Raw genomic sequence first — 57671 nt, 5'->3', positions numbered from 1 at the left:
ACTCTTTTTTTTACCTGCTAAATTACCAGCACTCTCTTCTTTTTCATTTATAACTTCGCCACTTTTAATATACTTTTTCTCAAATATTACCTTTGCAGTTGGTGAAAGTGAAGTATTCATATTTGAGTCTACGGTCATAGTTTTATCTATATCCTTACTTTCGTTTTGTACTTTATATTTGTCCTCCTTAAAGTTTGTACTTTTCAACTTATTTATGCACAAATAATAGCTCAAACTAAAAATTGAAATAGTTAAAATTACAAGTAAAATAGTCCTTATCTTTTTTCTATTATTATTAATAAAATCCATAATATCCCTCCTACAAGATATTATGGACACATTACAAAAGTATTATTCAGAAAACTGATTTTTTCTTATCTATATTTTATTATTTTATTATCCAGTTATCAAATTTATCTATTAGCCATTTATCACCTTCAAAGCTTAAAACAGCATTTGAGTATGATACATCCTGTGATCCAAAATAATATCCTTTTAAAGAAACATATACTTTATTACCATAGTACTTTTTATATGCAATTTGAGAACTTTGTACGATAAGTCTAGGTTCTGGATTTCCATATCTCATATACCATATACCATTTACATTAGTGAATACATAATTCACCATATTCTTTATAAAATCATCTGTATAATAATTATTTAATCCATAATTTTTATTCAAATATCCATATATAGAACTATATTTACTGAAATCCTCTGTTACCTTAGCATAGCTTATGCCTGATATGTTAATATACGAGCTGCCATCCACATTAATTTTTAACATTTTTTTAAAACTTTCATCTCCAGTAAACAACAAACTTTTAATAGAATCATCAGAAATAACAGCTTTATTTTCTAAAGTATATTCAACATCATCACTTATACTTCCTGTACCACCAAGTAAAATTAATTTACTATAATTATATTGATCTAAGTATTGTTTTTGAGATGATATATTATCTCCATCTGTTAATATTATAGGAGCATTTTTCTTTGCTGCTAAAGCACTACCCGCCAAAGCGTCAGGAAAATTTTCTCCACTAGCAATAACTGCAGTATCTGAAGACAAATTAAAATATCTACACACATCTAAGGATGTTTCATATCTATTCATTCCAGCTATTCTTATTATATTATTATTATTTAACGATGTAATAACTTCTTTTAATTGCTTAAACACATTGTTACTTATAGAGCCTTCACCACCAATAATAAATACTTTAGATGGCTCTATATCTTTCAACATTTCTTTTGCTTGATCAGATAATTTTGATGAATCACTCATTATAATTGGATAACCTTTTGATGCAGCAATACTAGATACACTTAAAGCATCTGAAAAGCCAAGTCCATTAACAATAACTACTGGTGTACTCTTTTTTATATTTAAGAAATTCATAATTATACGATTTGTATCAAATCTATCAATTCCACCTAGTCTTTTGATATTATTATATCCAATTGAATTAAGATAATTTTCAAATTTTGCACTTACTGATGCTTCTCCACCTAATATATAGATATTGTCATCAGTTTTTAACTTACTTTTTATAAATTTAACAGTACTTTCATTGTAACTATTATCTTTACTTATTAGTAAGATAGGTGCATCTACATTTTTGGAAAGCATACAACCAACTAATGCATCTGGAAAATCATCTCCACTTGCAATAATAACACTTTTCAGCTTATCACTATTATAGTTATTGGCTATATTCATTGAAGTTTCATATCTAGTTGCTCCATCTATTCTATTTACAGTATAGTTAGTTTTAGCATACACCAAGCTTTCTGGCAATATAAATATGGCTATCATGGTAAATAGAATTATAATTTTTTTCACTAAATTACCCCCTTAAAATATAATAAAAAAGCATATATGTCATAATATATTTATAGTATTTTAAAATAAAAAAATTACATAATAAAATTATAAATACCAAATATCTTTTATACTATATTTTTTACTCAAATAAAATAAATATGTGAATACTTTCCTAAAAAATTAATTATATATTTAAAATCATCTAAGAAAGAAGGTATAAAATTAACAGCACAAAAACACCTCTTCATATTGGCATATACCAATACAAAAAGGTGTTTCAATTCCCATATATAATACAAGATCTAAAATTTAAACATAATATGTCTTTTATCTCTCTATTCTTCCCATCCTTCAGGGAACTCAGCATTGTGGTAAACGTCCTGAACGTCTTCATCATCTTCTAAAGCATCAATCATTTTTTGGAATTTACCTGCTGTTGCTTCATCAATTGCAGTATATGTATCTGGAATCATTTTTACTTCAGCTTCTAAGAACTCAAGTCCATTGGATTCTAAAGCTTCTCTTACTGTTCCAAAGTCCTCTGGTGTAGTTGTTACTACAAAAACTTCATCTTCTGCTGCAAAATCTTCTGCACCAGCATCTAAAGCCATCATCATTAATTCATCTTCATCTTTGTCATCTGTTTTTTCTATAACAATTTGACCTTTTTCCTGGAACATGAAAGAAACGCATCCTGTTGAACCCATGTTTCCACCATTTTTAGTGAAAGCGTGTCTTACATTACCTGCCGTTCTATTCTTATTATCTGTTAATGCATTTACTATAACAGCAGTTCCTGCTGGACCATATCCTTCATAAACTACAGTTTCATAGTTTACTCCTTCCATTTCTCCAGCACCTTTTTTTATTGCTCTAGTTATTGTATCCATAGCCATGTTAGCAGCTTTTGCTTTTGCTACAACATCTCTTAACTTACTGTTAGCATCAAGATTGGCTCCTCCCATTTTACATGCAATAGCAATTTCTTTTCCTAACTTAGTAAAGATTTTACCTCTTTTTGCATCTGCCTTACCTTTTTTAGCTTGTATATTATGCCATTTTGAATGTCCTGACATATTTATTTCCCCCTAACTGGTTATATATTATTTTAAATTATTACTAAAATCACACACTAAAGATTTTAAGTTTGGTTTATAAAATACCTAAAACATTATATCATACAAGGACTTATAAATTCAAACTTAAATATCCTGCTCTTGAAACAATCTATTCTCTTTCTTAAAGTAGTAGCTTTCATCTCCTATTACAACTTCGCATTTACCATTAGTAACTTCTATTACAGAAGATTCCACTGTTTTTAATTTTGAAACATCACAATACATTATTATTTTAACCTTATCTGTATACTCTACATTTTCCATATGCCACAAGCTTTGTTCAAATAAGTATTGAACTTTTCCAAGCATATCATATTCTATAAATATCTCCAATACAGATCCCTTAACCTTTTCAACTATACTACCTTCATCTACTGCCATAGCTGCAGCCCTTGAATACGCTCTTACAAGCCCTCCCTTTCCTAAAAGTATACCTCCAAAATATCTAGTAACCACTATAACTACATCTGTTATTCCATTTTTCTTTATGACTTCTAAAACTGGAATTCCTCCTGTTCCCTGAGGTTCTCCATCATCACTATATCTTTGTATGCCCATGTTTTCTCCAATAACATAGGCATATACATTATGTCTTGCTTCTTTCTGTTCACTTCTTATCTTTTCTATAAATTTTTTTGCTTCTTCCTCTTCATATATCCTTTTTATATGACCTATAAAAACAGATTTTTTTTCCTCAAACTGCGTGCTTATTTCATCCTTTATAGTAAAATAACCCACTCCCAATCACTCCTTAACTTGCAAACCATCTTCTTCTAATATTTTAATATACTCTTCTGATGCCCTTTTCACATAATCTTTTTCTGAATTTTTATAAATTTCTTTAATTTTATATAACGCCTTTTCACTTTTAATTTTAATTAATGATTTTATAGCATACATAACCACTTGGGGATTTTCATCTTCTAATTTTCGTATTAGTATATTTTCACCAGCTTTATCCCCTATCTTACCTACAGCAGAAACTGCCATTCTTCTTACATTTACATGATTATGAACAGAAGCTTTAATTAAAATATCTAATACTTTATTATCTCCTATTTCTCCAAGAATCCAAACAGCATTTTCCTTGTCCTTAGTCTTCATATCTGCATAATCACATCTTATATAATCTATAATTTTACTTTTATTTTCTTCACTTAATCCTTTTAAAACTTCTATTTTATCCAACTTTCCAGATGATGATATAGTTTTAAAAAGCTCCTTCTCATTATCACTTTTAGCTAACATTCCATATTTAATTTTACCATCTAATATGTGTTTTTGAACTGTTTCTTTGGATAAACTTCTTATTTTGCATAAACATTCAATGGATTTACCTTCTAAAAACAAAAAGTAAGTTATATCCTCTTCTGTATATGAGTTAATTTTAGACCACTCTATATTAATCATACCTTTTTTCATGATGATACTCTCCTTTGTTATTCCAGCAATTCATTTATTATGCTTAAACCTTTTTTCATAGCTTCCTCATCTGTTTGTGAAAAACTAATTCTAAAATATTTTTTACCTTCTGAAGGACTTTTATAAAACAAAGTGCCCGGAGTAATTAACACCTTTCTATCTTTAGTCTTTCTAAACAATTCAATAGAATCAACATATATAGAATCTTTTATTTTCAAATAGAAGTTAAGTCCTCCCCCTGGACTTATAAAATCCACTTTATTTTCCAAGTGTGATTTTATACACTCCTCCATCAATAAATATCTATTTTTATATATGTGGTTTAAATTATTCATATAATCTTTCCACAATCCCTTTTTTATATATAAATCTAAAGCTCTTTGCATAAGACTAGATGTGGATATATCTGTATTTATTTTTGAGTTTTCAATACTCTCTTTAAATTCCATAGGAGGTATCAAATATCCTATTCTTATACCCGGTAAAAATATTTTCGAAAAACTTTTTATATATATTACCCTATCATTTTTATCCAAGCTTTTAAAGCTCTTATATTTTATACTATGATCATAAATTAATTCTGCTAAGTAATCATCTTCTATAATGTAAAAGTCATAAATCTCTGCTAAATTTAAAATTTGTTGTTTTTTTTCTATACTATAACTCATTCCTGTGGGATTTTGAAAATAGCTCATAGTGTAAAAACACTTAATATTATTCTTTTTCAATATTTTTTCAAATTTATCTACATCTATTCCATCTTTTCCTATAGGAGCTTCATATATATTGGCTCTTCTCCACTTAAAAACAGATAAAGCTCCACTATATGTAGGCTTTTCAACTATAACATTATCATTGGTATTTATAAGAGCCTTAGATACTATATCTATGCCCTGTTGAGCTCCTGATACTATAAGTATATCATCACTTTTAATTTTTTTATTCCAGAAAACTTCACTTATACTTTCCCTCAGTCCTTCATATCCTAGTGCTTCTTGATATATAAGTGCTTCAGCACCATCTCTATCCAATACTTCATTTAATACATCCTTAAAAGATTGCACTGGAAAAAAATCATTACTTGGAGTTTCACCAGTAAAATCTACATATTCCTTTACCATTTTTCCAGATATTTTTTTTAAAGCCTCTGAATATTCCTTTTTAAAATTTTTAGTTATATCTTTCTTTTTAGCATAAGTTCCACTTCCCATTTTCTGTACAGCATATCCTTCATTTTGAAGCCTTTTGTATGCATTTACTATTGTTACATTATTAACATTTAGAAATTCTGATAAGGATCTTATTGAAGGAAGCTTTTCGCCATCTTCAATTTTATTTATATCGATTAATCTTTTTATATGTCTAGTAATAGTTATATATTTAGGAATTTCTCCCTGCATGCTTACAAAATACTTATCCATAATGACACTTCCTTATAATTTCATATAATGAAAAATAAACGAACTTAAATTTCTCTTTACCTAAAACTTAAGTTCGTTTATGCATTCTCTAATAATAAAATTTTATATAAAGTATACATTTTCCTTAAATAAAATTTCTCCTTTTTCGCTTTTATAATCTCTACTCTCTCTTTTTATTAATTTTTTTCTCCAAAGTTTATCTAATATTTCTTCCATATTTATTTCATAATTATAAAACAATTTATCGTTCTTTATGTTTTCAGCACTTAAGAAACTGTCTTTTTCTCGCATGTAATTTAATAATACATTACTCACATTTCTTATAGAACCATCTACATTCTTTTGTAAATAGTCTAAAATATAATTTATAGTTTCTTCTTTATTAGCTTCATGAAAAAATAACTGATCCACGCATTTATTAAAATCATCATTTAAATTAATAGCCATAGTAACTGCATCTTTACTTATCATATATCCTGAAAAATTCACATAAAGTTTTGCATATTCTTCCACACAGCGCACAGCAGCAATATATGCTGTATATATACTATCATTGTGCAAATACTTTTTGCATACGCCTAAACTTTTTAACAAATTTCCCAAATATACCATATTCCATATTTCTCTATCCAAATCAGGATAGTACCTTCCATTGTCGTATTTAGTAGTAATTTGTATGTCTTTAGAAAATACAAGTCTGGATGAAGCAAGTATTCTGTGTATGAATCCACCTTTCAAATCTTCTTCACATATTTGCAGAAACTTACTCTTGCTCATTAATTTGATATGAACTGGAACTTCTTTTTCTTCTGTATATATATTTTCTATATCCGGATGTTTCTTGTCTAATATGACAAAAAGATCTATATCGGATTCATCCCATAAGTCACCAGTAACCATACTTCCAAATACCATAACTGCAAGTGCTGAATCATTCGATTTTAATCTTTCAATTATATTATTAAACGCTTTCTGATATTGTAAAATACTTTTTTCCATTTGATATATAACACCCCTTTAAAAATTAGTAAAATCAAAAAAGTTAATTAAATTAGAATTTAATAAAAATTTAATTTTTTTCTTATTATATAATAAATTTCAGTATAATTACAATACCAGAAAACGTTTCTGAATAATTTGTTTAAATATTTATAGATTAATTTTAGAAATTTTTATTCTTTTTATACTATTGCATTCTATACATTTAAATAAATGCATACAATAATCAATTCCATCATTTATATCCAACTGGCCTGCATAAGAATCTGTATACTCTTGTACTCTTCCCATATCCTTCATAGTACCTTTACATTTTTCACATTGTAAATTTATCATACTTAATCCATTACATATAGGACATACCTTCTCCAATAACTTTCACTCTCCATTTGATATATTTTTATTTAAATCATATATTTTTCACATCTATTGTAAACTTCATCATCTGCTAAAGCACATATATATGTTCCATCTTCCCTATATTCTTCATTCTTAACCTTTGAATTTCTATGTAAAAATGCTACCATAGCTTGCTCTGTATAAGGTATAAGGTATTCTGCCTCTTTTAATGTATATGGTAAAAATTCACTTACTTCCTTAAGCAATAAATCCAAATTATACTCTTGCTTTGCAGAAATACATACAATTTCTATTTTGTTATATTTCTCTTTTATTTCTTCTATTCTCTCCTTAGGTGCTTTATCAATCTTATTTAACACTAACATCATAGGCTTGTTATTTACTCCTAGTTGCTCAAGAACGTTATTTACTGCACCTATTTGTTCTTCCGCATAATCTGAAGATATGTCTACTACATGTAAAAGCAAATCTGAATAAATAACTTCTTCGAGTGTAGATTTGAATGCCTCTACCAAATCATGAGGAAGCTTTCTGATAAACCCAACTGTATCTGTTACAGTAATTATTCTACTATCTGAAAGTTCTATAGCTCTGGTAGTTATATCTAATGTTGCAAAAAGCATATCAGCTTCAAAAACCTTTTCCTTATGAATAGCCTCCTTAGGTATGGCAATTTCACATAGCTTGTTTCTTAAAGTAGATTTTCCTGCATTTGTGTATCCAACTAAAGAGACCTTTGGTAATTCATTTCTTCTTTCCCTTTGAGTTTCTCTTACTTGCTTTATTTTCTTTAATTCCTTAATCAAATCATATATTTTTTCTCTTATATGTCTTTTATCTGTCTCAAGCTTTTTCTCTCCTGGACCTTTAGTTCCTATACCTCCACCTGTTCTAGAAAGTACTGTTCCAAGCCCAGATAGCCTTGGTAATCTGTATTTCAATTGTGCAAGTTCTACTTGTATTTTTGCTTCTCTGCTTCTTGCTCTAGTTGCAAAAATTTCAAGTATCAATGTTGTTCTATCTATAACCTTTGCTCCTATGTTTTCTTCTAAATTTCTTACCTGTGAGGCTGAAAGTTCATCATCAAAAATGATAACATTAGCAGAATATCCCTGCCTTAAAAGCGCTATTTCATCAACCTTTCCCTTACCTACATAAAAAGCACTATCAATTACATTTCTTTTTTGTAGAACTTTATGAACAACCTTTACATTACATGCTTTAGCAAGTTCTTCAAGCTCATCTATACTTTCTTCACTTTCCACTCCAACCAAAATAGCTCTTTCACTATCATCATCTATTATATTTTCATCCTTTATTATGTCTTCAATATATTTTATTCTATCTAATATATTAAATTTAATTCCATCATCTATGTTAAGAGGTTTTGTTGATTCCGCTACAAATAAATCATTTTCTATACCGCAAAATCCTAAAGTCATATCTGTATACTTACTATCATCAACTCCAATGGCAACAATACAATCCAATTTAAGCTTTATGAGGGCAGATATATCTATAGCTGAAAGTCTTGAATTACCATTTGGATGGGTGTGTATTATTCTAACCTGTGATAACTTTCTTTCTTTTATATCTATTTCAGGAATTTCTACAGTACTGCTGTCACCTATAGCTACACTTATAACTACTCCTTTTCTGTTTATCCCTACACTAACTTCTCTGTTAAGATATGTTGTAACATCACATAATAATTCTATTAATTCTTGAGTACAAACACTATCCTTAGGCATTTTCATTTCATAAACTTTATCTAATCTTACTAATATAGAACTTTTAATACCTTCTATATTTCCATATATCATATTCATCACTCCATAATCTTATTATTTCTACAAATTATAAACTTATCCTTTAATTATCATTTATATAAGCATTTCTTTTACTTAATTCTAATAATACAGCTGTAATTCATAATAAAAACACATTGCATAGCATAATTCTTAAATTACAAACTTAGTAATATATGCTTTTACTTGACAACTTTCATATAATTTTATACTATAAAATCAACGTTGTAAATATGTATAGGGTTGGAGGATCATAATGGAAGACAAAATTAAAAAAATACTAATCAGTAAAGAAAAAATAGCTGACAGGATACATGAATTAGGTAAAGATATAACTAAAGAATATAAAGATAAAAATCTTTATGTTTTATCGCTTTTAAGAGGAAGTTTTATATTCGCTGCAGATATAGTGAGAGAAATAGATCTTCCTACAAAAATAGGCTTTATGACAACTTCAAGTTATGGCCATTCTGAAGTTTCTTCTGGATGTGTAAAAGTTGTAAATGACATTCAAGATGATATTAAAGGCTGCGATGTCCTTATTGTAGATGATATAATTGATACAGGTATAACAATGGATTTCGTAATAGGACATATAAAAGCTTTAGGTGCTACTAGTGTTAAATGTTGTGTTCTTTTAGATAAACCTGAAAGAAGAAAATTAGAATTAAAACCTGATTTTTGTTGCTTTGAAATTCCTGATGTATTTGTAGCAGGTTATGGATTAAATTATGGAGACTATTACAGAAACATTCCATATGTATTCAATTGGGAATAAAAATTTTATAATTTAAGATTTGAATTTTCTTTTTTAATTAAGAGTTAAGAATTAATAAATCAAATTATTTATCATTAATAATTTTAAAAATAATGAACAAAAATTCGCTAACGTGAATTTTATTTTTATTTTATCATAAATCAAAGTTTTCTTAACTCTTAACTAAATAACTAAAGAATATGTTTATATCATATCTATTCACTATTTATAAGTTTAAAACTTATATTATCTAATCATAAATTAATAACATCTATAATCTCATAAATTATTATCTCAAAAGTAGGTACTTATTTTTTAACACATCTGTCTTTATCGTAACTATCATCACCATCGTTATATTCTTACATAATTAATATATTTGTATTATCAATTTGTTAACAATATTATTGATATAATATCTAGTATAATTATTAAAAAAAGTATAATATATAACTTGCATAGTTTCATTGACTCATATGTAGAGAAATATTCCTTTTAATTAAACTCTATCTAAGTCTAAAAATAACTTAAATGTATTTTTTTTCTAAATTAAAGTTATATTTCATTAATATTTTAATTTATGTTATAATAATTTAAAATTATTAATTTTAAAACTAAGAATTAAGGAGGACAACTATGAGCAAAAGGCCGAAAAAAGCTGTTTCGAAAAAGACTCGTTCGAAAAATGCTTTTAAGACTACGCTGATTACTATATTAAGTTTATTTATATTAGCATCTGTTGCCTGTTTTGGAGTAATTTTAGCTATAATACAAAATGCTCCTCCATTAGATGTAAAACAAATTCTAACTTTAAATGAACCATCTATTTTATATGACAACAAAAATCAGTTCATGGATGTAGTTGTAACAAACGAACAAAGAACTGTTATAAAGAATAAAGACATACCTCAAGATTTGAAAAATGCCTTTGTAAGTATAGAAGATGAAAGATTCTACAAACATGGCGGTATAGATTTAAAAAGAATAGCAGGGGTAGCACTTATAGATGTAAAAAATAAAATTAAAAGGCAATCTGGAGTACAAGGAGCTTCTACCATAACTCAGCAATTACTTAAAAACACACTTTTATCCTCTGAAGTAACCTTTAAGAGGAAACTTCAAGAGATGTATTTAGCAATACAACTCGAAAAAGAATTAAGTAAAGATCAAATACTTGAAGCCTATATGAACACAATATATTTAGGTGGAAGAGCATATGGTGTAGAAGCAGCTTCTGAACAATATTTTAACAAAAAATCAAAGGATTTAAGTTTAGTTGAATGTGCTTTTATTGCAGGAATGCCACAAAGTCCTTCTGTGTACTATCCCTTTTCTACTTCTGCGAAAAAAAATCCTTCAGTTTACTTAAATAGAACTGGAACTGTGTTAAAAAAGATGTATGAAAACGGATATATAAATGAGGAACAATTTAATAATGCTATAAATGATTTAAACAATAAAAAGCTTGCTTTCCAACCTCAGACTCAAATTAGCAACAAACTTAATTTTGAGTGGTATACTCTACCAGCCATAGATCAAATAAAAAAAGATTTGAAAAGGCAATATCATTATACTGATACTGAAGTGCAACATCTTCTTATGTATGGTGGATTAAAAATATATACCTCAATGGATAGAGATATACAAGCAAGCACTGTAAGTGCTATAAATTCAGATAGTATAATTGGTGCTTCTTCAGATAAAAACGGTATAACCCAACCTCAAGCTGCAGCAGTAGTTATGGATTATCATTCTGGAGAAGTAAAAGCAATTGTTGGAGGAAGAGGCGATCAACCTCCTAGATCCTTTAATAGAGCTGCTTCTGATAATTATTTAAGGCCTTCTGGATCCAGTATAAAACCTTTAACAGTATATGCTCCTAGTATTGATTCAAAACAAAGCACAGCAGCTACTGTTATAGATGACTCTCCACTATCAAATGATCTTGCTCAAAAATATGCTTCTAATGGAGATCCTTACAATCCACAAGATGATGATAGATCATTTATGGGCAATATTACTATAAGAACTGCAATAGCTAAATCAAGAAACTTAGTAGCTGTAAAGCTAGAAGACCTAATTGGTTTAAAAACAGGTATTGAATATGGTGAAAAATTTGGTTTAACATTAGATGCTCATGATAAATCAAGTATAGCTGCCTTATCTCTAGGAGAATTACACCGTGGTACCAACCCATTAACTATGTCTGCAGCTTATGGTGTTTTTGGAAACAATGGTAATTATACCGCTCCAAAACTTTACACTAAGGTTTTGGATAGAAATGGTAAATCAATTTTAGAAAACAAAACTTCAACAAGAAAAGTACTTTCACCAGAAAGCGCATATATAATGTATGACTTATTAAAAGGACCTGTAAGTCCTGGCGGAACAGGCACAAGTGCTAATTTCGGAAGCATGCCTGTAAGAGGTAAAACTGGTACTTCTGGAGATAATAAAAATTTTTGGTTCTGTGGACTTACTCCTTACTATTCAGCTGCTGTATGGATAGGTAATGATGATGCCTCTGTTTGTGAAAATGGTTCAAGTAATAAGGCAGCTGCTATATGGAGTGCTATAATGCAGCCAGCACATGAAAATCTATCTGCAACTGATGTACAAATGCCATCTGGAGTTACTACCGCAAACATTTGTCAAGATTCTGGCAAATTAGCTACATCTTCATGTTATGGCGATCCTACAGGGAATAAAACTTATAATGAGTTCTTTATACAAGGTACAGAGCCTTCACAGTATTGTAATTATTCACACTCTGGTTTTAAAAATAATCCTTTTTTTAATCATGATGATAATAAAGATAAAAACAATACAAATAATAAACCTGCAGATAACAATAAAAATAATAATACTACAGACAATACTAACAATAACAATACTAATAATGGTACTGAACCTAATAATGAAAACACTAATACACCTAATACTAACACAGACCCCAATAGCAATGGAAGTAATGTTATAAATCCTAAAAAACCTACTATAATAAATTAAAAGCGAATATTTCGCTTTTATTTTTTTTGAAATTAACTTTCTTTTTTCTATTACTATCATAACAAGCAATCATTTAAAAATACAACATTTTTAGTGTCTATTAAAATAGAAAATAGGATACAACATTGTATCCTATCCACTTAAATTTTCTCTCATTACTTTCAGAACTTTTTTTTCAATTCTTGAAACTTGTACTTGACTTATTCCAAGCATTTTTGCTACTTGTATTTGAGTTTTATCCTTAAAATATCTAAGCATAATAATTTGTCTTGATTTCACATCTAAATTTTTCAAGGCTTCCTTCAGTGCTATTCTGTCCACCATTTCACTATCTCTATCACTACTTTCACTTAATTTGTCAATAAGTAGAACAGGTGCACCATCATCTTGATGTATAGTATCATATAAATATTGAAGACTATTAGAAGATTCCATAGCAAATATAATTTCTTCTACACCTATCCCTGAATACTCAGATAACTCTTCAATAGTTGGATCCCTGCTAATCTGTTTTGTTAAAGCCTCCTTTGCATAATGAAGTTTTTTCGCAGTGTTTTTCACACTTCTACTTACCTTTATCATACCATCATCTCTTATAAACCTTTTTATTTCTCCTAAAATCATAGGTACTGCATAAGTAGAAAATTTTACGTTATATTTTTCATCAAAATTATTAACAGCTTTAACTAAGCCCATACATCCTATTTGAAATATATCTTCATATTCATATCCCCTATTTAAAAACTTTTTACTAATAGCAGAAACTAAAGGCAAGTTAACTTCTATTAACTTATTTAATGCATCTTTATTCCCATTTCTAGCATACTTTATGAGTTCCAAATTGTCCTCATAATTATAATTTGCTTTTTTTAATGCTTCTTCACCCATATTATTCACCTAACTTAAAGATTTAAAAACTTTCTTCATTATTAATCTTGTCCCTTTATTTTTCTCAGAATATACTTCTAGACCATCCATAAATGTTTCCATTACTGTGAAACCCATACCAGACCTCTCTAAATCTGGTCTTGATGTATACAATGGCTGCATAGCAAGCTCTATATTTTCTATACCTGCTCCTTCATCCTCAACTATTACTGTAAACTCTTTTTCTTTAATATAAGCCTGGATTTTTACTATACCTTCTCCTTTTTCATAACCATGAATAATAGAATTAGTTACTGCTTCTGATATTGCAGTTTTTACATCTGCTATCTCTTCTATGGTAGGATCAAGCTGTGATGCAAACGCTGCTACTGCAACTCTTGCAAAACTTTCATTTTCTGATTTACTTACAAATTCTATTTTCATCATGTTATCATACATTTTTTAATCCCCCCGTTATATATTTTCAACTGCTTCTTCAATATTTTTGTAAAACTTGATTATTTTAAATATTCCAGATAACTCAAATACCCTTTTTACTGATCCCCCAGCTTTTGTAATACATATAATTCCTTTTTTAGACATCAATTTTTTGTATCTACCAATAACTACACCAATCCCTGAACTATCCATAAAATTCACATCTGCAAAATCCATTATTAACTTTCCAATATTATCTCTGTCTAACCTATCATCTATTTTGTTTCTTACTTCCTCTGCACTATGATGATCCAATTCTCCAGACATATGAACTATAAGCTTATCATCCTTACTTTCAAATTCCAAATACATATTATCTTCGCTCTACTAAGATTAATTTAAATAATATCTACTTGCCAAAATAATCTTAGCGTTAAAGGCTTTCCTTTAACTTTAATTTACCATACTACTCTTATGGCGATTTGTAGTATGACTGTAAATCGTATTTTCAAATAAATTTACAGTATATGCATATTTGCACAGTCTGAGCAAGACGCTCTTACCCCCCTTCTATTTTTTAATTTTCTTTGAAATAACTTTAAAAATTATATCACATACCTATTTAATATTCTCTATTTGGAATTATTTTCCTCCTATTTTTCTTATATTTTTATTATTTATTTTTACCACATTATACATTTTTATACATAGCAATTGTCATTTTATAAAATCACTGTTATAATATTATTTGCTGGATTCGAAAATGATATTTTTAATTTGGAGGTATGTATTATGGATATGTGGTTAAAAGAAGGTCAAATAGAAAATGCAGCTATGACCTACAAAATAAAGGAAACTCTTGTTAGAAAAGAAACTGAATACCAAGACTTAGCTATAGTTGATACATATAGTTTTGGAAGAATGCTTTTACTGGATGGTATAGTTCAAACAACTATAAAAGATGAATATGTATATCATGAAATGATTGCTCACATTCCTCTATTCACTCATCCAAATCCTAAGAAGGTACTTGTAGTTGGAGGCGGAGATGGTGGTGCTATAAGGGAAGTTTTAAAACACCCTTCAGTAGAAAAAGCTGTTCTATGCGAAATAGATAAAGAAGTTATCAATGAATGTAAAAGATTTCTTCCTGAAATAAGTTGTGCATTAGATGATACAAGATGTGAAATCTTCGTAGGTGATGGAATCAAATATGTTCACGAACACAAAAATGAATTTGATGTAATAATAGTTGATTCTACTGATCCATTTGGTGCTGCTGAGGGATTATTTGGAGGAAGCTTTTACAAAGAAATATATGATTGCTTAACTGAAGACGGTATATTTATAGCTCAAACTGAAACACCTTTTTACTTACCTGAAGTAGTAAAGCGTGTTTATAATGATGCAAATGCTGTATTTCCTATAACTAAATTATTTATGGCTGGTATACCTACTTACCCAAGTGGATTTTGGAGTTTTACTGTAGGTTCTAAAAAACATGATCCAGAAACTGCTGATTTATCAAATTCTATAGATATAGATACTAAATATTATACTAAAAAACTTCACAAAGCTTGCTTTGTATTACCAAAATTTGTTGAAGACTTAACAAAATAAATAATTATTTACTGAATTTTTGTAAATACAATTTTAACTTAAAAATAGCACATATCTAAATATTATAATATTTAGACATGTGCTATTTTTAAATTTTTTTCTTTCGCCAATCATCATTAAATTCTACATTATTTCAAATAATATAAAAGTTGAAAATTGTTACTATTGCTCTAATCATTTTTGCATGTATACATTTACATTCATTCACTTTAATAATCTACAAAAATTACATCTTTTACTTTTAATCTATATATTGCAATGGATATTCATCTATGATAAAATAATTACCAACACTCATTTAGTCTGAAAAATGAAATTAGCAGAACGAAATTATTCAATTGTGCGTGCTGCTTATACACAAATATTACAAGGGGGCATTTATTTACTATGAATAAGAATAATTTTCCAGAAAAACAAGGATTATATGATGCTGCTATGGAAAAGGATAGCTGTGGTGTTGGCTTTATTACAAATATAAAAGGCATTAAATCACATTCTATACTTAAACAAGGTCTTCAAATACTAAAGAACCTAAAGCATAGAGGCGCCGTTGGGGCCGACGCCAATACTGGAGATGGTTCAGGTATTACTATTCAAATACCTCACGATTTTTTTAAAGAAGAGGTTAAAAAATATAAAATTCAACTTCCTACAACAGGAGATTATGCTGTTGGAATGATTTTTTTACCTAGAGAACCAAATGTAAGGCTTTTTTGTCAAGGAATTTTTGAAAAAGTATTAAGAACTGAAAATCAAAAATTACTAGGCTGGAGAGAAGTTCCTATAAATGAAGATGCTTGTGGCGAATCTGCCAAAGCTACCAGACCTGTGATTATGCAGGTATTTGTAGATAGAAACAATCAACCTGATAAAGTGTTTCGACAACAACTTTTAATAATAAGGAAACAAATACAAAATTTAATTAACAATTCTAAAAGAACAAATACAGAAAGTTTTTATATTTGCAGTTTATCACATAGAACAATAGTATATAAAGGATTAATACTAGGATATAGATTAGAAGATTTTTATTTGGATTTACAAAATAGCGAAGTAAAAACTGCAATTGCCATAGTTCATGAAAGATATAGCACTAATACTTTCCCATCATGGCAACTTGCACAGCCTTTTAGATATATAGCTCATAATGGTGAAATCAATACTATACGTGGGAATATTAATAAGATGAATGCTAGAGAAGGAGTTATGTACTCTAAAAGTTTTGGTGAGAATTTTAAAAAAACTTTACCTGTTATTGAACCTGGCGGAAGCGACTCTGCATCACTTGATAATGCTTTAGAGCTATTTATTGAAAATGGATATTCTTTAGAATATTCACTGATGATGCTTATTCCTGAAGCATGGCAAAAAGACTTTTCAATGAACACAGATAAAAGATCTTTTTATGAATATCATGCTAGATTAATGGAACCTTGGGATGGTCCTGCAACTATTGCTTTTACTGATGGTATCAAATCAGGTGTAATACTAGATAGAAACGGATTGAGACCAGCTCGTTATGTTATAACAAAAGATGACCTAGTTATTATGTCATCAGAAACTGGTGTAGTGGATATTGATTATAACTCTATAAAAGAAAAAGGTCTTGTAGAACCAGGTAAAATATTTTTAATTGATACATCAAAACAAAAAATTATTTCTGATGAAGAAATTAAGCAATCAGCATATAAGTCAAAACCTTTTACTGAATGGATTAAACGAAATAAACTAACACTTGATAATATAAGACAAAACTGTGAAACTAAATCCATAAGAACAGAAACTCTACTATTAAAGCAAAAGGTATTTGGATATACTGAAGAAGAATTAAGAAAAGTAATCGCTTGTATGATTGATAATGGCAAAGAGCCTATTGGATCCATGGGAATGGACATTCCCCTTGCAGTATTGTCTAATAGACCACAACTTATATTTAATTATTTTAAACAAGCCTTTGCTCAAGTTACTAACCCACCTATAGATCCTATAAGAGAATCTATGGTAATGTCTTTAACTCAATATATTGGAACTCATGGAAGAATTGTTGACGAAGTTGAAACAGAAACAGATAAAAAATATATTGAACTTAAACATCCTATACTTTCTAATAGTCAACTGGAGGACATTAAGCATCTTGATGAGGATGATTTAAAAGCAATTACACTGCCAATTATTTTTGAAACAGATCGTAAGGATGGATTAGAAGAAGCTCTTACTTATCTATGTAAGCGTGCTGAAGAAAGTATTTTAAAGGGCTATAACATTTTAATATTAAGTGACAGAACCATTAATTTATACTATGCTCCAATTCCAAGTTTGTTAGCTCTAAGTGCTGTTAATGCTTATCTTATAGAAAAGAAATTAAGGACTTCAGCTGACTTAATAGTTGAAACTGGAGATGCTAGAGATGTAATGCATATGGCTCTTCTAATAGGTTATGGAGCAAAAGCTATTAATCCTTATATGGTATATTACACTATTTCTAACATGATAGAGAATAAAAAATATATAAAAAATATAAGCAGCATACAAGAAGGTTTTAAAAACTACTGCAATGCAATTTCTTCAGGTTTATTAAAAATTATTTCAAGAGTAGGTATTTCTACATTGCAGAGTTATAATGGTGCTCAAATATTTCAATGCATAGGATTAAGTGAAAATGTAATAAATAAATATTTCCCTCATACTCCTACAAGAATTTCATGTATTGAATTAGAAGATATTGCAAACGATGTTATACAAAGGCACTCTTCTCCATGCGAAAACAGCTATGATTTAAGTAAAAATACACATCACATTTTAAATCCTATAGTGGTAAAAAAACTTAGAAAATTATCTAAAAATAAAGATTTTACTCTCTATAAGGATTATTGTAAAGATGTAAACGAAAAAGTAGATGAAGCAATAACTATAAGAGGACTACTAAAATTTAAAAACAGAAAAAGTATATCTTTAGAAGAAGTTGAATCTATAGAAAGTATTTTGAAACATTTTACAATCTCTGGTATGTCCTTTGGTTCTTTAAGTAAAGAGGCTCATGAAACTATAGCCATTGCTATGAATAAAATTGGAGCTACTAGCAACTCAGGAGAAGGTGGAGAAAATTCCGATAGGTATACATTAAAACCTAATGGAGATGATGCTAAAAGTTCAGTAAAGCAGGTTGCTTCAGCAAGATTTGGGGTAACTACAAATTACCTCGTAAACTGCAATGAACTTCAAATTAAAATGGCACAAGGCGCAAAACCTGGTGAGGGAGGCCATCTACCTGGAAGTAAAGTAACAAATGAAATTGCTAGAGTTCGTCATTCAATTTCAGGCATAGATTTAATATCTCCTCCACCTCATCATGATATATATTCTATAGAGGATTTAGCTCAATTAATATTTGATTTAAAAAATGTAAATCCAACTGCAAGAATTGGAGTGAAATTAGTATCTGAAATTGGTATTGGAACTGTTGCTGCTGGAGTAGCTAAGGGGCATGCCGACGTAATTATGGTCAGTGGCCATGATGGTGGTACAGGTGCTTCTCCAATAAGTTCTATGAAATATGTAGGACTACCATGGGAATTAGGTCTTGCAGAAGTTCAACAAACATTATTGTTAAATAATTTAAGAAGTAGAGTTACTATTCAAGTAGATGGAAAATTGAAATCAGGTCGCGATGTTATTATTGCTGCCTTGCTTGGAGCAGAAGAATATGGTTTCGCTACAACTGCCCTTATATCCCTTGGATGTATAATGTGCAAACAATGTAATTTAAATAGATGTCCTGCTGGAATTGCAACCCAAGATCCTGAACTTCGTAAAAAATTTAAAGGTACTCCTGATCATTTAATTAATTATTTAACTTTTATCGCTCAAGAAGCAAGAGAGTTAATGGCTAAATTAGGCTTTAAATCACTAAATGAAATGATTGGACGAGTAGATATTCTTGATGTTGAAAAACCACTTGAAGGTAAACTAAAAAATTTAGATTTAAATCAAATATTATACAAACCTGAGCTTCCATCAAGTATCATAGGAAAACATGTAATTGCTCAAGATCATAAAATAAATGAAGTACTAGACAAAAAATTAATTGAAATGTCAAAACCAGCTTTAGAAAATGGTATTAAAATTGTTCATGTTTTCAGTATTAAAAACACAGATAGAACTGTTGGCGCTATGCTAAGTGGAGAAATTGCAAGAAAATATGGCAATAAGGGGTTACCTGATAACACAATTGCAATCAATTTACAAGGTTCTGCAGGCCAAAGCTTTGGTGCCTTTCTCGTTAAGGGTGTAACACTAATTCTTAATGGAGATGCCAATGATTACGTAGGAAAAGGTCTCTCTGGTGGAAAAATTGTATTAATTCCTCATGCAAATTCTTCTTTTGATCCTAGAGAAAATGTTATTGCAGGCAATACCATACTTTATGGGGCAACCTCTGGTAAAGCATTTATTCATGGAAAAGTAGGTCAAAGATTTTGTGTAAGAAATAGTGGAGCTGAAGCTGTAGTAGAAGGTATTGGTAATCATGGCTGTGAGTATATGACTGGTGGAACCGTAGTTATTTTAGGACCTACAGGAAGAAACTTTGGAGCTGGAATGAGTGGAGGAATAGCCTACGTTTTAGATGAAAAAAGTGACTTTATAGATAAATGTAATGGAAAAACCGTAGAAGCAACACCAGTTAATAGTTCTAGAGATATAAGTAAGTTAAAGGATCTTATAAATGAGCATTATCAATTTACTAATAGTCAAAAAGCTAAAGATGTCCTTGAAAATTTTGAAGCTTATTTAAAGAAATTTTTAAAGGTAACATCCCCTATTTATGAAAAACAATTAAATTTAAAAGAACTTGTTCAAGTACACAATAAATAGTTATCCTTCATTTTAATAAAATGTTTTATATGATATCCAAAAATTAGAACAGCAAATGCTGTTCTAATTTTTTATAACTATTATTATATTATAAATCATGCAACTCTTATCTTATTTAATGTAAAACTTTACTATTTCCTACATAAGCTTCATTCCATGAATCCCTAAACACGTATTCTCCAGCACTTTTTGCAGCATAATGACCTTTTTCTTGTTTTATTTCTCCTACAGGTGTAATTCCAACAATTCTATATTTTTCAGGTATGCTTAGTGCACGTCTTACTATATCTTCATCCAAGGCTGCTATCCAGCAAGTACCATAGCCTTCCTCAGTAGCTGCAAGAATAAAATGCTCCATAGCAATAGCTCCATCTACTAGATAATATTGCTTTCCATCCACTTCACCTGACTTATCAGGATCAGCTACTACTACTGCTGCTATTGGTGCTTCTTTAATAGCCTTTCCAGCTTCATCAGTTTCATTTCTTACAGCATTAGCTATAATATCCTTTTTATCCTTGTCTTCCACAATAATAAATTTATAGCATGAGGAATTCTTCCATGAAGGAGACATCATTGCTGCATTAATCATTCTATCTATTTTATCTCTGTCTATAGTAGTACTTTTAAATTCTTTTATACTAGTTCTATTTTTTATAACATCATAAAATTGCATAAACTCCACACTCCTTTAAATATAGCTTGTGTAAATAACATATACATTATTCATAAGTTATTACTTACATTTAGTGGATTGCTTCATCTGCTAATATATGCTAACTATTTGCTTTTATATTTAATAACTTCCAATAAAAATTTAGGTATTGAACCAAGCCTCTTGACTCTAAAAGGTTCCTTAGCTACCCTATATAACCATTCTAATCCTAACTTTATCATCCAATTAGGTGCTCTTTTTACTTTGCCTGCAAATACATCAAAACTTCCACCAACACCCATAAAAACCTTGCAAGGCAATTCTTCCATATTTTTTATAATGAATACATCCTGTCTTGGTGATCCCATAGCGATGAATAATGCATATGGTTTTCTAGCTTTAATATCATCTATTAAATCATTACAATTATTTAAATCAAAATATCCATTATGACTACCACTTATATTTAATTTAGTATATTTACTTTGAAGTTTCTCCATACACGCATCCAATATTTCTTGTTTAGCACCAATTAAATATATACTTTTACCTTCTCTTTCGCATTTTTTTACTATTTCTTCCATGAGCTCTATACCTGCAATTTTTTCCTTTACAGGATTTTTTACAACTTTAGAAGCCAGTACAGTTCCAATACCATCTGGAATTATTATAGCCCTGTTGCTAGTAAAGTTCTCAAATAACAAAGGTTCATTAAGACCATTATATAAAACTTCTGGATTCCCTGATATTATATTAACCTTTTCAAACTGCTCCACATACCTCATAAGTTCTTTTATCGTTCCATTAAAGACATTATACTTTAATATCCTAGTAAACATAGCATTCCTCCAAAATCAATATTTTACCTTACCATCTTTAAGCTCATTACTTCCTTTCAGATGCCTTATAGACATTAATCTCAATTCTTTCTTTTTAAAAAAATTAAGCAGGCATATTTACCTACTCAATTTTCTAAATTCAAACATTTAATTAATATTTTTCTACATAATGATTCCACAAATAAGCATAATCTCCAAAAGTTTTATCCTTTGTTATTTCATACAAAGCATCAAGTAATGTAATATGGCATCCATAATAACTTAAATTAACTGTAGGTTTTATTCCAGGCTTAGTCAAATACCCCAAATCGTAAGTCACAAATCCTCCTATATCATAATATGGAAGTATGTATTTCAAAGTTTTTAACCCTTGTTCAAAATAAAACTTAGCCTTTTCTTGAACTTCCTTATTTGCATCTAAATTAGACCAGTCATATATCCCTATCAACGTATACATATGCCCATTTAACGTATATGATTGAGGTTTTGTTACATACAATTGAAAGAATATATAATCTTTCAGTGACTCATCTAATCCACCTAAATTATCCATAACACCACCATTTGATATATTAGTGGTTAAAAATTTAAATATATTATTTCCTGCATTAATATACTTTTTATCACCTGTTAAATGGTAAGCTCTTGATAATACACTTAGTGCTTGACCTTGAGCCATGGCTGATACCCATCCTGGTTTAAATTCTTCATCACACAAATAATGCTTGTAATTAAATTCATACCTTAATGCTCCATCTTCATCAATATTATTTATAATCCAATTTGCCCCATTTAAAAATTGATTTTTTAAATATACTTTATTTTCATCTTGTGCATTTAAATATCTATTGTATGAACTAAGGGTATATTGCTCTATAGTAATTGGATTGTAATAAAACTTACCTGAATACTTTAACATAGGAAAACCCATACCATCGAATAAAATATCATTTTCAGTTGAATAACTTGAAACATTTTCTATATACAAGTAATTTCCAAATGTATTATAACATCCTATTCTTTGATATTCATATCCCGATTTCGCATATTCATTTTGATAATTTTCTACTGAATCAAATTGTTGTGGCAAATTAATTCTGCCATTTATAGTCTTTTCTCCTCTTTTTGAAAGTATCATACAAACATTTGCTTCATCTTTTATAATCTGTGATATATCATTTGTTTTTATTATTATATTATATCCATATATAGCTCCATCAAACTTTCCATTAAGTTGACTTCCTTTACTCCAACTCAATATTACCTTAGCTCTATTGTTTAATTCTTGAATAAATCTTTCATCTTTTGGATACAGTTCATGTGCTTCTGAAAGAATCTTTATTGCTTTATAAGGTTCTGAATAAGAACATTCACATATTAACTTATAATACTCATCTGCAGAATTTTCATAAGCATGCACATAAGCACCTTTTAATGAAAAAACTGCAATAAAACAAATGATATATATGATTTTTTTTAAGTGTTTCATTAAAACCTCCTTGTCTAAATTACCTTTACAATATCACAAATTAAAATGCACCTTCTTTTTTAAAAACTGAAAATATAGTTTTAAATAAAATTTTTATATCTTCCCATATTGAAAATTCTTTTATATATGTTAAATCATAATATACTGTTTTTCCTAACTCAATTTCTCCTCTTCCACTTATCTGTGCTAAACCCGTTATGCCAGGAGGCACTAAAAGCCTTTGTCTATAAGCTTCTGGATAAAATCTGACTACATCTGGTATTTCTGGTCTAGGACCTACCAAACTCATATTTCCAAAGAAAACATTAAACAATTGTGGAATTTCATCTAAGCTTGTTTTTCTTAAAAAAGCTCCTGATTTAGTGATTCTGTTATCGCTTCTACTTTGAAAAACAAAATTCTCCAAATTAGTTGGGTCTATATCTAATTCTCTTTTTTTTTCTGCATTTACAACCATAGTTCTAAATTTATATATAGTAAATTCCTCCGCATCTTTGCCCACTCTAACCTGTTTAAAAATAGCTGGCCCTTCTGAGTCCAATTTAATCCATATAGTAAGTAATATAAATATAGGAGATAACACTATTATTCCTATCAATGATAAAACTATATCTAATATTCGCTTAAGAAAAAATTGAAATTTTTTATCTTTTATGTGTTTCTGTATATCTATTTTTATATTTTCCATTCTCAATAAAAGCCTCCTTAATAATTAATCTACAAATATATAATATATCATACACAACAAAAATTTACAATATTTTTAAGAAATATCACGGATAAACACATGAAAATTTATAATCTCTTATTTACCATATAAATTTCGAAATGAGTTCTATCATTATTATATTTTTATACCTTTTAACATAATTTTAAAAATTTTTATCTTTTACTGTTTTAGCTATTTTTATTGTACCACTTATAAGTTTTTCTGTTTCTATATTTCCAAGTAATTATAGATTTTCAAGACTATATTTTTTTGCTCTGTTATAATTCTAAAACAATACAAAAACATTCTTCCTTTTATCATATAGTAATGTACCCTTTATTCTTTACCTATAAATTTTGTTTTTAAATTAAAATAGGTACCTCTTAAGAAGTACCTTCATTCATTCATTATAGTGTTTTAGGTCCACTTTTACCACTATTATCATTCCAATATGCTTTAGGTGGTTTGCCTTATTAATTTCTTGGTGACACCTTGAAGTTATCCCATCTAGCATAATATGATGTATACATTCCAGCCTTACCTTTAGTTATTGAATAATCTATAACGTTTTTGACAATCCTTCCATATCCCCTTCTTTATTGTTCTAAATGGACTACTTATAGTTCCTTGATTACTATCATTACCATTAGTTGAAACATAATATATGTTACTGGCACTTGCTTTTACTTCGTTTATTCTTATAGCTATTGTAAAAGTAATGGCAAAGATAATAATAAGCCAAATAGATTTTTTGTTAAGCAATTTCAAATTCAAAATAATTCCCCCTAATTTTCTACAATTAAATTTATAACATTTTATCCTTAAAACACATATATTGCAATAATATAACATTTATGTTATATTATATACATAAACGTTTTAATTGTAAATACTTGTATAATTTAAAAATACCATATCAAATTAGATATAAAAAATTCAAAAAGCTTGTAAAGATATAAAAGAAAGTATGTAGACAAGCTTTCAAGGAAACGTTTTGTATGACTATAAAAGCCAATTTATACAAGTGTGTTACAAAAATAATATAATAAATTTTATGGAGGTATGTACATTATGAAGATACTTAAAAAAATTCAAATTTTCTTATTCTTAGCAGCAATGATTGTTTTCAGTGGAGCTTCTTTTAATAAAGTACAAGCTGCTACTGGAAATGACATTGTAAATTATGCAGAGAACTTTATAGGAACACCTTATGCTTGGGGAGGAAATTCACCTTCAGAAGGATTTGACTGTTCAGGATTTACTTGCTATGTTTATGCGCATTTTGGAATAACTTTACCAAGGATAGCATCAGATCAACAAAGTGAGGGTACATATGTATCTAGAAGTGATCTTCAACCAGGTGATTTAGTGTTTTTTGGTTCCCCAGCACATCATGTTGGAATATATGTAGGTAATGGAAACATGATTCATGCTCCACATACAGGAGATGTAGTAAAAATTTCATCATTAGAATCTGACTTTAGTGGTGGAAGAAGATTAGTTAACCCATATTCTTATGAATATATCTGTTCAATTCAACATGATTTACAACGAGTACATTGCTTAAATTTAGGACAAAGTTATGTTACTGGAACAATAGATTCTCAAACTCAAAGTGCAATTTATCAATTTAGAAGTATTGTAGGTTTACCTTCTGGTTCCAACGTTGACAGTTCTGTAGTTGATGCATTAAATAACATTACTCATAAACCTACTATTGGACGTGGTTGGTCATCTAATCCTGTTGCAACACGTTATTTTCAATGGTGGATAGGTTCACCAAGAACAGGTGTATTTGATGCACAAACAGAGCAAGCAGCTAAAGCATGGCAAGTAAAAGCTGGAATATGGAGTGCTCAAGGAGCAGATGGTGTTATCAGAGAAAAAGATTGGACTGCAATTCTTGCTAAATTATAAAATAAAAAAGACGTGGCTTTTTAGCTACGTCTTTTTATGATAAATTTTATAAATATTTTTTACCCTCATTTATAAGCATGGAACCAATTACTGCTGCAAAAAATGCTTTAATTACAAATGCTGCACTTACTAATGATAGTGAATTTTTTGAGTAATATATTACTAAATAATCTAATATAATAGCATGTGATAAATATATTGAATAAGAACTTTTTGAAATATAATTTATTATATTTAAAAAAATATTTTTTTCCCATTGTATGCTAAAAATAAAAAGTATCATAAACACAGAATATATAAATACAGATGGTCTCATAAAATTAACTGCATATTCTATATCTTTTCCTAGTTTAAGACTACTCATACAATCATTTACTACTATATAAGTTGATATTAAAAATAAAATAACAATTAAATTTCTATATTTTTTAGTCAATATTAAACACCTTTCCATATTCTTTGCTATAAAAGCACCAAATGAAAAGTAAAAAATCCAGTCTAATAAATTTTTTTTATCAAGAAACCATTTAATTTCATTTGACATTGTATAATAACGCGTAAATACTATTATTCCAAATGTAAGCAAAAAACTTATTAAAAGCCCCCATTTTGTTCCTATAACTCTATGTATAAATGGATATACAAGATAAAATTCTATTATTAGAGGAATATAATATAAGTGATAAAATGCACTTCCATGAATTATACTATTAATTAAATTGTTAATTTCAAAACTTCTAGTTGTATAATATGTATATATTACACACCATAAAATATAACTAGGTATGATTTTATTAAACCTATGTTTAATAAATTTGAAATAACCTTCATCTTCCTTAAAACTTAAAGTAAGTCCTATTCCAGAAATTAATATAAATGCTGGTACAGAAAATCTAGAAATTTGATTAATAATTATAGATAGCTTACACATATTAGAGTCAAAACCGCTTCTATATATTATCAAAGCAGAAACATGTATCAAAACTACTGCAAGGATAGATATTGCTCTTATAATATCCATTTGCAAAACACGTTTATTAATAATTCTTATCATTCCTTTCTTATGTATATAGTAAAACGTCCAACTAACATATTATGATATTAATAACATAATTATCTTATATTAAAATTAACTATAATTTATTATTAACACGATTCCTTTTTGCATTAAAATACTCTAACAAATATTTAAACTCTTTTATATTAGCAAAATATATACATGTTATATACACAAGCATTCCCACTAAAAATGAAACAAGAATAGATATTAAACTTCCCTTCATTCCTGTTCCCATGGTTAATTGACTTACTTTATTTATAATAAATAATACTAATCCCATAACAGATGAACAAAAAGTTATTTTTAAAAAACTATTCCACATACTTTTAAGTTTAATGCCATCTAATTTTTTATGTAAATTCCAAATCATCATAATTGTTGTTACACTAGCCGATATAGTAATTGCTAATGTAAGTCCTGAAACCTTCATATACTTTATAACTATTAAATTTATAATTATATTTAGTACTATTCCTATAAAACTATTTACCATAGGTGTTTTACTATCCTTAATAGAATAAAATGCTTTGTTTAAAACATCTCTTATACCATAAGCAATCATTGCTGGACAATAAAATAATAGTGCATTTGCTGTTAATTTTAATGCTTCATTATTAAAAGCTCCTCTTTTAAAAATTATTGTAATAAGAGGTTCTCTTAATACTGCAATAGCTATTGCTGCAGGTATCAGTATAATCATTATTATGTTAATTGCCTGACTTAATGAATTCTTATATTCAGTTTTGTCCTCTTTAACAGCAAGTTCTGATAACGTTGGATAAACAATCATAGCTATTCCTATAGCAAAAACTTCATAAGCTAGTGTATTTATTTTGTTAGCAAAATCTAATACTGTAACTGCCCCACCATATATATTTGTAGCAAAAGATCTGTTTATAAAAAGATTTAATTGTACTACAGACGTACTTATAATAATAGGTATCATCAATTTTAACATATTAATTAATTCTGGATCTTTAAACTTTATAACTAATTTATAACCATATCCTAACTTCTTATATTTAGGTATATTTATTAAAAATTGCATAAAAAATCCTATAACCGTAGCTATTGCAAAACCTTTTATTCCAAATTCAACTGCAAAAAATATCAAATATATTACATAAACTATATTTGAAACCATAGCCATAGCAGCCGGTTCGTAAAATTCTTTGTGACTTTGCAATACTCCTGTAACAACACTTTGAAGACTTATAAAAACTAATGATAACATCATTATTCTTGTTACTTGTATTGAAGACGCAAATACTTTAGAATCCTTACTAAGTCCATGTCCAAATATATAAATTATATCCTTAGCAAATATTATTAATAAAACTGTAATAATTATGGTGATTATTGAAGATACATTTATAACATTATTTACAAACCTATTCTTATGTTCTTCATTACTTTTCTGTAACTGTTCAGTATGTAATGGTATAAATGTAGTAGTTAATCCATAACTTATAGTAGTAAGTAAATACACTATTCCTAAAGCAAAATTATATATATCTGTAACATATGTTACTCCAAATTTTGCTGCAATTAATGAATCTCTTATTAATGCTAGAACCTTTCCTAATATTATTAGTATCATCACTATAATTGAACTTTTTATAACCTTCTTACTTGCCATTATCTTCACTCCAACTATTTATCCTAAGCATTTCTTCATAAGCTTTATAATATTTATCACAAAATCTATTAATAGAATATTTATCCTTAATAAAATTGTATAGACATTCTCCCATAGCATTTAATTTTTCCTTATTGTCATAAGCCTCTTTCATTTTACTATATATGTCTTCAACAGAATTAGGATCTACTAAAAATCCTCTTTCTTCATTTATAGTTTCTTTTATATCTCCTATATCAGAACATATAAATGCTTTTTTTACTGCTCCACTTTCTAATACTACTAAAGGTGGTGAACCACCTTCACTAAAGGAAGTTAAAATACTTATATCAGATGCATTCACAAAATTTATTGCATTAGAAGAAAAACCTGTGAACTTAACATAATTATCTAACTTTAAAGTCTTAACTTTTTCCTTAATAATGTCTTGTAAAACACCATCTCCTACTAATATAAGTTTTACATCATTTACTTCTGTCCTTAATTTATTAAAAGCTTCAATAAGATTTAAATGATTTTTAATTGGATGCATTCTTGCAACATTAACATAAACAAAACTTTTTTCATCTACATTGTATTTTTCTCTTATGATAGATCTATTTTCAGTAACTTTTATACTCTCAAAATCTATTCCATTATTAACTACAAACTTTTTACCACTAAAATTGTCTTTTTCAAGTAGACTACTAATATATTTAGATACACATATATAATAATTAAAACTCTTAAGTCCCATAATACTTAAAGGTGTAAAAATCATATGTTTAATCTTACTATTTATAAAATCCTTTTTATAATCACTATGAACAGTTGCAGTACATGGAATCAAAAGTTTATTTTTTAAAAAGCAATGCATAAAAAAAGCTTTTGCTCCATGAAAATTTATTATATCTATATTGTTTTTCTTAACATATTTTATTATTGTTCCATCATAAGCAGATTTGCTCGTAAAGTTAACTACATCTATGCCTAATTTCTTTGCATTTTCATATACATAACCATCACCTATAGTTCCTATAATACACTTAAACTTATTTTTAGAATATAAACTTAAATTTAAAACGTGATTTCCACCACCACCACTATCGTTACCAGATATTATTTGAAGTACTTTAATTATGCTCACCTCCAATAATTAAATATTAATCGTATTATCATTATGTTCCATATGAAATATTCCTGCTTCACATATCGCTAACAATATCCAAAAATAAGCTGTAGTTTTAGGTACAAAAAACAAATTATCAACTAAATTCATAACATAAAAGGCTATCATAGATGCTAAAAAACCTGTATAAAAAAATTTAAAATATTCATCTTTAACATTGGTAATAAACTTTTTAACTCTTAATAATGAAGTTATTAAAATGCCTAAAAAAGAAATTCCTCCAATTATTCCAAGTTCACTTTCTATTTTTAAGTAAGAATTATGACACGGCCATCTACTTTCTCCATAGAATTTAAATTGAGGATATATTTCTGTATATTTATCGTGTAAACTTACATAATTCCCATTTCCAACTCCAAATAAAGGATGATCCTTTATCATCTTTTTAGCTATCTCCCATAAATAAGTTCTTGACTCGTTTTGTGTTTTATCTGTTATTGCTAGTAGTCTTTCTCTAACTTGAGGTACAAATAAAGCTATAATACCTAAGAATCCTAAAAGAATAAATAATCTAAAGCTGTATAAAACAGCAAGAACAACGACACCAACAATAATTCCAACTATAGCATTACGTGATCCAGTAAGTGCAATATCAATTAGCATTAAAGTTGTTAAACTTACGTATGCTGCTTTTTTTAATTTATTTTTTTCATATATAGCTATCATTAATACTGGAAATATAGCTAATACAAGAAACGCCCCTAAATTATTAGGATTATCCATATTAGCCGCTATTTTAATTTTTGCATATCCATAATTTTCAATAAACTTCTTATTTAATGCAAACCCTGTAAAATATTGATATATACCAAATAGAGAAGTTATAAAAACACTGCATATGTATGAATTTATCAAAATTTTTAAATACCCTTTACTTTTATTTTCATATTTTATAATAAAAAATATAATTATGTAGGTTATAAATCTTATAGTTTCACTTAGCGCTAAACCCTTTTCTGTAGCATAACTTATAGAAAATAACATTATCAAAGCTAATATTGACATAAATATAGTCAAATAATTTGAAAAAAAATCCTTTATACCAAAAACAAACTTTTTTCTACTGTCTCTGCACAGAAATAGTTTTAATAAATAGATTAATACTATCACAGATAAAATTGCATCTGCTGGAGATATTGATTTTCCTATTAAATTTACCTTATTAGGCATAAGCGGTAACAGTATAATATATAAACTCATTAAACAATATAATAATATATCTAAGAACACTATCTTTCTCCTCTCAAACAATTTATATTAAAAATAAACACAAAAACAAAACCCTAATTTTAAAGTTTCTGTTTTTGTGATAATAAATACCTTATTTCAAAATTATAAATTTAATACCTCTAATATTTTTTCAGCCGCATGGCCATCTCCAAATATTTCCTCTTGGTCATTCTGAGGATAGAAATTTATAATATTATCTAATATCTTTGATTTATCCGTTCCTACAACTCTATTCCATCCGTTCTCAACAGTTTCAACCCATTCTGTTTCATCTCTCATTGTTATGCATGGTTTTTTCATAAAGAAAGCTTCTTTTTGAACTCCTCCACTATCGGTTACTATTTTTTCCGAATTCATTTCAAGATTTATCATTTCTAAATATCCTATTGGTTCTATAACTTTTATATTTTTATTAAATGATAATCCATAATCAGACATATACTTTTTAGTTCTAGGATGAAGAGGTAATACTACATTCTTACCACATTCATTTAGAGCTTGAACTATATTTTTAAGTCTATTTATATCATTGGTATTTTCTGCTCTATGTATAGTTGTTAAAATAAATTTATCTTTTTCAACACCTATTTGATCCAAAATCATATCTTTTTGCTTTGCTAATTTTTTAAAATTAAGAACAGCATCAAACATTACATCACCAACATTATATACACTATTTTTAATTCCTTCATTATTTAAGTTATTTACAGCTGATATTGTAGGAACAAATAAATATTTAGAAATATGATCCGTTAATATTCTATTTTGTTCTTCTGGCATATTCTTATTAAAACTTCTAAGTCCTGCTTCTATATGTGCTACTGGAATTAAAAGCTTGCTTGCACATAGTGCCCCTGCTAATGTAGAGTTAGTATCGCCATAGACTAATACTAAGTCAGGATTTTCTTTTTGATATATTTCTTCAAGTTTAATAAGCATAGTACCTGTTTGATGTCCATGATTACCAGAACCAACTTCTAAATTATAATCTGGCTTTGGTATTTTTAGCTCATCAAAAAAAACTTTAGACATATTTTCATCATAATGTTGTCCAGTATGAACAAGTATTTCTTGATGCTCTTTTCTTATAATATTTGAAACAGCAGCAGCTTTTATGAACTGTGGTCTTGCTCCAACAACAGTTAATATCTTCATAAGCTTCCTCCCTAATAATACATTATTTATTGATTCTTAAGTAGCTGATCTTCTGGAACTTTTCTCAACTCTTTAGCTGGATTTCCTGCAACTATAATTTCCTTTTGTACATCTTTTGTTACTACACTTCCTGCAGCTACAAAAGCATCTTCATTTATAATTTTTCCAGGCAATATTGTAGCTTGAGCTCCAATCCTTCCACCCTTCTTAACAGTAACTCCCTTAAAATGATTGTACCTTTCCTTTGAACGAGCTGCAAAGTTGTCATTTGAAGTTACTACTCCAGGTGCTATAAATACATTATCTTCAACTTCAGAATATGCTGTTAAATAAACATTTGTTTCTAATTTACAATTCGAACCAACCTTACAGAAGTTTTCAACAGCAACTCCTCTTCCTATTATAGTCTTACTTCCTATAGTTACATTTTCTCTTACAGTAGCTAAATCTGCAATAAGGGTCTTTTCTCCTATCTCACATCCGCAGTAAACTATAACTCCTGCTCCTATTAAGCATCCTTCTCCTATTTTCGCTCCTGGAAATTCCTTTTCATCTTTAAATATACTGTTTACGGCTCTCATAGGTTGTTTTCCTACTACTGTATTATCATCTATTCTAACATTATTTCCTACCCTACTACCTTTATGTATTATCACATTATGCCCTATAATACAGTTTTCACCCAAAATAACGTCATCTTCTATTACTACAAATCTACCAAGGTTCACATTAGAACCTATTTTAGCTTTATCTGATATATAGTTTTCCATTTTTATTCTCCATTCTAAAATACTATTTTCTGTGTAGTTTTTCCACATTCACCATTTCCATAGTTGAAAAACTTTCCATTGGGAATTTAACAGGCATTCCTGTAAGTCTTGATTTATATGCAGCAAGAATTATAGACATACCCTTTTTACCTTCTTCACCACTTACAAGAGGATCCCTATCATTATTTATGGCATCTATCATGTCTTTAAATAATGGATTATGTCCAAATCCATAAACAGAATCTGGATCAGCACCTTGAGCTTTTAATATTTCATCCTCATTATCTTTGTTATCTTCAAATCTCCAAGTTTCTATTTTATTTACAGCAAGACCACCTATAGCTACAGTTCCTTTTTCTCCAAATATGCTTAAAGTTTCTTCCAAATTCTTTGGATATACACAAGCACTTCCTTCTATTATTCCTATAGCTCCATTTTTAAATCTTATAATTATTGCTCCAAAATCCTCTGCTTCTATATCTCTTAAAAATGTATCACACTGTGCATATACAGTATCAATTTCTCCACCCATCATCCACTGCAATAGATCTATATTATGTATACACTGATTCATTAAAGTACCACCATCAAGTTCCCATGTACCTCTCCATGGAGCTTGAGTATAATATCCCATATTTCTATTCCAAAGTATTCTTGCAGTTCCATTAACAAGTCTACCAAATCTATTTTCTTCTACAGCTTTTCTTAATTGTTGTATTGGTACATTAAATCTATTCTGGTGACTTACACACAATTTAACATTATTTTCTCTTGCACATTTTATCATATTATCAGCATCTTCTATAGATAAAGCCATTGGTTTTTCAACTATAACATGCTTCTTCTTATTCATACAGTACATAACTATTTCTGGATGATATCCACTTTCTGTAGCTACAGTTACTACATCTATTTCTTCTTTTTCAAGCATTTCTTTATAATCTGTATATACAGATACTTTAACATCATTTGCTGACTTTGCTATATATTCTTGCTTTTTTTCTTCTGCCTTTTCTTTTATAATATCACAAGCAGCCACTAAAATAGCTTCTTCTTTATTAGCAATTAATGCTTCTACATGCTTATACGATATTCTTCCACATCCTATAATTGCAAACTTCATTGTTTTCATACTCCATCACTCCTGATTTTTTATTTACATTAATAATTTAAACTATCGCTTAAATAATATTTTCGGAAGGCTATTACCTTCCGAAAATATTATTTATAGCTTATTAATTTTTTGTCTATTATTCTTTACATCTTTTGTAGCATTTCTTGTATCATAAAGCAACTTAGCTTTTTCAACTATTGTTTCATAATCATAACAACTGTGATTTGTAGTTATAATTACAATATCAGCGGTTTTTATTGCTTCTTCCCAACCTACTGAAACATATTCTTTTCCATTATGTTTAAATTTGGGAATATATGGATCATTTATTATTACATTAGCACCATTCTTTTCTAAGTGTTCTATAACTTTAAGAGCTGGTGATTCTCTCATATCATCAATATCATTTTTATATGCTACACCTAATAATAATACATTAGCACCATTCATTGCTTTCTTTTGAGTATTTAAAAGCTTCATTGCATTATCCACTACAAAAGCTGGCATAGAATCATTTATATCTCCTGATGCTTCTATTAGTTTAGTATGGAAATCAAATTCTTTAGCTTTCCACGACAAATAAAATGGATCTAGTGGTATGCAGTGACCACCAAGTCCTGGACCTGGATAAAATGCCATAAATCCATATGGCTTAGTCTTAGCAGCCTCTATTACTTCCCATATATCTATTCCCATTCTATTACATAATATAGCCATTTCATTTGCAAGGCCTATATTTATATTTCTAAAAGTATTTTCAAGTATTTTTTCCATCTCAGCTACAGCCGGTGAAGATACTGTAAAAACTTCTCCTTGTAAAACATTTCTATAAAGAGTAGCAGCTACTTCAGTACATTCTACTGTACAACCGCCAACTACCTTTGGAGTATTTTTAGTTTTATATTGCTTATTACCTGGATCAACTCTCTCTGGTGAAAATGCTAAGAAGAAATCTTTTCCGCACTTTAGTCCACTTTCTTCTAAAATTGGTTTTAACACTTCATCAGTAGTTCCTGGATATGTTGTGCTTTCAAGGACTATAAGCATTCCTCTATGTAAATATTTTGCAACACTTTTAGCCGAATTTACAACATAAGATAAATCTGGCTGTTTGTATAAATCTAATGGTGTTGGTACTGCTATTGAAACAGCATCTACATTTTTTACAAAGCTGAAATCTGTAGTAGCTTTTAACTTTCCATCTTCTACTAATTTTTTTAAATCCGCATCTACTATATCACCTATATAGTTTTCGCCTTTATTAACCATTTCTACTTTTTTATCTTGAACATCAAATCCTATGACATTATATCCAGCTTTAGCTTTTTCAACTGCAAGAGGAAGTCCTACATAACCTAATCCTACAACACCAAGTTTAGCTGTTTTGTTTTTTAATTTTAATATTAATTCATCTCTTAATTGTGACATTTGTTACCTCCTAGATTAAATTCACCATTTACACTAATTTATATCATACACAATTTACATTATAATACATCAATTTTTTTTTGTCATCTTTTGTTTGTAGTGTTTAATTTATTATTGTTTTTCTTTTTCTATAAATTTTTTTATTTTATTCTCTATCTCATTTCCACACTCTTTTGCTGATATTTTACCTGATGTAAGGAGTGTAAAAATTTTATTACTATCTTGTAGTGCTTGTATTTCTGTGACATTTGGTATCACTTCACCATATTCCGCCTGTTTAACAAACATTTTGACTTTATCATTGTTCTTTACTTCTGATATACTATTGTCAAGATTTAAAGCAGGCAATCTACCTACTGTTTTATATAATGGTTCTGGCGTTTTTTCTATTAAATATTTTAATAAATTCCATACTTCTTTATTATCCTTAGCTTTGCTTGTTACAAAAGCATCTTTACAGGAAACAAAAGTATTCATTTGTTTTCCATTATAAGTAGGAAGTTTCGTTACAGCATAATTAACATTAGAAGTATTAATATCACTTATATCTGAAGATGCACTAAAATAAAAGGCAATTTTACCTTCCTTAAATTTGTTTCTTGCTGTTATACCATCAATATCACTGGGCATCAAGTTATATTTCTGTACCATATCTTGAATTATAGAATATCCTTTAACAGCACCTTCATTATTTAATCCTATATCTCTAATATCATATTTACCATTGTTATTCTTAAATATATATCCACCATTGACTTGTATAAATGGAAAACTTAAATAAAAATTATTTATATCATATTCGAAACCTAACTCTTTTCCTTGTGAAATCAATTCCTCTAGAGTTTGAGGCAATTTTTTTACTTTATCTTTATTATAATACAATGCATAAGTCTCTACTGATATAGGTACGCCATACAATTTTTTATCAAAAGTAACTGTGCTTAAAGATGATTTTGTATACTTACTTTCATCTAAAAATCCTTTTGGAAGCTCTGCTAAAAGTTTTTCATGGTTTAACTTATCCATTTTGTCATGCGAAACTCCAAATTGAATATCTGGCTCCATATTAGACTTTGCTGCTGCTATAAATGCTCTATTATCACCTTTATCTGAATATACTTTAACTTTCTTTTTATTTTCCTTTGCCCATTTTTGCGCCACAGCATCAACTTCCAAAACTTCATAATTAGATAAATTACACCAAACTGTTATCTCATCACTATCTTTACTTTGTAAATTTGTGCATCCAGCAAAATTTAATGAAATCAGTACTATAGATAAAGTTAATCCTACAATTTTATAATATTTTTTCATGAAAAAATTCCTTTCTTCCGTAAGATACTACCTTTTAATTTTTGATTTTAATAAATTAAATATAGTCATAAGCTCTTTTACTCTCAAAATTAAAAGCATAGCTATATATATAAGAATTCCTACAACTGCACATAATATAATTATAATAAGTTGGCCTTTAGTACCCGTTAATGAATATTTTAAATAATGATTTATAATGTATATAACTATTCCCATAACCCCTGAGGCTATAAATATTTTAGAACTAGTTACAACCATCTCCATACCATTTATACTTCCAATTTTCTTCTTTAGGTCAATTATTAAAAGTATACAACTTACAAGTGCAGATATAGTTGTAGCTAAAGTAAGTCCACCAATTCCCATAACCTTAACTAAAAACACACTAGATATAGCACTTACTATTACTCCAATAGCCCCATTTATCATAGGGGTTTTGGTATCCTGTATAGCATAAAATGCCCTGTTAAATACATCCCTAATGCCCCAAAATATTAGACCCGAAACCAAATATAAAAGCGCTACAGAAGTCATTCTAACTCCTCTTTCATTAAATGCTCCTCGCATAAACATTGCACTTATTATAGGTACTCTTAAAACTAACAATCCAACGCAAGCTGGTATTGTAACTAAATTAATGTTATTCACTGCATTGGTTATGTGTTTTTTAAAATCTTCATATCCAGTTAATTTTCCCGCTCTTGTTAAAGAAGGATAAATTACTGTAACTATAGCTGATGCAAATGTAAAATAAATTAATTGATTTAGTTTATTTGATAAATCTAATGCATATATACTTCCATCTGGCAGCCCTGAGGCTAAACTTTTTTGAATTAGTTCATTAATTTGATTAACCCCTGTACCAATTATAACTGGCGCTATGAGGAAAAGCATTTTTTTTATTCTTTCATCTTTAAAGTTTATTTTAAAGCTGTACTTATAACCATTCTTCTTTAACCAAGGCATCTGAATTAATATTTGTAATCCATAACCTATTATTGTTACAACCGTTAAACCTACAATTCCATATTTATTTCCCATTAGTATATAAGCTATAATCGGTACATTAGCTACTATACCAACTAAAGCTGGTGCAATAAAGTCATCTAACGCTTGAAGTATTGCTGTATATCCACTATTTAAACTTAAGAAAAGTATATTTATCATACTTATTTTTGTTAAATATACCGCTAATGTATGTTTAGGTCCAGTAAAATTAGCTGCTGCAACTTTTACTACCTCTGGTGTAAAAATCCAGCCCAAAAAACAAAGTACTAAAGATACAATCATTAAAATATTCATTATTGAATTTGCAAACTCAAACATCTTTTCTTTTCCGTTTTCTATATATGTCTCTGTTAAAATAGGTATAAATGTAGTGGTTATAGCTAATCCAAATAATCCAAATAAGATATTAGGTATGGTCAAAGATATAGTATATGCATCTGTTGTACCAGTCGCCCCAAAAGCACTGCTAATTAAGATATCTCTAAAAAATCCAATTACTTTACTTATAAGAGAAACTACCATTATTATTACTGCTGCTTTTGCAAGTGTTTTTTTACTCATACTTTCCTCCAAAATTCTATATTCTTGTATTTCCTAGTAAAATTTTATCTAATATAGGTATCTTTTTTAGTATTAAGTTAGATAATATAATTGGTAAAAATCCTACAAAAATCATAATTACAGTCACTAAAGTATAATCTAATTTTAACATTTGAAAAAGCACTACTCTAGCTCCTGTTTGGAAAAACCAAGAAAATAGATATATATCATAGCTGTAATTTCCAATAGCTTTAAATAGTTCACCTATTTTATTGTTTACAATTATATATGAAATATTTATAAACAACACACTGCCAATTAAAGCTGTACTTAAACTATATAAAGCATAATACTTAGCTGGTGCTTGCTGTAGATTTATTATTATAAGTAGTATTAATGTAAAAAGGATTAAAGGTTTTTTATATTTAAATTCAACATACTTATCATAAATTACTTTAAAATATAAACCTATATAAAAATAAAATAAGTAGTGTATTACTCCCCATATATAAAATACATACATTCCTTTTGGAGTTACAATATTTAAAATAAATGTTATCAATAAAGCAAATTTTATAGGAATCTTAGTTAATAGTGGTGCAGCAGCAAATAAGAAAAATAAAGTATATATAAACCAAAAATATTGTATTGGTGTTCCAGTATGATTTATCGTACCATTTCCTGCTGGATATATTATTAAATCCAAAATCAAGTTTTTAGGATCCATAGGCCTAGCTGCATATATATTCATATATAATTTTATAGGAATAGCCAATAATGATACCGCAAAGTATGGCACCATTAGTCTTCTAGCTTTATTTAATATAAATTTTTTATATTGAGATAAATCCAATATATTATATATTTTATAAGCAAAGAAACCAGATATTATAAAGAATAATGGCATATGAAATGAATAAATAAATTTATATATGTATTCATAAAAACTGTTATTATTAAATTTATCATCTGGAAAAGAATGTCCCAAAACTACAAGGAAAATTCCTAATCCTCTAACTATATCCATATTCTTATAGTACTTTTTCATTACATTCACCCCGTAATCCTCTTATATAATAAAAAAGGGGAACTTATTAATAAGTCAATCCCCCCAAAAAACCATTATGTCATATATCCTCTGGTAATAAATAAGCCAAAAACAAACCTATTCCTAATCCACCAGTAAGTAATGTAGTCAATAATGGTCCATTAAATAATGTAACTATTCCACCAAAAAGTAGTGATGCTACCAAACATACATTTTTCTTTTCCACATATTTTATTGCAAATAATATAAAATAAAGTATCAATGCAAACACTATCATACCAATAATTCCAAAATTCATATATGCATCACCATACCATGTAACATTTAGTCTCATTTCTGGTTTTCCATAATAAAGTGCTCCTAAATAAAGCGAAGGCTCCATTTTATATGCATTACTAAAAAAGTGTGATAAAATACTATGAGATAATTTTACCTTTGGATACATCCAAAAGAAATCATAATATTCTAAAGCAATTAATGACGGCCATAAAAATGCTCTCACCATGATTGGTAAATACGCCCAATAATAACTTGGGTAATGATTAAGTAACGATAAAGGTTTGGAATTAAACATATGAAATTGTTTTCCCACAGATATAATTCCATCTACCAGTGCTATTAATGCAACTCCTACTATAGACTTTTGAATAAAGCTTTTATTTATACCTTTGTTCAACACCAATCCGAAAAAAGGTGCTAAAATAAGAATAAGAAATAAACTTTTATATGCAGTATAAATATAAAGTATGACTTCTAAAAAAATAGGTATTGCCATAAATTTATACTTTTTCTTATATATAAAATAAGTTAATAAAAAAGGATTAGCCACATTTCCCATCCATTGTACAAAGTAATCACCAAAACGACTTACAGAATTTCTATAATTTAAACGCACAGTATAATAATCACCTGTAAAAGCTAATTTAATATTCTTAGGTAATCCTAAGGTTACAAATAAATATCCATATGCAACAATTATAAATAGTATTATGAACATCCAAAAATATTTTTTACGTAAACTTAAATTAGGAAATTTTATGTCAAATTTAAAAACTAAATACATACCTAATACACATAAAATTTCAATAGAATAAATGTATATCAATACATTTTTATTATAAGCAATTCCACTAAACACATATACAACTAAAATTGGAATAGCACTTAATAATGTAAATAGCATCCAATATAAATGAGTTAGTCCTTCAATTCTATCTGGTATAAAAAATATGCATGCAGATATTATTAAAACAAGAGCTGGTAAAATTTGAATGACTCTTATAAATTCTCCAGAATTTATAAAAAAATTAAATGATAAATAAGGTTTTGAGGCAAAATAATACCCTACACATAAAATTAACACAAATAATATATAAAAAATTAATGATATCAACTTGCTTTGTTTTCTATCACTGTTAAAAATATCCCATGTTTTTTCACAAAATTGTTTCATTTTGTTTCTCCAATCTTTCTAGTTAGTTAGGATTTATTTTTTTGAAACAATTGCTCAAAAAATCCTATTAAAGTTCCAAATCCATAACATATATGTAGTTCAAAGAATAAAACAAATAGAATTGGTACATATCGTATTCCTTGTTTTAAACTTATTCTTAAACATTCAATAATATCAACAGTAAAATAACTCCCAAGTGCTATGATTTCTATTATTCTGCTTAGATAAGAAAATTTGAACAATATTCCAAAAAAAACTATTGTCAACATAAAAATAAGTGGTACTAAATGTCTTATTCTTATAATTTCCCTATTATTTATTATTGAATTTCCTATAGCTTTTCCATTTGCATAATTTTGTTGTAATAATTTTTTTATGCTGCTTCTAGGTTTATAATACGCTATTATATTTTTACTTTGATAAATTTTATAACCACTTTTTATAATTCTATTATTCATATCATTATCTTCACTTCTATGAAGTTGTTCATTATAAAATCCAACCTTATCAAATACCCACTTCCAAAAAGCTCCATTCCATACTGTATCTGCAAAACCTTCATAGTCTTTTTGCCTAAACTTAGCCACTCCAATACCAAATTTACTCTCATGCAAGAATATTATGCTATCTTCTATATATTTACCTGATGTAACTAAATATGTTGGGCCACCAACATTAACAACATTTTCATTTTTTAAGTTGTTTAGATTTTTTACACACTGTTCAATATATTTTTCATCATATGAAGCATGCGCATCAATTCTTACTATTATTTCTCCTTTTGCTACTTTAATTCCTAAATTTAACCCTGCTGCCTGTAGTTTCTTCTTATTATCAACTACAATTATTCTTTCATCTTGAAAATTACTAATTATTTTTCTGGTATTATCATTTGACATACCATCCATTATTAGTATTTCTATAACATTATCATAACTTTGATTCAATATTGAGTTTAAACAACTTTCTATGTATTTTTCTTCATTAAATACTGGTATTATTACAGAAACTGTATTATTACAATCCATAATTATCTCCTTCTATAGAAACATGAACTATACACTATAAATTTTATTAAGTATTGGTTCATTTGACTCCCAAAAATAATCTTCTTTAATTTGTCTCATATTTTCCAATATATTTTTCTTTTCATTTTTATCTTCAACTAAATTTGCTATTATTACTTTAAGTTCTTCAGTTAAATCTTCACCTGATATACCATATCCTATTTTATGCTTTTGAACCTCATAACCAAATTCAGTTTTTATATTTGCTATTATAGGAGTTTCCGTTATTATACTTTCATAAAATTTATTAGGCATAGAAATTGTTGCTGTATTTCCTGGGTAAAATGCATATGTAATATCTACATTTCTGTATAATTCTTCTAATTCATCTATGCTGTATGCTCCTTTAATCCTTACATTGGAAAATTTCTTGGAGTAATCTGCTAACTTATCTGAATATATTCCTCTACCACATACAACAATCTCAACTTTATCTTTATAAAACTGAGATGCATCTACCAAAGCTTTCATTTCATCGTAATATCTTACAGAACCAATAAACCCTATTCTTAGTTTATCACTTGGTATCTTTTTTATGTTATTAAACAAATTTTTGTAAGGAGCATTATTTACAATATAAATCTCCTTGCTTATATTCTTATAAATTTCACTCATTTTAGGTGTAACAACAATATGTTTATCAACATTTCTTAGCATACTCTTTTCTCTTAATATAATGAAATTATAAATTAATTTGTTTAATAAACCTGTTCTACCTAAAAAATATGTATAAAACAAGTCATGTTCATCATATACTAATTTTAATTTTAATTTTTTATTTATACTATGTCCAATAAATAATCCATCAAAATCATGGCAATGTATTGCATCAAATTTTTTGTTTTTCATATATTCTAATACATCTTTTTTAAATTTTAAAAATTTAAATGCCTGCTTATATCCTGATCCATATTGTGCATTACCAAAAAATCTTACTATTTTTATTCCATCTATATTTTCTTCTGGTTTATTAATATAAACTCCTGACCTATCCCAACATAAAATAGTTACTTTATGTCCTAATTTAGTCAAAGATTTAGCTTCTTTGTAAACTCTTGGATCAGGGTCAAAACCATTTGTTAAAACCATTGCAATATTCAAACCTATACCACCTCAAACTAAAATAAATATTATTTATTTATTTTTCAATAAATTATTATAAATGTCAATTGTTTTTTGAGCATTTCTTCGCCATGTATATTCACTAATTACAGTTATTTTTCCTTTTTCTCCAATTGCTTTAGCGTTCTCCATATTTTCTAATATGTATTCTATAGTTTTAACTAAATCCTCAACATTATGAGGCTCTACTAAAAAACCATTTTCTTTATCTATAATAACATCTTCTATTCCTTGACCTCTTACACCAATTACTGGTACACCATTATTCATTGCTTCAATATATACTATTCCGAATCCTTCCTGCCAACTTGGAAGAGAAAATATACTACATTTAGACATATACTTTATAACTTGTGAATGAGGTAGCTTTCCTAAAAATACAACATTTTCATTTAATGATAAATCATCAACAAGCTTTTTTAAATTTCTATCTTCTTCTCCATCCCCAATAATATAGTATTTTATATTAGGATATTTTTTTACTATTACAGATAAAGCCCTAATATTTAAATCAATTCCTTTAGTTTTTATTAATGAAGAAACACTTAAAATTATACAATCTTCACTTTTTTCTATACTATCATTCTTATCATTATCTCTATATTCTTCTGGATTTATTCCATTATTTATTACAGTAATTTTGCTTAATATTTTCTCATCTTTTATCATATTCCTTAACTTATTACTTACGGTTATTACGCTGTGTGCTCTACTCAAAACCTTCATAATGCTTTTTTTACATGCTTCATTTTTTTTCAGTGTATATTGAAAATCTTGACCATGTATAGTAACTATTAAAGGTATTTTATATTTTTTATTTAATAACATTGATGCAAATCCCACTGGCACAGCAGTATGAGCATGTATTACATCAAATTTGAATTCCCTATTAATTTGGGCTATTAACCTTTTTATTCCTAAATACATAAGAAATCCTGAATATTGCAGCAAAATCCCCCTAGGTATCTCAATATACCTAGGATACTGTATTTCTACTCCATCAATCACTGCTTTATCCGGTATGTTAATATAATTTTTAAACTTATTACTTATCTTTAAAAACTTAGGAACATATGGCACTGGACACACAACTTTAACTTTACAGCCCTCTGTTATTAATTTTTGAACTTGTTTATGAACAAAAATCCCCAAAACACCATTTGCTGACGAAGGATACATGTGGGAAATAACTAGTATATTTTTCATTAATTTATTCATCCTTTTGCTAATTTAATAAATTACTATTTTTTTCTTTTATATGTTGGTACTTTTTCTTCCATAAGCTTAAATATACTATTTCTATCCATATAAGCTACATTACTAAATTGCTTTATTGAATCTTCTATAAATTCCATACTTTCACCAACAGGTTTATCTACAAATATTTTATCATGTTCTGTAGAAGCTAATGCAACTTCATTCATTAATAATTCCTCATATAACTTCTCACCAGGTCTAAGTCCTGTATACTCTATTTTTATATCTACATCAGGCTTATAACCTGATAAAGTTATCAAATCTCTAGCCAAATCAACTATTTTAACTGGTTGACCCATATCTAATACAAATATTTCTCCACCTTTAGCTATAGCCCCTGCTTGAATTACAAGCTGTGCTGCTTCTGGAATAGTCATAAAAAATCTATTTATTTCAGGATGGGTTACTGTAACTGGACCTCCATGAGCTATTTGTTTTTTGAATAATGGTATTACTGAACCATTACTACCTAAAACATTACCAAATCTAACTGCCACATATTCTGTTTCACTAGCCCTATCAAAGGCTTGAACCATAATTTCACAAAATCTTTTTGTAGCTCCCATTATATTTGTAGGATTAACAGCTTTATCTGTACTTATTTGCACAAATTTTTTAACTTTAAATTCATCACAACATTTAAGTATATTATATGTGCCTATAACATTATTCTTAATAGCTTCTGACGGATTTTCTTCCATTAATGGTACATGTTTATGTGCTGCTGCGTGAAATACTACATCTGGTTTATATTTATTAAAAATTTTATCCATTCGTTTTTTATCTCTTATGGATGCTATGATAACTTCTTTTTGTAAATCAGAATGATTATAATTTAATTCCATTTGAACATCATAAACATTATTTTCATAAATATCTAATATCAATAATTTTTTAGGATTAAATCTAGCTATTTGTCTACAAAGTTCTGACCCTATTGAGCCTCCTCCCCCTGTAACAAGAATAGTTTTATCTTTAATATACTTATTTATATTTTCATTATTAAGTTTAACTTCATCTCTTCCTAATAAATCTTCTATATTAACATCCCTTAACTTGCTTATATTAATTCTTCCATCTATTATTTGGTATATTCCTGGGAGCGTTTTTAATTTACAATTAGTACTTTTACATATATTTATTATCTCCCTTTTTATCTTAAGATCAGCTGATGGTATAGCAAGTATAATTTCTTCAACTTTTTTTTGACTGCACACCTTATTTATTTGGTCTCTTCCACCTATAACTTTTATTCCATTAATTAATTTTTCTTTTTTAGATTCATCATCGTCTATAAGACCTACTATATTATAATTTAAGTTCTTATGTCTTTTTATTTCTTTTATGAGCATTGCTGAAGCATCTCCAGCTCCAATTATAAGCAGGTTTCTATCATGATTTTTAACAATCTTTTCTCCTTTACTCTCTTCCTTTATTCTGTAATTAAATCTTATTCCGCCCAACGCAATTACAGATAAAATCCAAAATATTATATGTACTGTAAAAGGAAATCTATAATATCTATTTTCTAAAAACTTATAAGTTATAACATAACTGTATATTACAAATATAATATTTGATATTGATATTGAATATATAATAGACATTAGTTCCTCAATAGAAGCATATTTCCATATACTATTATATAACTTGAAAAACTTATTAAATATTAAAGTTATAACAACCATTGGAATTAATGATAACTTTAAAAACAGCATATCTTCTGCTGGTATTTTGAAATTAAATTTTAAAAGAAAAGCAAAATATAAAGAAACTATAAGAAAAATTATATCATATATTATAAGCTTTTTATCTTTCTCCATGTTAACACATCCTCAAACATTATTGTAAAAGCTTTATATTAAAACTCCCTTTTTCTATTTTACATCATAGAAAAAATTATTCAATATATTTTTTTAATAAGTGATTGTAACTAAAAAAAGAGTTGTAAGATTTTACAGCTCTTTACTCTTATCTTTTTTTTCTGATATTTCATTTTTAAGTTGTTTAAAAAATTCAGTTTCACCTAGTGTTAAAAGGTATTCCATAAAGGATTCTTTTAGTCCATCTCTTCTCAATGCAAACTCCACAGTAGCCTTAAGGAAACCCAATTTATCACCTACATCATATCTTCTTCCTTCAAAATTATATGCATACATTGCTTCAGATTTAATCAAAGTTCGCAATGCATCTGTTAGCTGAATTTCATCTCCTTTACCTGGTGTGGTGTTTCTCAGTATATCAAATATAGCAGGAGTTATTATATACCTTCCCAATATAGCAATATTTGAAGGCGCTTCCTCTATTTTAGGCTTTTCAACTAAATCCTTTACTTTATAAACTCTATCTTCAATGTACATTCCTTTTACTATTCCATATTTATACACATCTTCTTTATTAACTTCCTGCACACCTATAATAGATGTTTTATATTCATCATAACAATCTATAAGCTGTTTTAAACAAGGAACCTTACTATCTACTACATCATCACCTAGCATTACTGCAAAAGGCTCATTCCCAACAAAGGTTCTTGCACAACTTATAGCGTGTCCAAGTCCTTTAGGTTCTTTCTGTCTTATATAATATATATCTGCCATATTAGATATTTCTTTAACTAAATACAATAAATCTTCTTTTTTATGATCTTCTAAATCTTTTTCTAATTCTATGGATTTATCAAAATGATCCTCTATAGCTCTTTTATTTCTTCCTGTTATTATAAGAATTTCTTCTATCCCAGAAGCTACTGCTTCCTCTATAATATACTGTATTGTAGGCTTATCAACTATAGGAAGCATTTCTTTAGGTTGCGCCTTAGTAGCAGGCAAAAATCTTGTTCCAAGTCCCGCCGCAGGTATTATAGCTTTTTTTACAGTCATAAAAAATCTCCTTTCACTCTTAATCAAAATATTACAAAGTACATATACTATTTATTTTTTACGTTTATTCTCTTTATATACTTATGTAAAAAATTATTTTCACTTTATTATTTGGGAAAGTTGAACCACAATCTCATCCTCAGGATTTATTTTTTTTGCAATTTCCAAGTGAAGTTTAGCATTTTTTATGTCCTCATTATTTAAATAGCACATGATAATGTTAGTGCATATCTCTATAGATTTAGTTGCTTCAAAAGCTTTTCTTAAATATCCTATAGCAGTTTTATAATCACCTAAAGAAGCATAATTTATTCCAAGTTCATTTATAACTTCTACGATACTGCTATCTATACTTATTGACTCATTTAAATAGTATATAGCTTTTTCATAATTTTCTAATATTCTATATGCCACTGCAATATAATAATAAAGCGTAGCATCATCTCCAAATTCATCAAGAAGAGGCAAAAGTAAGCTTAAAGCTTCTTTAGGCATATCGTACAACATTTCTTTACCTTTTTCATAATTTATAATCAATTTTAGTGATTCCTTAAATTCTGTAATATCTAAAGATTCTTCTCCACCACTAGAAATATAAGTATTTATGCAAAAAAGTGCTTTATCAAAATCTCCACGTTCTTTCATTATAAGTGCTTCATAAAAATATGCCATCGGGTAATTTCCATATTTTTTTAACTTTTCGATAACTTGCAGTTCTTCATCTTCATAACTTTTATCTAATTTTCTTAATTCATCTACTATTATTAGCACCTTATCATAAATTTCAACACTGTCTTCCATTTTGCATAATCCCTTAATAAGTATATATGCATCTTCATAATTTTTATGTTTTATATTTTCCGCAATTTTTCCTTTAATAAATTTATCACTATCTTTTAAATTAACTAATATATTAGTATACATATCATTAAACTTAAACTTTTCATCCGCTCCCATAACATAAAACATACCTTCAATGAAAAAACTTATCGGAAGCTGACCTACATTTTTTTCTGTTTTAACTTTACCTACTATACTAGAAGCTTTAACTGGAACATACACATCCTCATTACTTTCTATATGAAATAAATTTTTTATATTTTCCTTTTTTATTTCTAAAAATAAAACTTCAGATAATTTATCTGCAAAACGAGATTTTGTACTCATAAATATAACACCTACTTAATCTAATATATTGACACTTTGAATTTTACTACAAACATTCGTTAATTTAAAGTAAAAACTATAATAGTTCATAATTATATCACAGTTATCCATGTAAAAACAACATTAGCTTCTTACAGTTTAAAAATTATGCGACGTAACTTAAAGTACAGTGAAAATTTGAATTTTAACTTTTACTCCGTGATATATGATAAGTGTTTCATCACGGCTAAATGTTTCTAATTATTCTAAAGCTCAAAGTTTGTGAAAGTCTAAGAACTTTGTCAAACTCGGTTCCCTCAAACAGGACTAAAGTTCTAAGACTTTCACAAACTTTTCGCTAAGAATAATAAGAAACAATTTAGCTAATGTGATGAAGCACTTATCATATATCACTGCATAAAAGTTAAAATTCAAACTGGCAAGTTCAAGTGTATGCACATAATTACATTGTCATAAGTAATTTTAGTAAGCTAAATTATATTTATAATCATAACAACTTACATCACCTAAAGATTATGGTGAAGCCTGCTGTTAGATTAATATATCTAGTTTGAAAAGCAATTGCTTCCTATTCTATTGAGATATACATAAACCAGGTATTAAATATCATGAAACCTACGCTTTTTATTGAGAGTCATATCATAATGTATTATGTGTACACGTAATGCACTAAGAAGTAACTTTTAACTGTATGAAGACTGATATATGCTGTGAAGGAAGATTCGAACGAATTTTAGAAGTTCTTTGCTTGAGATATTGAAAAATACCGTAATTTTTGCCAGGAAGGCAAAAGCTCCGAAAGCGACAGGACGTCGCATTTGAGGAGGTAGGGATTTTTCAATATCTCAAGCATTAGAACTTCTTAATGAAGTGAGTTTTCCTTCACAGCATATATCAGCCGGAATACAGTTGAAAGTTACTTCGCTTACATTCACTTACATCACATTATGCTTATCAAATCACTTAACAATTACATGCTTCGTCTATGATTTTCATAACATTATTTTCAAATAATTTCATTTTTTCTTCTGAATCTTCTATACTGTTGCCAGTTACTGATAAATAAATCTTCATTTTAGGTTCAGTACCTGAAGGCCTTACTACAAACCAAGAATTATCTTTCATTATAAATTTCAGTACATTTGACTTAGGCAACTCTATTATTTTTTCACTAATATTTATTAAATCTTTTTCTATGCTTATCTTATAGTCCATTTTCTTTGCTATTTTAACTTCTCCTAAAGTGTATCTCATAGAATGTCTTAAATATTCAAGAGCTTTCTCTATTTTTTCTTGTCCTTCTTTTCCTTTAAGCACTAATGATACTAATTTTTCTTTATAAAATCCATACTTTTTATATAAATTCATTAAGGCTTCATATAAATTCATACCTTTGTTTTTATAATATAATGTCATTTCACATATAAGCATTGAAGCTATAACTGCATCTTTATCTCTTACAAAGTCTCCTGCTAAATATCCGTAGCTTTCTTCAAATCCAAATATGTATTTTTTATCTCCTTTTTTTTCAAATTCTCCTATCTTCTCACCTATATATTTAAATCCAGTCAATACATCCACAAGATTTATTCCATAGTCCTTTGCAATATCTGTTGCCATTTCAGTAGTAACTATTGTTTTTATTACAGTTCCATTTTCAGGTAGTTTATTAATTTCTTTTAAGGATGACAATATATAGTGAGTTAATAATGCTCCAGTCTGATTACCTGTTAACACTTTATATTCTCCACTATTATCTTTAAAAACCACACCTATTCTATCACAATCTGGATCTGTTCCAAATATTATATCAGGTTGGATTTTATTTGCCATTTCTAATGCTATATTAAAAACCTTAGGATCTTCTGGATTAGGATAAGCTGCTGTAGGAAAATATCCATCTGGATGTTCCTGTTCTTTTACTACAGTTACATTTTTATATCCTAGTTCCTTAAGGACTCTTCTTACTGGTATATTACCTGCTCCATGTATTGGAGTATAAATTATCTTTAATTCACCTGCATATTTATCTACTAATTCTTTTCTTATAGTTAAATCTTTTACTCTACTAATATATTCTTTATCTACTTCTTCTCCTATTATATTTAAAAGACCATTTTTCTTTGCATCTTCAATATTCATGGTCTTTATTTTATTAAAATCATTTACTTCCTCAATAAATGAAAAAATTTCCTTTGCAGATTTATCTGTAACCTGTCCACCATCTTCTCCATAAACCTTATATCCATTATATTCTTTCGGATTATGTGATGCAGTTATTACAATACCTGCTTTACTTTTAAAATGTCTTACTGCATAAGATAATATAGGTGTCGCTCTTAATGATTCAAATAAATAAACCTTTACTCCATTAGCACACAAATTTGCCGCTGCTGCCACTGCAAACTCTTTAGACATTATCCTTGAATCATAAGCTATACTTACAGAAATATCTCCCTTATACTTATTTAATAAGTATTCTGATAGCCCTTCAGTAGTTTTCCCAACAGTATGTATATTCATTCTATTAGTACCCATACCAATAATTCCTCTTAGCCCACCTGTTCCAAATTCTAGATCTTTATAAAATCTATCTTCTATCTCTTTTTCATCCTGTAAATTTTTTAATTCTAATTTTGAATTTTCATCTAAAAATTTCGAACTCAACCAAGAATCATATTTTTCTCTATAAGACATTTTATAGCCCTCCTTTAATATGTAATATTTAACATTTATTATTATACTACAATTATATTACAATAATGAGTATAATAATAAACAATTTTATAAACTTTTTATAAAAATACTGGTGATAATGGTTATTCACCATTATCACCAGTATTTTTAGGTTCTGTAATTTCATCTATTGGATTATCTGATAATTTATTATTACAGGTTACAAATGCTATTAAAGTATTTAAATCATCCATAAAGGCTATCTCTTGTGAAAGCTCTATATCACCTATTCTATAAGAATCACCTATTTCTAGTTTTGAAACATCTATATCAATATGTTTAGGTATATCTTCACACTTACATTTAACCTTTACATTAGTTTTTTCTTTTTGAATAACCCCACCTTTTCTTGCTACTAAATCTTCACCTGTAAATATTATAGGAACATCAGTTTGAACATCTTGATTTTGAGGGATGTCTTCTAAATCTATATGAACTATTTTATGATTTACAGGATCTCTTTGTATTTCTCTTATCAATGTACTATGTTTTTCTTTCCCAACTTCAACTTCTAATACACCATGTTCTCCTATAAAACCAATTTTTTTATTTAGTTCAAGTTCTCCTATTTCAAACATTAAATTATTTATATTTTTTCCATAAATAATACCTGGTATTTTACCAAATTTCCTTTCCTTTCTAGCTTCATGTACAGTATTTTTATTTCTTTTATGTATTTTTAATTCTTCCATTTTTAAAATCCTCCCATATATCCTATTAAGTATCATTCAAAACATTGTTAATCATATTTTTAATTATTTACATAATCATTTATATTATTCACAATTTTTTACTCCAAAAATATTTATTAATAAAATTTCTTCACATTGTTGCATTTACAAAACATTTAACATATAATTATATTGGTTTAAATGAAAATGTAGGCCAACCCTTGAATCATCAGAGTTCAAAGGGTGTACTTTTATGAAAGAAGGTGTTTTATCAAGGTGTATAAATTAGATCAAACTCAAACCCCTTTATTTGATGCATTAATGGAATATGTAAACAAGGAAACTATTCCTTTTCATGTCCCTGGACACAAAAAAGGAGTAGGTATGGATGAGGAATTTAAAAAATTCATAGGAGAAAACCCATTTAAAATAGATGTTACAGTTTTTAAATCAGTTGATAGTCTCCATCATCCAACTGGTGCTATAAAAAAAGCACAACAATTAGCCGCTGATGCATATGGATCAGATGCTGCTTTTTTTTCAATACATGGAACATCAGGTGCTATCCAAGCCATGGTTATGTCTGCAGTTAAAGCTGGAGAAAAAATAATAATACCAAGAAACGTTCACAAATCAATCACTGCTGGTATTATATTAAGTGGTGCCATACCTGTTTACATGCAACCTGTATTAGATAAGAAAGTTGGTATAGCTCATGGAGTTACACCAGAAACAGTTGAAGAAACACTGAAAAAAAATTCTGATGCAAAAGCAGTTTTAATTATAAATCCAACTTATTATGGGGTTGCTACTGATATAAAAAAGATAGCAGATATAGTTCATAATTATGATATTCCTTTAATAGTAGATGAGGCACATGGTCCACACCTTGGTTTTAATGAAAAACTGCCAACTTCTGCAATTGAAGCTGGAGCTGATATTTGTGCTCAAAGCACACATAAAATAATTGGAGCATTAACTCAATGTTCTTTATTACAGGTTCGCTCTAATCGCATAGATATAAATAGAGTTCAACAAATTTTATCTTTATTACAAACTACATCACCTTCATATATATTGATGGCTTCATTAGATTGTGCAAGAAGACAAATTGCTCTTAAAGGCAAAGAACTTTTAGACAAAACTATTGAACTTTCAAACTACGCTAGACAGGAAATAAACAAAATTCCAGGTTTTTATTGTTTCGGAGATGAAATCTTAGGAAATGATGGTGTCTTTGCCCTTGATCCAACTAAAATAACAATAACATGTAGAGATTTGGGAATAACTGGATACGATTTGGATATGATTCTTTCAAACAAATACCACATACAGCTTGAACTTTCGGATCTATATAATGTGCTTGCAGTAGGGTCATTTGGTGATACAGAATACAGCATAAATGCTCTTATAAATGCTTTAAAAGAAATAAGCAAACAATATTATGGCAAAGGAAATAAAAAATCAGATTTTATAGATATTCCTTCTATACCAAAACAAATTAAAATTCCTAGAGAAGCTTTCAATGGAAACAAAACTCCAGTTCCTTTAAAAGAAAGTATTGGTATGGTAAGTGGAGAATTTTTAATGGCTTATCCACCAGGAATTCCTATATTGTGTCCTGGTGAAGAAATAACCAAAGAAATTATAGACTATGTTCAAATGCTCAAGAATACTGGATTATACGTTCAAGGAACTGAAGATCCTGAAGTAGAAATCATTAAAGTTGTAAAATAATAAAAGGTGATATGCGCTCTCACATATCACTTAAGTTTTTAAAATACCCAGCACTTTTAAAGTGCTGGGTATAATTCTCGTCTTATAAATTTTTTTGACTTTAATTAAGCTTCTATACCTTTCACTAAAGCTTTTTTATTTAATTCAACAGCTTTAGGTGGAACTATAACTTCTAGAACCTCATTCCAATTTATATTTTCTAATTTAAGCGCCTTAAGTAATGCTCCTAAAAGAACAACATTTTGAGCTTTTATATTTCCAAGCTCTTCTGCGATGTTGGAAGCATTAACTATTATTGTATTTTTAACTGTCTTCTTTAATGTTTCATTAACATTTTGTGGATATTCTTCTTCACCTATTAAAACTGGAACTGGATATATTTCATAATCATTTATAACTAAGTACCCGTCCTTTTTTAAGTAAGGAAGCCATCTTGCTGCTTCACTTTTTTCAAAAGCTACTATAACATCTGCTGTTCCCTTTTCTATAAGTGGTGAATAAACCTTTTCCCCAAATCTAACTTGAGTAGTAACACTGCCACCTCTTTGTGCCATACCATGAACCTCAGACATCTTTACATCATATCCATTTTTTAATAAACCTTCTGTCAAAATCTTGGAAGCAAGTATAGTTCCTTGTCCACCTACTCCTACGAATAATATACTTTTAACACTACTCATATTATTCACCAACCTTTTCTATAGCATCAAATTTACAAACCTGTTTGCATAATTCGCATCCATTACACATATTTTTATCTATACTAACTACATTATCTTTAAATTTAAGTGCTGGGCAGCCTGTTTTCAAACATGCTTTACACTTCTTACATTTATCTGAATCTACATTACAATGCATATTTGCTCTTCTTTTTATAACATCTTTCTTTAGAGCACAAGGTTGTTTTGTTATTATAACAAAAGGCTCACTGCTCTCATATGCAACTTTTACAGCTGCTTCAGTTTCTTCTAATTTATAAGGATCTACTACTTTTAAATTTTCTTCTTTTATACCTAATGCAAGTACAACTTTTTCTATATCTACCATTGGAGCTGGTTTATTTTGTAGTGTTTTTCCAGTTCCAGGGTTTTCCTGATGTCCTGTCATACCTGTAATTCTATTATCCAATATACATGTAACTATAGGTATATTATTGTATATTGAATTTGTAAGTCCTGTCATACCAGAGTGGAAAAATGTTGAATCTCCTATGAATGCAAATACTTTTTTATCCCTATTTGCTAACTGATTTGCTTTTTCTATTCCAAGTCCAGCTGTAATCGAAGCTCCCATACAGACACAAGTATCAGTTACATTTAAAGGAGCTACCATACCTAAAGTATAGCATCCTATATCTCCTGAAGATATTATATTATTCTTATATTTTGAAACTGCATAGAAAATTCCCCTGTGTGGACATCCTGGACAAAGTACAGGAGGTCTTGATGGAGCTTTTATATCTACTGTATAATTTTGTTCATAGCTTTCATTACATATAGCTTTTCTTATAATGTCTGGATTTAATTCTTCACATATAGGAATAATTTCTTTTCCTATGCAATTTATTCCTAAAACCTTAAGTGCATTTTCTAAATAAGGTTCATTTTCTTCTATAACGTAAATTTTTTCGACTTTTGATGAAAATTCTTTCATCATTTTATCTGGAAGTGGATAACTCATTCCTATTTTTAATACAGAAACTTTGTCCCCAAAAACTTCCTTTACATACTGATAGGATATACCACTAGTAACTATACCTATTTTACTATCTACCATTTCCATTTTATTAAAACTACAATTATTAGAATATTCCTTTAATTTATTGAGTCTTTCTTCTACTTCATAATGCTTTTTCTTAGAATGTGCTGGTATCATTATATATTTTGCTATATCTTTTTCATAAGGTTTTACTTCTGATTCTTTTCTTTCTCCCAATTCTACTATACTCTTTGAATGAGAAACTCTTGTAGTACTTCTATAAAGTACTACTGTATCAAATTGCTCACTGATATTAAAGGCTTCTTTCATAAAATCCTTACATTCTTGTGAGTCCGATGGTTCTAACATAGCTATCTTTGCATGAGGTGCAAAAAGTCTATTGTCCTGTTCATTTTGTGATGAATGCATTCCTGGATCATCAGCTGTAACTACTACTAAACCTCCATTTACACCTTCATATGCCATAGTAAATAATGGATCTGCAGCTACATTTAAACCTACATGTTTCATAGTTGTTAAACTTCTAGCTCCTCCAATAGCTGCTCCTGAAGCTACTTCTAAACCAACCTTTTCATTTGGTGCCCATTCTGCATACACTCCATCATAAGTAGCAAAATTTTCAAGTATTTCTGTACTAGGTGTTCCAGGATAAGCAGAAGCAACTTTACATCCTGCTTCATATGCACCTCTTGCAATGGCTTCATTCCCTGACATAATGACTTTCATATATATACCTCCATTTTTAAATTATCTTAATAAAATTATTTAATTATGATACTACAGACCCTAATGCTATAGAATACAATTTTGATTTAGCACTATCTGCTCTTGAAACAAGAACTACAGGACATTTAGCTCCCATAATAACTCCAGCATTTTCTGCTTTTCCAAAATACGTCATAGACTTTCCTACAAAATTACCAGCTTCTATATTAGGAACTAAAAGCACATCTGTATCTCCTGCTACTTCACTTACAATGCCTTTATGTTCTGCTGCTTCCTTTGATATTGCATTATCAAAAGCCAACGGTCCATCAATAATACATCCTTTTATTTGTCCCCTCTTATTCATCTGAGTTAAGGAAGCCGCATCGACAGTTGCTTGCATTGAAGGATTAACTACTTCTACTGCACAAACAGGCGCTATTTTAGGTATTTCTATTTCTAATTTGTGTGCAACTTTTACACAATTATTTATTATTCCTATCTTGTCCTCCAATGTTGGATAAGGAACCATGCCTCCATCAGTTAGAAAAATTAATTTGTGATACGAAGGAACTTGATAAATCATTACATGTGAAAGTAATCCTTTACCTCTAAGACCTGCTTCTTTATTTAATACAGCTCTTAACAAATCTGCAGTTCCAAGCATTCCCTTCATTATAAATTGTGCTTCTCCATTAGACACAAATTCTACAGCTTTTGCTGCTGCTTTTTTTATATCTTTTTCGTTTACTATTTTAATACCATCTATGCATAAATTTTCTTTCTCAGATATATTTCTTATAGCATCTTCATCACCTACTAAAATGGCATCCACTATCCCAGTTTTAACTGCTTCTGTCACAGCCATTAAAACTTCTTTATCCTGAGCTACTGCTACTGAAAGTGTTTTTTTGCTTTTCTCTTTAGCTAAGCTTATCAATTGTTCCAGTTTTTTCACCATAAATATATACCTCCATTATTGTAATTAATTCACTACATAATATTACCATTACTAGTAATACTATTTTTTCATAAACTAAAAGGATTTAAATATATCAAAAATAAATTTACCACTATATTATATTATAGATAGCAAATACCATGCCAAGCTTATAAAACTTCTATTCCTAGTTTTTTTAATATTTTTACTTTTAAATATTTTTATTAAAGGTATTAATGGTATTAAATAATAATGTCTTTAATACCTTTAATTATATAAAATAAAAAATCCAGACTTACTTCCATAAGCCTGGATTTTTTAATATATATTAATATAAAATTCTATCTGTAACATCTTTTATGGTTTTACATCCTGTAAGAACCATAGCTGATTTTAATTCGCTTTTTATTGTATCTATATAGAGTTTTACTCCTTCTCTTTCTCCTCCAAAAGAAGCTGTTACAAATGGTCTTCCTATAAGAACCCCATCTGCTCCTAATGCTATCATTTTAAGAACATCTACTCCATTTCTAACTCCACCATCTGCAAGTATTGTAACCTTACCTTTTACTGCTTCTGCAATTTCTGGAAGTACGTCTGCTACACCTGG

At 28.3% G+C, this 57671-nt stretch carries 46 protein-coding genes and 1 pseudogene (2 of these 47 cut by a window edge); 6 read left to right on the top strand and 41 right to left on the bottom strand.

What is annotated here, in order from left to right; translation table 11 throughout:
* The 9 genes from EG57_RS0210455 to hflX all read right to left on the bottom strand — a co-directional run.
* Positions 1-309, bottom strand: partial view of a hypothetical protein gene (locus EG57_RS0210455; protein WP_032077161.1) — the 5' end (the start) only. Its footprint begins 312 nt before the window's first position; 309 of the gene's 621 nt are visible here — the first part of the coding sequence; its start codon is at positions 307-309; its stop codon lies off the left edge, out of view.
* Between the two features lie 79 nt (positions 310-388).
* Positions 389-1849 (bottom strand): cell wall-binding repeat-containing protein, encoded by a 1461-nt coding sequence (locus tag EG57_RS0210450; protein ID WP_032077160.1) that lies wholly within the window; start codon positions 1847-1849, stop codon positions 389-391.
* Between the two features lie 317 nt (positions 1850-2166).
* Positions 2167-2907 (bottom strand): YebC/PmpR family DNA-binding transcriptional regulator, encoded by a 741-nt coding sequence (locus tag EG57_RS0210445; protein ID WP_032077159.1) that lies wholly within the window; start codon positions 2905-2907, stop codon positions 2167-2169.
* A 126-nt stretch (positions 2908-3033) separates the two neighbouring features.
* Entirely contained in the window at positions 3034-3687 is a 654-nt protein-coding gene (locus EG57_RS0210440) for a YigZ family protein (RefSeq protein ID WP_032077158.1), read from the bottom strand.
* A 6-nt stretch (positions 3688-3693) separates the two neighbouring features.
* The gene (locus EG57_RS0210435; protein ID WP_032077157.1) at positions 3694-4371 is read right to left on the bottom strand and encodes a HEAT repeat domain-containing protein; all 678 of its coding nucleotides are present in this window, start codon (positions 4369-4371) and stop codon (positions 3694-3696) included.
* Between the two features lie 17 nt (positions 4372-4388).
* Complete coding sequence (gene pdxR / locus EG57_RS0210430) at positions 4389-5792, bottom strand: MocR-like pyridoxine biosynthesis transcription factor PdxR (protein ID WP_032077156.1); 1404 nt, start codon at positions 5790-5792, stop codon at positions 4389-4391.
* A 102-nt stretch (positions 5793-5894) separates the two neighbouring features.
* A complete protein-coding gene (locus EG57_RS0210425; RefSeq protein ID WP_032077155.1) occupies positions 5895-6791 on the bottom strand; it encodes a nucleotidyltransferase domain-containing protein in 897 nt (298 codons plus the stop codon).
* A 150-nt stretch (positions 6792-6941) separates the two neighbouring features.
* Complete coding sequence (locus tag EG57_RS0210420; protein ID WP_032077154.1) at positions 6942-7163, bottom strand: hypothetical protein; 222 nt, start codon at positions 7161-7163, stop codon at positions 6942-6944.
* A gap of 32 nt (positions 7164-7195) precedes the next feature.
* Positions 7196-8974: a GTPase HflX gene (gene hflX, locus EG57_RS0210415; protein WP_032077153.1), complete on the bottom strand. Its 1779-nt coding sequence runs from the start codon at positions 8972-8974 to the stop codon at positions 7196-7198.
* A gap of 241 nt (positions 8975-9215) precedes the next feature.
* Here hflX and hpt point away from each other — a divergent pair, with 241 nt between their 5' ends.
* Both hpt and EG57_RS0210405 read left to right on the top strand, forming a co-directional pair.
* On the top strand, positions 9216-9737 hold the full coding sequence (gene hpt / locus EG57_RS0210410; RefSeq protein ID WP_032077152.1) for a hypoxanthine phosphoribosyltransferase: 522 nt from the start codon (positions 9216-9218) through the stop codon (positions 9735-9737).
* Positions 9738-10352: 615 nt separating this feature from the next.
* A complete protein-coding gene (locus EG57_RS0210405; RefSeq protein WP_032077151.1) occupies positions 10353-12725 on the top strand; it encodes a transglycosylase domain-containing protein in 2373 nt (790 codons plus the stop codon).
* A 132-nt stretch (positions 12726-12857) separates the two neighbouring features.
* Here EG57_RS0210405 and sigF read toward each other — a convergent pair whose 3' ends face one another.
* The 3 genes from sigF to spoIIAA are packed head-to-tail and all read right to left on the bottom strand — an operon-like array spanning position 12858 to position 14402.
* On the bottom strand, positions 12858-13613 hold the full coding sequence (gene sigF / locus EG57_RS0210400) for an RNA polymerase sporulation sigma factor SigF (protein ID WP_032077150.1): 756 nt from the start codon (positions 13611-13613) through the stop codon (positions 12858-12860).
* Between the two features lie 9 nt (positions 13614-13622).
* Positions 13623-14051 (bottom strand): anti-sigma F factor, encoded by a 429-nt coding sequence (gene spoIIAB, locus EG57_RS0210395; RefSeq protein WP_032077149.1) that lies wholly within the window; start codon positions 14049-14051, stop codon positions 13623-13625.
* A 15-nt stretch (positions 14052-14066) separates the two neighbouring features.
* Complete coding sequence (gene spoIIAA, locus EG57_RS0210390; protein WP_029163610.1) at positions 14067-14402, bottom strand: anti-sigma F factor antagonist; 336 nt, start codon at positions 14400-14402, stop codon at positions 14067-14069.
* A 420-nt stretch (positions 14403-14822) separates the two neighbouring features.
* Between spoIIAA and speE the strand changes: the two genes are divergently transcribed.
* Positions 14823-15650 carry a polyamine aminopropyltransferase gene (gene speE, locus EG57_RS0210385; RefSeq protein WP_032077148.1) on the top strand — a complete coding sequence of 276 codons (828 nt, stop codon included), beginning with the start codon at positions 14823-14825 and terminating at the stop codon, positions 15648-15650.
* A 387-nt stretch (positions 15651-16037) separates the two neighbouring features.
* Positions 16038-20522: a glutamate synthase large subunit gene (gene gltB / locus EG57_RS0210380; protein WP_032077147.1), complete on the top strand. Its 4485-nt coding sequence runs from the start codon at positions 16038-16040 to the stop codon at positions 20520-20522.
* 115 nt (positions 20523-20637) lie between these two features.
* Here the strand turns inward: gltB and EG57_RS0210375 are convergent, their stop codons facing one another.
* From EG57_RS0210375 to EG57_RS0210355, 5 genes are all read right to left on the bottom strand, one after another.
* Positions 20638-21198: a nitroreductase family protein gene (locus EG57_RS0210375; protein WP_032077146.1), complete on the bottom strand. Its 561-nt coding sequence runs from the start codon at positions 21196-21198 to the stop codon at positions 20638-20640.
* A 104-nt stretch (positions 21199-21302) separates the two neighbouring features.
* Complete coding sequence (locus EG57_RS0210370) at positions 21303-22016, bottom strand: WecB/TagA/CpsF family glycosyltransferase (protein WP_032077145.1); 714 nt, start codon at positions 22014-22016, stop codon at positions 21303-21305.
* A 151-nt stretch (positions 22017-22167) separates the two neighbouring features.
* Positions 22168-23505: a D-glucuronyl C5-epimerase family protein gene (locus tag EG57_RS0210365; protein WP_052037830.1), complete on the bottom strand. Its 1338-nt coding sequence runs from the start codon at positions 23503-23505 to the stop codon at positions 22168-22170.
* A 40-nt stretch (positions 23506-23545) separates the two neighbouring features.
* Positions 23546-24193, bottom strand: coding sequence for a sugar transferase (locus tag EG57_RS0210360; RefSeq protein WP_200880541.1), 648 nt, complete (start codon positions 24191-24193; stop codon positions 23546-23548).
* Positions 24194-24757: 564 nt separating this feature from the next.
* Positions 24758-24988 carry a hypothetical protein gene (locus EG57_RS0210355; protein ID WP_032077143.1) on the bottom strand — a complete coding sequence of 77 codons (231 nt, stop codon included), beginning with the start codon at positions 24986-24988 and terminating at the stop codon, positions 24758-24760.
* A 399-nt stretch (positions 24989-25387) separates the two neighbouring features.
* On the opposite strand from EG57_RS0210355, the pseudogene EG57_RS26270 reads away from it, so the two are divergent.
* Positions 25388-25714 (top strand): annotated as a pseudogene (locus EG57_RS26270) (C40 family peptidase); the annotation flags it as partial.
* Between the two features lie 463 nt (positions 25715-26177).
* On the opposite strand, the gene EG57_RS0210345 reads toward EG57_RS26270, so the two are convergent.
* The 20 genes from EG57_RS0210345 to EG57_RS0210250 all read right to left on the bottom strand — a co-directional run bounded on the left by EG57_RS0210345 (position 26178) and on the right by EG57_RS0210250 (position 51981).
* Positions 26178-27152 carry an acyltransferase gene (locus tag EG57_RS0210345; RefSeq protein WP_052037826.1) on the bottom strand — a complete coding sequence of 325 codons (975 nt, stop codon included), beginning with the start codon at positions 27150-27152 and terminating at the stop codon, positions 26178-26180.
* Positions 27153-27264: 112 nt separating this feature from the next.
* Positions 27265-28830, bottom strand: a complete 1566-nt coding sequence (gene murJ / locus EG57_RS0210340; RefSeq protein ID WP_032077142.1) for a murein biosynthesis integral membrane protein MurJ — start codon at positions 28828-28830, stop codon at positions 27265-27267.
* Positions 28820-29947 carry a glycosyltransferase family 4 protein gene (locus tag EG57_RS0210335; RefSeq protein ID WP_032077208.1) on the bottom strand — a complete coding sequence of 376 codons (1128 nt, stop codon included), beginning with the start codon at positions 29945-29947 and terminating at the stop codon, positions 28820-28822. Before EG57_RS0210335 ends, murJ (EG57_RS0210340) begins: the two co-directional genes overlap by 11 nt.
* An 18-nt stretch (positions 29948-29965) precedes the next feature.
* Complete coding sequence (locus EG57_RS0210330; RefSeq protein WP_032077141.1) at positions 29966-31228, bottom strand: O-antigen ligase family protein; 1263 nt, start codon at positions 31226-31228, stop codon at positions 29966-29968.
* A gap of 102 nt (positions 31229-31330) precedes the next feature.
* The gene (gene wecB, locus EG57_RS0210325; protein WP_032077140.1) at positions 31331-32383 is read right to left on the bottom strand and encodes a non-hydrolyzing UDP-N-acetylglucosamine 2-epimerase; all 1053 of its coding nucleotides are present in this window, start codon (positions 32381-32383) and stop codon (positions 31331-31333) included.
* Between the two features lie 26 nt (positions 32384-32409).
* On the bottom strand, positions 32410-33153 hold the full coding sequence (locus EG57_RS0210320; RefSeq protein ID WP_029956066.1) for an acyltransferase: 744 nt from the start codon (positions 33151-33153) through the stop codon (positions 32410-32412).
* A gap of 22 nt (positions 33154-33175) precedes the next feature.
* Positions 33176-34285, bottom strand: a complete 1110-nt coding sequence (locus EG57_RS0210315) for a Gfo/Idh/MocA family protein (RefSeq protein ID WP_032077139.1) — start codon at positions 34283-34285, stop codon at positions 33176-33178.
* A 93-nt stretch (positions 34286-34378) separates the two neighbouring features.
* Positions 34379-35695 (bottom strand): nucleotide sugar dehydrogenase, encoded by a 1317-nt coding sequence (locus EG57_RS0210310; RefSeq protein WP_032077138.1) that lies wholly within the window; start codon positions 35693-35695, stop codon positions 34379-34381.
* A 111-nt stretch (positions 35696-35806) separates the two neighbouring features.
* Complete coding sequence (locus tag EG57_RS0210305; protein WP_032077137.1) at positions 35807-37009, bottom strand: sugar ABC transporter substrate-binding protein; 1203 nt, start codon at positions 37007-37009, stop codon at positions 35807-35809.
* A 27-nt stretch (positions 37010-37036) separates the two neighbouring features.
* Positions 37037-38578, bottom strand: coding sequence for a murein biosynthesis integral membrane protein MurJ (gene murJ / locus EG57_RS0210300; protein ID WP_032077136.1), 1542 nt, complete (start codon positions 38576-38578; stop codon positions 37037-37039).
* A gap of 16 nt (positions 38579-38594) precedes the next feature.
* Entirely contained in the window at positions 38595-39605 is a 1011-nt protein-coding gene (locus EG57_RS0210295; protein ID WP_029163629.1) for an acyltransferase family protein, read from the bottom strand.
* A 79-nt stretch (positions 39606-39684) separates the two neighbouring features.
* Positions 39685-41058, bottom strand: coding sequence for an O-antigen polymerase (locus tag EG57_RS0210290; RefSeq protein ID WP_052037824.1), 1374 nt, complete (start codon positions 41056-41058; stop codon positions 39685-39687).
* A gap of 26 nt (positions 41059-41084) precedes the next feature.
* A complete protein-coding gene (locus tag EG57_RS0210285; protein ID WP_032077135.1) occupies positions 41085-42086 on the bottom strand; it encodes a glycosyltransferase family 2 protein in 1002 nt (333 codons plus the stop codon).
* 27 nt (positions 42087-42113) lie between these two features.
* The gene (locus EG57_RS0210280; protein WP_032077134.1) at positions 42114-43226 is read right to left on the bottom strand and encodes a glycosyltransferase; all 1113 of its coding nucleotides are present in this window, start codon (positions 43224-43226) and stop codon (positions 42114-42116) included.
* A gap of 33 nt (positions 43227-43259) precedes the next feature.
* Positions 43260-44453, bottom strand: coding sequence for a glycosyltransferase (locus EG57_RS0210275; RefSeq protein ID WP_032077133.1), 1194 nt, complete (start codon positions 44451-44453; stop codon positions 43260-43262).
* Positions 44454-44488: 35 nt separating this feature from the next.
* Positions 44489-46327, bottom strand: a complete 1839-nt coding sequence (locus EG57_RS0210270) for a polysaccharide biosynthesis protein (protein WP_032077132.1) — start codon at positions 46325-46327, stop codon at positions 44489-44491.
* Between the two features lie 132 nt (positions 46328-46459).
* Positions 46460-47386 (bottom strand): UTP--glucose-1-phosphate uridylyltransferase GalU, encoded by a 927-nt coding sequence (gene galU, locus EG57_RS0210265; RefSeq protein ID WP_032077131.1) that lies wholly within the window; start codon positions 47384-47386, stop codon positions 46460-46462.
* A gap of 99 nt (positions 47387-47485) precedes the next feature.
* Complete coding sequence (locus EG57_RS0210260) at positions 47486-48553, bottom strand: tetratricopeptide repeat protein (protein ID WP_032077130.1); 1068 nt, start codon at positions 48551-48553, stop codon at positions 47486-47488.
* A gap of 963 nt (positions 48554-49516) precedes the next feature.
* A complete protein-coding gene (locus EG57_RS0210255) occupies positions 49517-51250 on the bottom strand; it encodes a phospho-sugar mutase (RefSeq protein ID WP_032077129.1) in 1734 nt (577 codons plus the stop codon).
* Between the two features lie 122 nt (positions 51251-51372).
* Entirely contained in the window at positions 51373-51981 is a 609-nt protein-coding gene (locus EG57_RS0210250; RefSeq protein ID WP_032077128.1) for a 50S ribosomal protein L25, read from the bottom strand.
* Positions 51982-52236: 255 nt separating this feature from the next.
* On the opposite strand from EG57_RS0210250, the gene EG57_RS0210245 reads away from it, so the two are divergent.
* Positions 52237-53697: an aminotransferase class I/II-fold pyridoxal phosphate-dependent enzyme gene (locus tag EG57_RS0210245; protein WP_032077127.1), complete on the top strand. Its 1461-nt coding sequence runs from the start codon at positions 52237-52239 to the stop codon at positions 53695-53697.
* Between the two features lie 104 nt (positions 53698-53801).
* Here EG57_RS0210245 and EG57_RS0210240 read toward each other — a convergent pair whose 3' ends face one another.
* From EG57_RS0210240 to EG57_RS0210225, 4 genes are all read right to left on the bottom strand, one after another.
* Positions 53802-54377 carry an indolepyruvate oxidoreductase subunit beta gene (locus EG57_RS0210240; RefSeq protein WP_032077126.1) on the bottom strand — a complete coding sequence of 192 codons (576 nt, stop codon included), beginning with the start codon at positions 54375-54377 and terminating at the stop codon, positions 53802-53804.
* Between the two features lies 1 nt (position 54378).
* Positions 54379-56142, bottom strand: a complete 1764-nt coding sequence (gene iorA, locus EG57_RS0210235) for an indolepyruvate ferredoxin oxidoreductase subunit alpha (protein WP_032077125.1) — start codon at positions 56140-56142, stop codon at positions 54379-54381.
* Positions 56143-56185: 43 nt separating this feature from the next.
* Complete coding sequence (locus EG57_RS0210230) at positions 56186-57082, bottom strand: phosphate butyryltransferase (RefSeq protein WP_032077124.1); 897 nt, start codon at positions 57080-57082, stop codon at positions 56186-56188.
* Positions 57083-57389: 307 nt separating this feature from the next.
* Positions 57390-57671 carry the end of an alpha-hydroxy-acid oxidizing protein gene (locus EG57_RS0210225; RefSeq protein WP_032077123.1) on the bottom strand. 732 nt of this gene lie beyond the right edge of the window, so the window shows 282 of its 1014 coding nt (coding positions 733-1014); its start codon lies beyond the right edge, outside the window — the gene reads right to left on this strand; its stop codon occupies positions 57390-57392.

The sequence above is a fragment of the Clostridium drakei genome (assembly GCF_000633595.2).
Taxonomy (GTDB): domain Bacteria; phylum Bacillota; class Clostridia; order Clostridiales; family Clostridiaceae; genus Clostridium_AM; species Clostridium_AM drakei.
Note: the sequence above shows the minus strand (reverse complement) of the source record. Positions and strands in the feature narration are given on the sequence as shown.

Excerpts from the sequence above, each read along its gene's own strand:
- EG57_RS0210405 (WP_032077151.1), top strand. The coding sequence starts at position 10,353 with ATGAGCAAAAGGCCGAAAAAAGCTGTTTCGAAAAAGACTCGTTCGAAA.
- EG57_RS0210310 (WP_032077138.1), bottom strand. The coding sequence starts at position 35,695 with ATGTCACAATTAAGAGATGAATTAATATTAAAATTAAAAAACAAAACA.
- EG57_RS0210445 (WP_032077159.1), bottom strand. The coding sequence starts at position 2,907 with ATGTCAGGACATTCAAAATGGCATAATATACAAGCTAAAAAAGGTAAG.
- EG57_RS0210345 (WP_052037826.1), bottom strand. The coding sequence starts at position 27,152 with ATGGATATTATAAGAGCAATATCTATCCTTGCAGTAGTTTTGATACAT.
- EG57_RS0210285 (WP_032077135.1), bottom strand. The coding sequence starts at position 42,086 with ATGGATTGTAATAATACAGTTTCTGTAATAATACCAGTATTTAATGAA.
- EG57_RS0210240 (WP_032077126.1), bottom strand. The coding sequence starts at position 54,377 with ATGAGTAGTGTTAAAAGTATATTATTCGTAGGAGTAGGTGGACAAGGA.
- spoIIAA (WP_029163610.1), bottom strand. The coding sequence starts at position 14,402 with ATGTATTTGGAATTTGAAAGTAAGGATGATAAGCTTATAGTTCATATG.
- pdxR (WP_032077156.1), bottom strand. The coding sequence starts at position 5,792 with ATGGATAAGTATTTTGTAAGCATGCAGGGAGAAATTCCTAAATATATA.
- EG57_RS0210425 (WP_032077155.1), bottom strand. The coding sequence starts at position 6,791 with ATGGAAAAAAGTATTTTACAATATCAGAAAGCGTTTAATAATATAATT.
- EG57_RS0210260 (WP_032077130.1), bottom strand. The coding sequence starts at position 48,553 with ATGAGTACAAAATCTCGTTTTGCAGATAAATTATCTGAAGTTTTATTT.
- hflX (WP_032077153.1), bottom strand. The coding sequence starts at position 8,974 with ATGATATATGGAAATATAGAAGGTATTAAAAGTTCTATATTAGTAAGA.
- murJ (WP_032077136.1), bottom strand. The coding sequence starts at position 38,578 with ATGAGTAAAAAAACACTTGCAAAAGCAGCAGTAATAATAATGGTAGTT.
- EG57_RS0210370 (WP_032077145.1), bottom strand. The coding sequence starts at position 22,016 with ATGTTTACTAGGATATTAAAGTATAATGTCTTTAATGGAACGATAAAA.
- iorA (WP_032077125.1), bottom strand. The coding sequence starts at position 56,142 with ATGAAAGTCATTATGTCAGGGAATGAAGCCATTGCAAGAGGTGCATAT.
- speE (WP_032077148.1), top strand. The coding sequence starts at position 14,823 with ATGGATATGTGGTTAAAAGAAGGTCAAATAGAAAATGCAGCTATGACC.
- EG57_RS0210305 (WP_032077137.1), bottom strand. The coding sequence starts at position 37,009 with ATGAAAAAATATTATAAAATTGTAGGATTAACTTTATCTATAGTACTG.
- EG57_RS0210320 (WP_029956066.1), bottom strand. The coding sequence starts at position 33,153 with ATGGAAAACTATATATCAGATAAAGCTAAAATAGGTTCTAATGTGAAC.
- EG57_RS0210375 (WP_032077146.1), bottom strand. The coding sequence starts at position 21,198 with ATGCAATTTTATGATGTTATAAAAAATAGAACTAGTATAAAAGAATTT.
- murJ (WP_032077142.1), bottom strand. The coding sequence starts at position 28,830 with ATGGCAAGTAAGAAGGTTATAAAAAGTTCAATTATAGTGATGATACTA.
- hpt (WP_032077152.1), top strand. The coding sequence starts at position 9,216 with ATGGAAGACAAAATTAAAAAAATACTAATCAGTAAAGAAAAAATAGCT.
- EG57_RS0210315 (WP_032077139.1), bottom strand. The coding sequence starts at position 34,285 with ATGAAAACAATGAAGTTTGCAATTATAGGATGTGGAAGAATATCGTAT.
- spoIIAB (WP_032077149.1), bottom strand. The coding sequence starts at position 14,051 with ATGTATGATAACATGATGAAAATAGAATTTGTAAGTAAATCAGAAAAT.
- EG57_RS0210250 (WP_032077128.1), bottom strand. The coding sequence starts at position 51,981 with ATGGAAGAATTAAAAATACATAAAAGAAATAAAAATACTGTACATGAA.
- EG57_RS0210365 (WP_052037830.1), bottom strand. The coding sequence starts at position 23,505 with ATGAAACACTTAAAAAAAATCATATATATCATTTGTTTTATTGCAGTT.
- galU (WP_032077131.1), bottom strand. The coding sequence starts at position 47,386 with ATGACTGTAAAAAAAGCTATAATACCTGCGGCGGGACTTGGAACAAGA.
- wecB (WP_032077140.1), bottom strand. The coding sequence starts at position 32,383 with ATGAAGATATTAACTGTTGTTGGAGCAAGACCACAGTTCATAAAAGCT.
- EG57_RS0210360 (WP_200880541.1), bottom strand. The coding sequence starts at position 24,193 with ATGGAAAATATAAAAATAGATATACAGAAACACATAAAAGATAAAAAA.
- EG57_RS0210230 (WP_032077124.1), bottom strand. The coding sequence starts at position 57,082 with ATGGTGAAAAAACTGGAACAATTGATAAGCTTAGCTAAAGAGAAAAGC.
- EG57_RS0210290 (WP_052037824.1), bottom strand. The coding sequence starts at position 41,058 with ATGAAACAATTTTGTGAAAAAACATGGGATATTTTTAACAGTGATAGA.
- EG57_RS0210255 (WP_032077129.1), bottom strand. The coding sequence starts at position 51,250 with ATGTCTTATAGAGAAAAATATGATTCTTGGTTGAGTTCGAAATTTTTA.
- EG57_RS0210295 (WP_029163629.1), bottom strand. The coding sequence starts at position 39,605 with ATGAAAAAGTACTATAAGAATATGGATATAGTTAGAGGATTAGGAATT.
- EG57_RS0210275 (WP_032077133.1), bottom strand. The coding sequence starts at position 44,453 with ATGAAAAATATACTAGTTATTTCCCACATGTATCCTTCGTCAGCAAAT.
- sigF (WP_032077150.1), bottom strand. The coding sequence starts at position 13,613 with ATGGGTGAAGAAGCATTAAAAAAAGCAAATTATAATTATGAGGACAAT.
- EG57_RS0210435 (WP_032077157.1), bottom strand. The coding sequence starts at position 4,371 with ATGAAAAAAGGTATGATTAATATAGAGTGGTCTAAAATTAACTCATAT.
- EG57_RS0210270 (WP_032077132.1), bottom strand. The coding sequence starts at position 46,327 with ATGGAGAAAGATAAAAAGCTTATAATATATGATATAATTTTTCTTATA.
- gltB (WP_032077147.1), top strand. The coding sequence starts at position 16,038 with ATGAATAAGAATAATTTTCCAGAAAAACAAGGATTATATGATGCTGCT.